This is a genomic window from Sporomusa aerivorans (assembly GCF_041428895.1).
GTDB lineage: Bacteria > Bacillota > Negativicutes > Sporomusales > Sporomusaceae > Sporomusa > Sporomusa aerivorans.
In genome coordinates this window covers 6,261,894-6,319,564 of the sequence record NZ_CP156926.1, presented here as the reverse complement: position 1 = coordinate 6,319,564, position 57,671 = coordinate 6,261,894, and the positions used below count along the sequence as shown (strand labels likewise).

55 protein-coding genes and 1 riboswitch (2 of these 56 cut by a window edge) are annotated in these 57,671 nt (G+C 45.2%); of the genes, 44 read left to right on the top strand and 11 right to left on the bottom strand.

What is annotated here, in order from left to right; translation table 11 throughout:
- The 5 genes from SATMO3_RS30185 to SATMO3_RS30165 all read left to right on the top strand — a co-directional run.
- On the top strand, positions 1-1,246 hold the final stretch of the coding sequence (locus tag SATMO3_RS30185; RefSeq protein WP_371375258.1) for a VWA domain-containing protein. It extends 1,307 nt beyond the left edge of the window; the window shows 1,246 of its 2,553 coding nt (coding positions 1,308-2,553); its start codon lies beyond the left edge, outside the window; it ends in the stop codon at positions 1,244-1,246.
- A gap of 11 nt (positions 1,247-1,257) precedes the next feature.
- On the top strand, positions 1,258-1,788 hold the full coding sequence (locus SATMO3_RS30180) for a hypothetical protein (RefSeq protein ID WP_371375255.1): 531 nt from the start codon (positions 1,258-1,260) through the stop codon (positions 1,786-1,788).
- An 806-nt stretch (positions 1,789-2,594) separates the two neighbouring features.
- Entirely contained in the window at positions 2,595-3,767 is a 1,173-nt protein-coding gene (locus SATMO3_RS30175) for a zinc-ribbon domain-containing protein (protein WP_371375252.1), read from the top strand.
- Between the two features lie 62 nt (positions 3,768-3,829).
- Positions 3,830-4,288: a hypothetical protein gene (locus tag SATMO3_RS30170; protein WP_371375249.1), complete on the top strand. Its 459-nt coding sequence runs from the start codon at positions 3,830-3,832 to the stop codon at positions 4,286-4,288.
- Positions 4,285-5,103, top strand: coding sequence for a hypothetical protein (locus tag SATMO3_RS30165; protein WP_371375246.1), 819 nt, complete (start codon positions 4,285-4,287; stop codon positions 5,101-5,103). Before SATMO3_RS30170 ends, SATMO3_RS30165 begins: the two co-directional genes overlap by 4 nt.
- Positions 5,104-5,110: 7 nt before the next feature.
- Here the strand turns inward: SATMO3_RS30165 and SATMO3_RS30160 are convergent, their stop codons facing one another.
- The 3 genes from SATMO3_RS30160 to SATMO3_RS30150 all read right to left on the bottom strand — a co-directional run bounded on the left by SATMO3_RS30160 (position 5,111) and on the right by SATMO3_RS30150 (position 8,033).
- Positions 5,111-5,977: a M48 family metalloprotease gene (locus SATMO3_RS30160; RefSeq protein ID WP_371375243.1), complete on the bottom strand. Its 867-nt coding sequence runs from the start codon at positions 5,975-5,977 to the stop codon at positions 5,111-5,113.
- A gap of 18 nt (positions 5,978-5,995) precedes the next feature.
- Positions 5,996-7,261: a type IV secretory system conjugative DNA transfer family protein gene (locus SATMO3_RS30155; protein WP_371375240.1), complete on the bottom strand. Its 1,266-nt coding sequence runs from the start codon at positions 7,259-7,261 to the stop codon at positions 5,996-5,998.
- Positions 7,262-7,325: 64 nt separating this feature from the next.
- Complete coding sequence (locus SATMO3_RS30150) at positions 7,326-8,033, bottom strand: replication-relaxation family protein (RefSeq protein ID WP_371375237.1); 708 nt, start codon at positions 8,031-8,033, stop codon at positions 7,326-7,328.
- A 371-nt stretch (positions 8,034-8,404) separates the two neighbouring features.
- Between SATMO3_RS30150 and SATMO3_RS30145 the strand changes: the two genes are divergently transcribed.
- The 26 genes from SATMO3_RS30145 to larE all read left to right on the top strand — a co-directional run bounded on the left by SATMO3_RS30145 (position 8,405) and on the right by larE (position 37,220).
- Positions 8,405-8,542, top strand: a complete 138-nt coding sequence (locus tag SATMO3_RS30145) for a hypothetical protein (RefSeq protein WP_371375234.1) — start codon at positions 8,405-8,407, stop codon at positions 8,540-8,542.
- A gap of 89 nt (positions 8,543-8,631) precedes the next feature.
- A complete protein-coding gene (locus SATMO3_RS30140) occupies positions 8,632-10,185 on the top strand; it encodes a recombinase family protein (protein WP_371375231.1) in 1,554 nt (517 codons plus the stop codon).
- Between the two features lie 24 nt (positions 10,186-10,209).
- Positions 10,210-10,413, top strand: a complete 204-nt coding sequence (locus SATMO3_RS30135; protein ID WP_371381821.1) for a manganese catalase family protein — start codon at positions 10,210-10,212, stop codon at positions 10,411-10,413.
- Between the two features lie 226 nt (positions 10,414-10,639).
- A riboswitch (cyclic di-GMP riboswitch) is annotated at positions 10,640-10,725 on the top strand.
- Positions 10,726-10,959: 234 nt separating this feature from the next.
- Positions 10,960-12,909: a methyl-accepting chemotaxis protein gene (locus SATMO3_RS30130; protein WP_371375229.1), complete on the top strand. Its 1,950-nt coding sequence runs from the start codon at positions 10,960-10,962 to the stop codon at positions 12,907-12,909.
- A gap of 118 nt (positions 12,910-13,027) precedes the next feature.
- A complete protein-coding gene (locus tag SATMO3_RS30125; RefSeq protein ID WP_371375226.1) occupies positions 13,028-14,005 on the top strand; it encodes a PilZ domain-containing protein in 978 nt (325 codons plus the stop codon).
- Positions 14,006-14,031: 26 nt separating this feature from the next.
- Positions 14,032-15,090 (top strand): Ldh family oxidoreductase, encoded by a 1,059-nt coding sequence (locus SATMO3_RS30120; RefSeq protein ID WP_371375223.1) that lies wholly within the window; start codon positions 14,032-14,034, stop codon positions 15,088-15,090.
- Positions 15,065-16,024, top strand: a complete 960-nt coding sequence (locus SATMO3_RS30115) for a bile acid:sodium symporter family protein (RefSeq protein ID WP_371375221.1) — start codon at positions 15,065-15,067, stop codon at positions 16,022-16,024. Before SATMO3_RS30120 ends, SATMO3_RS30115 begins: the two co-directional genes overlap by 26 nt.
- 101 nt (positions 16,025-16,125) lie before the next feature.
- Positions 16,126-17,415 carry a flagellar filament capping protein FliD gene (gene fliD / locus SATMO3_RS30110; protein WP_371375218.1) on the top strand — a complete coding sequence of 430 codons (1,290 nt, stop codon included), beginning with the start codon at positions 16,126-16,128 and terminating at the stop codon, positions 17,413-17,415.
- Between the two features lie 961 nt (positions 17,416-18,376).
- Positions 18,377-18,580: an aspartyl-phosphate phosphatase Spo0E family protein gene (locus tag SATMO3_RS30105; RefSeq protein ID WP_371375215.1), complete on the top strand. Its 204-nt coding sequence runs from the start codon at positions 18,377-18,379 to the stop codon at positions 18,578-18,580.
- A gap of 20 nt (positions 18,581-18,600) precedes the next feature.
- Positions 18,601-20,316 (top strand): methyl-accepting chemotaxis protein, encoded by a 1,716-nt coding sequence (locus SATMO3_RS30100; protein ID WP_371375212.1) that lies wholly within the window; start codon positions 18,601-18,603, stop codon positions 20,314-20,316.
- 141 nt (positions 20,317-20,457) lie between these two features.
- Entirely contained in the window at positions 20,458-22,191 is a 1,734-nt protein-coding gene (locus SATMO3_RS30095; protein ID WP_371375208.1) for an EAL domain-containing protein, read from the top strand.
- A gap of 102 nt (positions 22,192-22,293) precedes the next feature.
- A complete protein-coding gene (locus SATMO3_RS30090) occupies positions 22,294-23,082 on the top strand; it encodes an IclR family transcriptional regulator (protein ID WP_371375206.1) in 789 nt (262 codons plus the stop codon).
- A gap of 263 nt (positions 23,083-23,345) precedes the next feature.
- Positions 23,346-24,176, top strand: a complete 831-nt coding sequence (locus tag SATMO3_RS30085; RefSeq protein ID WP_371375203.1) for a methyl-accepting chemotaxis protein — start codon at positions 23,346-23,348, stop codon at positions 24,174-24,176.
- A 216-nt stretch (positions 24,177-24,392) separates the two neighbouring features.
- Complete coding sequence (larC, locus tag SATMO3_RS30080; protein ID WP_371375200.1) at positions 24,393-25,592, top strand: nickel pincer cofactor biosynthesis protein LarC; 1,200 nt, start codon at positions 24,393-24,395, stop codon at positions 25,590-25,592.
- Between the two features lie 58 nt (positions 25,593-25,650).
- The gene (locus SATMO3_RS30075; protein ID WP_371375197.1) at positions 25,651-26,217 is read left to right on the top strand and encodes a beta-class carbonic anhydrase; all 567 of its coding nucleotides are present in this window, start codon (positions 25,651-25,653) and stop codon (positions 26,215-26,217) included.
- 116 nt (positions 26,218-26,333) lie between these two features.
- Entirely contained in the window at positions 26,334-26,948 is a 615-nt protein-coding gene (locus SATMO3_RS30070) for a 4Fe-4S binding protein (RefSeq protein WP_371375194.1), read from the top strand.
- Positions 26,948-28,372, top strand: coding sequence for a hypothetical protein (locus SATMO3_RS30065; protein ID WP_371375192.1), 1,425 nt, complete (start codon positions 26,948-26,950; stop codon positions 28,370-28,372). The genes SATMO3_RS30070 and SATMO3_RS30065 overlap by 1 nt, the downstream gene beginning before the upstream one ends.
- A gap of 15 nt (positions 28,373-28,387) precedes the next feature.
- Positions 28,388-29,206, top strand: a complete 819-nt coding sequence (locus SATMO3_RS30060; RefSeq protein WP_371375189.1) for a hypothetical protein — start codon at positions 28,388-28,390, stop codon at positions 29,204-29,206.
- A 6-nt stretch (positions 29,207-29,212) separates the two neighbouring features.
- A complete protein-coding gene (locus tag SATMO3_RS30055) occupies positions 29,213-30,118 on the top strand; it encodes a molybdopterin-binding protein (RefSeq protein WP_371375187.1) in 906 nt (301 codons plus the stop codon).
- 15 nt (positions 30,119-30,133) lie between these two features.
- Positions 30,134-30,919 carry a 2-keto-4-pentenoate hydratase gene (locus SATMO3_RS30050; protein WP_371375184.1) on the top strand — a complete coding sequence of 262 codons (786 nt, stop codon included), beginning with the start codon at positions 30,134-30,136 and terminating at the stop codon, positions 30,917-30,919.
- Positions 30,920-30,936: 17 nt separating this feature from the next.
- Complete coding sequence (locus tag SATMO3_RS30045; protein ID WP_371375181.1) at positions 30,937-31,815, top strand: acetaldehyde dehydrogenase (acetylating); 879 nt, start codon at positions 30,937-30,939, stop codon at positions 31,813-31,815.
- Positions 31,815-32,822, top strand: coding sequence for a 4-hydroxy-2-oxovalerate aldolase (gene dmpG, locus SATMO3_RS30040; protein WP_371375178.1), 1,008 nt, complete (start codon positions 31,815-31,817; stop codon positions 32,820-32,822). The genes SATMO3_RS30045 and dmpG overlap by 1 nt, the downstream gene beginning before the upstream one ends.
- 16 nt (positions 32,823-32,838) lie before the next feature.
- Positions 32,839-33,942 carry a M24 family metallopeptidase gene (locus SATMO3_RS30035; protein WP_371375175.1) on the top strand — a complete coding sequence of 368 codons (1,104 nt, stop codon included), beginning with the start codon at positions 32,839-32,841 and terminating at the stop codon, positions 33,940-33,942.
- Positions 33,943-34,003: 61 nt separating this feature from the next.
- Positions 34,004-35,260: a benzoate/H(+) symporter BenE family transporter gene (locus SATMO3_RS30030; protein ID WP_371375172.1), complete on the top strand. Its 1,257-nt coding sequence runs from the start codon at positions 34,004-34,006 to the stop codon at positions 35,258-35,260.
- Positions 35,261-35,571: 311 nt separating this feature from the next.
- Complete coding sequence (larB, locus tag SATMO3_RS30025) at positions 35,572-36,324, top strand: nickel pincer cofactor biosynthesis protein LarB (RefSeq protein ID WP_371375169.1); 753 nt, start codon at positions 35,572-35,574, stop codon at positions 36,322-36,324.
- 50 nt (positions 36,325-36,374) lie between these two features.
- The gene (larE, locus tag SATMO3_RS30020) at positions 36,375-37,220 is read left to right on the top strand and encodes an ATP-dependent sacrificial sulfur transferase LarE (RefSeq protein WP_371375166.1); all 846 of its coding nucleotides are present in this window, start codon (positions 36,375-36,377) and stop codon (positions 37,218-37,220) included.
- A gap of 53 nt (positions 37,221-37,273) precedes the next feature.
- Here the strand turns inward: larE and SATMO3_RS30015 are convergent, their stop codons facing one another.
- On the bottom strand, positions 37,274-37,516 hold the full coding sequence (locus SATMO3_RS30015) for a DUF2164 domain-containing protein (RefSeq protein WP_371375163.1): 243 nt from the start codon (positions 37,514-37,516) through the stop codon (positions 37,274-37,276).
- A 152-nt stretch (positions 37,517-37,668) separates the two neighbouring features.
- A complete protein-coding gene (locus tag SATMO3_RS30010; protein WP_371375160.1) occupies positions 37,669-38,835 on the bottom strand; it encodes a twin-arginine translocation signal domain-containing protein in 1,167 nt (388 codons plus the stop codon).
- Positions 38,836-39,340: 505 nt separating this feature from the next.
- Here SATMO3_RS30010 and SATMO3_RS30005 point away from each other — a divergent pair.
- On the top strand, positions 39,341-39,712 hold the full coding sequence (locus SATMO3_RS30005) for a hypothetical protein (protein ID WP_371375158.1): 372 nt from the start codon (positions 39,341-39,343) through the stop codon (positions 39,710-39,712).
- A gap of 118 nt (positions 39,713-39,830) precedes the next feature.
- On the opposite strand, the gene SATMO3_RS30000 is transcribed toward SATMO3_RS30005, so the two are convergent.
- Positions 39,831-39,998, bottom strand: coding sequence for a hypothetical protein (locus SATMO3_RS30000; RefSeq protein ID WP_371375156.1), 168 nt, complete (start codon positions 39,996-39,998; stop codon positions 39,831-39,833).
- 167 nt (positions 39,999-40,165) lie between these two features.
- Positions 40,166-40,426, bottom strand: a complete 261-nt coding sequence (locus SATMO3_RS29995) for a hypothetical protein (protein WP_371375153.1) — start codon at positions 40,424-40,426, stop codon at positions 40,166-40,168.
- A 201-nt stretch (positions 40,427-40,627) separates the two neighbouring features.
- On the opposite strand from SATMO3_RS29995, the gene SATMO3_RS29990 reads away from it, so the two are divergent.
- Both SATMO3_RS29990 and SATMO3_RS29985 read left to right on the top strand, forming a co-directional pair.
- Positions 40,628-41,584 carry a 3'-5' exoribonuclease YhaM family protein gene (locus SATMO3_RS29990; protein WP_371375150.1) on the top strand — a complete coding sequence of 319 codons (957 nt, stop codon included), beginning with the start codon at positions 40,628-40,630 and terminating at the stop codon, positions 41,582-41,584.
- Positions 41,585-41,699: 115 nt separating this feature from the next.
- Positions 41,700-42,461, top strand: coding sequence for a hypothetical protein (locus tag SATMO3_RS29985; RefSeq protein ID WP_371375148.1), 762 nt, complete (start codon positions 41,700-41,702; stop codon positions 42,459-42,461).
- A gap of 64 nt (positions 42,462-42,525) precedes the next feature.
- Here the strand turns inward: SATMO3_RS29985 and SATMO3_RS29980 are convergent, their stop codons facing one another.
- Positions 42,526-42,867: a hypothetical protein gene (locus tag SATMO3_RS29980; protein WP_371375146.1), complete on the bottom strand. Its 342-nt coding sequence runs from the start codon at positions 42,865-42,867 to the stop codon at positions 42,526-42,528.
- A gap of 162 nt (positions 42,868-43,029) precedes the next feature.
- On the opposite strand from SATMO3_RS29980, the gene SATMO3_RS29975 reads away from it, so the two are divergent.
- Positions 43,030-44,190, top strand: coding sequence for a DNA polymerase IV (locus SATMO3_RS29975; RefSeq protein WP_371375143.1), 1,161 nt, complete (start codon positions 43,030-43,032; stop codon positions 44,188-44,190).
- A gap of 4 nt (positions 44,191-44,194) precedes the next feature.
- On the opposite strand, the gene SATMO3_RS29970 is transcribed toward SATMO3_RS29975, so the two are convergent.
- Positions 44,195-44,512: a hypothetical protein gene (locus tag SATMO3_RS29970; protein ID WP_371375140.1), complete on the bottom strand. Its 318-nt coding sequence runs from the start codon at positions 44,510-44,512 to the stop codon at positions 44,195-44,197.
- Positions 44,513-44,586: 74 nt separating this feature from the next.
- Between SATMO3_RS29970 and SATMO3_RS29965 the strand changes: the two genes are divergently transcribed.
- Positions 44,587-45,714 carry a M20/M25/M40 family metallo-hydrolase gene (locus SATMO3_RS29965; RefSeq protein ID WP_371375138.1) on the top strand — a complete coding sequence of 376 codons (1,128 nt, stop codon included), beginning with the start codon at positions 44,587-44,589 and terminating at the stop codon, positions 45,712-45,714.
- A gap of 163 nt (positions 45,715-45,877) precedes the next feature.
- Here the strand turns inward: SATMO3_RS29965 and SATMO3_RS29960 are convergent, their stop codons facing one another.
- Together SATMO3_RS29960 and SATMO3_RS29955 are read right to left on the bottom strand one after the other, a co-directional pair.
- Positions 45,878-46,948 carry a tetraprenyl-beta-curcumene synthase family protein gene (locus SATMO3_RS29960; RefSeq protein WP_371375135.1) on the bottom strand — a complete coding sequence of 357 codons (1,071 nt, stop codon included), beginning with the start codon at positions 46,946-46,948 and terminating at the stop codon, positions 45,878-45,880.
- A 10-nt stretch (positions 46,949-46,958) separates the two neighbouring features.
- The gene (locus SATMO3_RS29955; protein WP_371375133.1) at positions 46,959-48,473 is read right to left on the bottom strand and encodes an HD domain-containing protein; all 1,515 of its coding nucleotides are present in this window, start codon (positions 48,471-48,473) and stop codon (positions 46,959-46,961) included.
- Between the two features lie 260 nt (positions 48,474-48,733).
- On the opposite strand from SATMO3_RS29955, the gene SATMO3_RS29950 reads away from it, so the two are divergent.
- The 8 genes from SATMO3_RS29950 to SATMO3_RS29915 form a co-directional block, all read left to right on the top strand.
- Positions 48,734-50,281: an HD domain-containing protein gene (locus tag SATMO3_RS29950; protein ID WP_371375131.1), complete on the top strand. Its 1,548-nt coding sequence runs from the start codon at positions 48,734-48,736 to the stop codon at positions 50,279-50,281.
- Positions 50,282-50,286: 5 nt separating this feature from the next.
- Positions 50,287-52,410: an RNA degradosome polyphosphate kinase gene (locus tag SATMO3_RS29945; RefSeq protein WP_371375128.1), complete on the top strand. Its 2,124-nt coding sequence runs from the start codon at positions 50,287-50,289 to the stop codon at positions 52,408-52,410.
- Between the two features lie 86 nt (positions 52,411-52,496).
- Positions 52,497-52,787, top strand: a complete 291-nt coding sequence (locus SATMO3_RS29940; RefSeq protein WP_371375125.1) for a hypothetical protein — start codon at positions 52,497-52,499, stop codon at positions 52,785-52,787.
- A 449-nt stretch (positions 52,788-53,236) separates the two neighbouring features.
- Positions 53,237-53,848: a dienelactone hydrolase family protein gene (locus tag SATMO3_RS29935; RefSeq protein WP_371375123.1), complete on the top strand. Its 612-nt coding sequence runs from the start codon at positions 53,237-53,239 to the stop codon at positions 53,846-53,848.
- Positions 53,849-54,008: 160 nt separating this feature from the next.
- On the top strand, positions 54,009-54,377 hold the full coding sequence (locus SATMO3_RS29930; protein ID WP_371375121.1) for an HsmA family protein: 369 nt from the start codon (positions 54,009-54,011) through the stop codon (positions 54,375-54,377).
- A gap of 137 nt (positions 54,378-54,514) precedes the next feature.
- Positions 54,515-55,048: a CBO0543 family protein gene (locus SATMO3_RS29925; RefSeq protein WP_371375119.1), complete on the top strand. Its 534-nt coding sequence runs from the start codon at positions 54,515-54,517 to the stop codon at positions 55,046-55,048.
- Between the two features lie 257 nt (positions 55,049-55,305).
- Positions 55,306-57,000: a methyl-accepting chemotaxis protein gene (locus SATMO3_RS29920; RefSeq protein WP_371375117.1), complete on the top strand. Its 1,695-nt coding sequence runs from the start codon at positions 55,306-55,308 to the stop codon at positions 56,998-57,000.
- 201 nt (positions 57,001-57,201) lie between these two features.
- Positions 57,202-57,671: the 5' portion of a GyrI-like domain-containing protein gene (locus tag SATMO3_RS29915; RefSeq protein WP_371375114.1), read on the top strand. It continues 142 nt past the right edge of the window; 470 of the gene's 612 nt are visible here — the first part of the coding sequence; its start codon is at positions 57,202-57,204; the stop codon falls past the right edge of the window.

Sequence of the window (57,671 nt, the reverse complement as noted above, 5' to 3'; positions counted from 1 at the left end):
CAATGCTGGAAAAACTACTCTAGAACAGGTAAAAAAGACTGCTGACGAAAAAGGTATTTCAATTTTTGCAATTGCATTAGGAGATAAAACAGAACATAAAAATCTTGCTAGTCTCGCCGACGGTACCGGCGGCAGATGCTACTATACTATGGATGCCGCCGCATTATCAGGAATTTATGGTGATGTTAATGCATTATTAAGAAATTCTTATAAAATTGACTATTTATCAGCAGACCAATCCGACACTTACAGAAATTTAAGAATTCAGGCTTTAATTGATGGCATCAACATTGAAAATACAGTAGGTCATTATCCGCAATCGACACATAGGCAATACATCCCAGATACTCGCGTTGGCTGGAGTCAAAATGACAAGTCTAAAGCATTATTTATTGATGTTGCTAAAGCCACTGGAAAATCAGGTTATTACCTTTTTAGATTTTTTGCAAATACATATTATATTTCAGATGATGAATTTCTCAAATTAAATACAGAACAAATTGTAAACCTGAATAAACAAAGAGAAGCTTATTCAAAGTATTTAAGTTTTGCATATGGAGTAGATTCACAGGCTTTACTTGATGCAGTTCATACCGGACTAGATATATTAGGCATGGTTCCTGTACTTGGATTTGTCGGGGATTCGAGCAATGCAGTTTTATATCTTATAGAAGGTAAAGTATTTGATGCCTCCATCTCAGGAGCGTCTTTGCTGCCTTTTGGAGATATAGTAAAAGGTGCAAAATATTTATGGAATCCAGCAACTAAGCACTTGGTCAAAGTCACAGAAGATATAAAGATTGCTCATGTCTATGAAGAAGCTAGAGTAGTAGCTAAAGGGAAAAAGTCGGCGGAAGAGGCTATGGAAGTAAGTGTTCTAGATAATACTGAAAAGATAGCAGGGTCGGACATCAGACATTTAAATGGAGCTTTGGCTGAGACTCACGGATATAACAAAGCACTTGCTGAAGGGGAAATTGGAATTCAATCACCGGAAAAAATTACTGCTACAGGGCCAGACTACATAACTTATAATCCTAAAACTCAAACAATTACAGTTTGGGATTCAAAATATTCATTAAATCAGAACTGGCCTAATTCTGCAAAAGGATTTGAAAGTGAAAAATGGATTAATGAAACTAAAAATGCAATAGATAATATTCAAGATTCAGATTTAAGAGAGCAGGTAAAGGATGCATTTAAAAATGGTAAAATTAAATGGCAGTTATTCAAATGGCCAAAATAAGGAGGAAATTAATGAAATGGAAAGATTTAAAAAATATTAATAAATTTACACCGATTAAAGATGTCTTTGAAAAAATCGGATTGCCTAAATTTAAACTTGGTAGTAGGCCTATTTATTATATGGGAAACGGCTTTCTAATATCTTATTCAAATAAAATGTTTAAAGTTGAAAATAGCAATCGAGTTGAATATGGAGTAGAAGGCGAATATGTTCTAAGTATATACTATTTTAGTAATAAACATGAATTAGAAACTTTTTATATAATGAAAGATGAGTACTATTCTTTTGAAGGCGACGTTTTAAGTTCTGATAATTTTGAAATATTTGACGAAATTAAATTAGGCATTACTTACGAGCAACTCAATAATTACTTGAGAAATAAGCAGCCAAGGATGTTTTATCAAAATGGAGAAACAAGAACTCTTAGTAACGGGAAATTCTGTTTTCAAAATAATTATGTTCATTGGGGAAATCACATATTCTTCTTCTTTGGTAAAAGTAAAAATACAAAATTAAGCGGATTTGAATATATATTTAGTTAAGCTGAGGGTGAAATAATTGGGAGTAATTCTAAAAAAAGATTATTTAGTAGTGCTTAGTGAAGGAACAATTTCTGGAATAATAATTATATTTTTGTATAGTTACATTTCATCAACAGTAGCTTTGCTTGCATATATATCATATTCAATTCTGCGCATGGGATGGAGTAATATTCTATTACAACCAGTATTTTGGGTAACTACACTGGTTGTAAGTACTTTGCACCTGTTTTTTCTAAACAAATTTAACATAGAGTCAATACAAATTGATGCAATTTTACTAGCTGTAGTTTCGCTAATATTACACTATATTATGCCAATTATAAAAAATCGCTTTATTTTTTTGAATAGCTTTATAAAGATAATAATTGTATTATCATGTGGAATCTTAGTAGGATTTTGTTCTATAAAACTTTCTGACACAGGTACAAAATTTTTTCTTTTAGCATTAATCGGCAGCTGGTCTTTAATCAGTTTGGGCAGTACTTGGCTTCTTATAATAAGAACGCTATTATTCTCTATATCTTATCTATTGACACTTTTCGTGCTCTGGAACGGCGTTAACTTTTTAAATTATAATTTTTATGAAGCTGTAAATATGTACACTCCGTTTTTTATACCCCTCTTCATAACTTGTTTCCTACCCTTGCTATCATATTATGCTAATAAAGACATGGTATATAATCTTCCCGATATAAAATCATTTTTCAATAATTCTTGTTCTCATTGCGGAACTAGGCTTAAAAGAAGTAACAATTTCTGTACTTCTTGCGGTAATTCAGTAAAAACTGAAAAGGGATGATGAATGAATGAGCTTTTGTAATCATTGCGGAAAGCCAGCGAAAGACAATAAAAAATTTTGTGTTTACTGCGGAAAAGAGATTGAAAAAAAAGAAGACGCGAGTTCGGAAATAGCCGCAACGGCTGATTTTGCAATTGAACAGCCTGTAGTAAAAAGTACAATCACTATTCCAAAGAAAAAAGTAAAAATCAAAACTGTTTTTATCAGTATAATTACACTCGCTATTTTATCAGTTTCTGGCTATTATGGATTTGGATACTATAAGGAACATTTATATCAGAAAGCTATCATAGATTCTATTTCTGTTGTAGCTTTAGCCGATAGCACTTTAAATGACAATATCAGTGATAGTATAGCAAAAAAGTCAATAATATCTGTTAAAGAAATTATTAGACAGAAAAAAGATGAAGTAGGTCGAACTGAGCAAAAGCTCAAAGACACTACTCCTCCAGATAAGTTTAAAGATTATCATCCAAAATTATTGGCCATTTTTCAGCAAGAGAACAAATGTCTAGATTTTATGCAATCTATAATAAATGAGCCATTTGGCACTGATTATGATGCTAATATCAGGAGTCTTATGGCTGCACAAACAGAAAAGCATCAGTTTATTATTTCTACTTCTCAAAATGACCATGTATTGCAGCAATCATCAAATTTTACAAATACCATTGATTCTTTAAAAAGTTATTTGGATGAACAGCGAAAGACTCAAAAAGATAAAATGGAAAAGCTATCATTGAATAATGTTTATTTTAATAAGATGGACAGTATTATTGATAAATATAATTTAGCTAAGATTGACCTTGGCGGAATGGCTGATAAAGCATTTTCAAGTACCGGGGGCTATAACTGGGGGGACTATTATCGAACAATTGATGAAGCTCGTGCGTCCAGAAATACACTGAGGTCAGAACTAATCTCCCTGCCTAGAATCAGTTATGCCGAAGGAGATATATTAAAATATCAGCTTATGGAAATTTTGACATTGGCTATTAATTATTGTGATACTATGCGAATGGCCGGAAATCTGGCTCAGAACATTACTACAAAAGCGGCAGCGAATGACAAAAGAAATGAGGCTTCGCGTATTAATAAGACAGTTCAAGACAGATATCAAGAATTTTATAAACAATATGAGCAAGCTAGAAATCGTCTAACAAAGTTTGAAACATTATAATTTATAATACTTCTTTCAATGTGAAACATTTAGTACAATATTTTTTTACTGGAGATGATTAAATGAGTGAGGTCACTTTAAGCTTAAAGTTTGAAGGTGACAGTGATGGCTATGTAACATTTGAATGTCCTTTTTGTGAATCGGAATTTAAACTGCAAGCAGCAGAATTTCAGGATGAAGATAATTCATTCCCCGAGCTATTCTGCCCATATTGTGGTTTACCTAGTGAAGTAAATACATTCTACTCGTCAGAAGTTGTGGAACAAGCTAAAATTTTAGCAACCAATTATATGTACGAACAATTAAATCAAGCTTTTGGAAAAATGTCACGGAAACTAAATCGAAGCAATATTATTAAAATGAAATTTAAGCCACTAAAAAAAATAAATGTTAAGGAGCTTAAGGACAAAGATACTGCTGAAGAGATATTTGAGTGTTCTGCATGTAATAATCATCTTAAAGTATTATATTGTGCAGGCGTTTCAAAAGTATTCTGTCCGTATTGTGGGGTGGATCAATGAGTGATATAAAACAGTATAAAATTACAAGCATGGATTTTCGTAGATTATCAGGCAATTTGCTGAGAATGGATTATACTGACGAGAATCTGCATTTAATTCGGTTTAAAAATTATATTGATAGTAATGAAATTATAAACAGTATCATTCAGATTAAAATAGCTGGCATACAATATGATCATAAAACGAATTTTATTATTAAAGATGGTGGCTGGAGTCAAATCAATCCCCCAACCGATGAAGCTACTCATATAAAAGCAATGTATGATTATTTAGAAGAATTGTGTACCGATGGCATAAGTATTCAAGGCATTGCTTCTAACTTTTACCATGGAAGCACTAAATGGAATGACATTATACAGAGCTTTATTAGTAAAGCTTTTAAGCCGCTAATAGATTTTATCATTGATTCTCTGTCTAAGGAAATAATGCTATTAGAGTCAGAAGCAAAGGGCGGCAGCTTCATTCAAAATATTGAAAAGAATTATGGTACTGCTAATATGGCAAACGGATATATACAATCGCAAAATACTATTAATCTAAATGCTGTATCTGAAATCTGTGAATTGATAAAAACCATAAAACCGATGATTGAAACCGCTGATATTTCTCAGACGGAAAAAGAAAATATTACTGATGATTTGGAGGTAATTGAGGAACAGGTCACTTCTCCCCAGCCAAAGGTTTCGAGAGTAAAAAAAGCATATGAGAATATTAAAGCTTTTCTTGCTAAAATTCCAGCGGGAGTGACTACCATGGTAAATCTTGCGACTAATATTCAGCAATTAATTGAAAAAGTCGGTTTAATTATTATTTGATTTTTGGTCACTTCTCCAACCTATCAATCCTCTCAGCCGTTGGCGGGTGCGTACTATACAGCACCTGCCATATATTTTTTGGCGCACCTTCTAAGGCCTCTATACCCCTCAAAAACTTAGCCAACGGCTGACCAAACCCTATATTCTTTGCAAACAAATCCGCTCGGAATTCTTCGCCCCTACCAACAGCACAAATACTTAATTTCAGTGAAAACTGCGACACAAAGCACAACACCCTCAGTGAAACATTAACAACTATTGCAAATAACGAATAAGCTACACCCATTAATGAAACAACAGGATTCCGTGACTGTGTAAGCCCTGATATAACCTTTCCCGCCGCATCAACTAATACGGTAATTATACCAAGCAAATTATAAGATAAAATACCCAATTGATTAGCCGTTACAGCTATAGCTAGCCTCTGAGAATCCCCAAAATGCAAATGCCCGGCTTCATGCGCCAATACGCCCGCCATATTTGCACTTGATGAAAAATTTAGCAGTCCTTTGGTTACACAGATTGTATTATTCCCTAGTGCAAAAGCATTAGGGAGTTTTTCATCACTGACAAAAAGCTCAACCTTTTCAAATCTTGCTCCAGTCTTACCGTCCAAAGACTTATCTACAGCACCCAATACCTGATTCCAGCTTCCTAGAATCTTTCTGCTTTCTTCTGTTGTTGGCGGCCGACAGCCAAGACTAAAACGCCCAATGCTTTCATTTATTGGCGATATTGCGAATATACCAATACCTAAAATCAATAATGATGAATAGATTAGTCCTGTTGGATAATGAAAAAATATAAGAAGAAGCAAACTGATAGGAATTAAATTGAGAATAAGGCTAACAGCCAACACCGTAACCCCAGCCATTAAAATCACATCCTAATCTTACTTAATTCTTTTAATAGTGGTTTCATGAGTCTCAAACTTTGGTATCTTCCTCACTATAACTGCCTGCCCCACCTCCAACCTTTTAATCTTGTCAGGATGTATGATGAATTCCTTAACAAACCGCACAGAACCAAGCCCAGTACTGTTATTACTGCCAATCTGCTGTGTCAAACTAAAGCTGTCCTCAGTACCAATTATCTTTGAAAGTTCTTCCGCATCCTTAGCATCATTCTGCCTTTGTACAATCAATGTATTGCAGTTTTGTATAATCTGGCTCTTAAGTGCATTATCTACAACATCCAAATCAGCAAGACTTTGTGTAGAAATCAAAGCGGCAAAACCCTTAGACCGCGACTTGTTAATCAAATCCACCACATTCCTACTGGCAAAGACATTGAATTCATCATATATGGTCATTATCAACGTATCTTTCTTAGTCCTTTTAGAGGCTACCGCTTTTAAATCATTTATGACTAATCGCCCTACAAGCTTTGCATAAAGTGGGTAAGCCAATGAATCAAGAGAAAACAATACTACATTTCCAACTTCAACTGCCTTATTAAGCTCTATTGTCTTTTCAGACTCATCAAAGAACAAATACCCTATCTGACTTTCAATAATAAGGTTAAGCCGGTCAATCAGCCCCGAAATACCTTTTTTATCAACATTCTCTAAGTAATCCATAACGCTGTCTGGTGCATCCAACTGGCGAGCCAGCATTTGAAGCTTTCCGGGAGTCATACCCATTACAAAGGAATACAAATCAAAACTCTCATGCGCCTTTTCAAACAAAGTAAGTGCTAATTGCAAATATCTTTCAGCCATATACTGATAATACGGCTCTTTCCATTCGCTAAGCTCTATTAATCGGTCTTTTAACTCTGTCGGGCCTCCACTAGCTAATGGGTTATAGTGATATGATTTATCTGGCTCAGAAATAGAGAAAAGTTGAAATGAACGGTTATATTTATCTGCCATGTCTTTTATAGATTGAACAAAATCCCAATCACCCTTACCATCAACGATTACTAAAGGTAGATTAGTTCTCATAGCAAAATCAGCAAAGCAGAATATAGTTGTGGTTTTGCCGCTGCCAGTAGTTCCGCACAAAAATACATGTTGGTTTATCTCCTGAGTACTTAAAATGATAGGCTTTTGAGACAGATTATCTATTCCTAGAAAAACACCATCATTAGATGAATTATCTGTATCAACTTTCTTTGGCTCAGGCATTTTAGATAATCCGAATATAGACCTAAGCAAACTATCACCGCCTAGCTATATATATTTATATTTTCTTCTCGCCCTTCACTGGGAGAGGAGAGGGCTATTTCCTTCTAAAGAAATCTTTTGCCTTTTGTTCTTCAACTTTATTGATTTGTGACACTGTAGAAGCATTAGCCTTAAATTCCCGCATATCAGGCAATAAGAATACTCTAATTAAAGAACCAACACCAGACAGAATTTTTGTAGCAATTGCCTCAGATTTTACAAAATACCAAACTTCTTTATATTGACCGCTATTGTATTCTTTCAATATCTTCTCTAATCGGTTTGTTCCCTTCATGGATAATTCAAGCTCAACTGCAATCTTTTCACCTGTTTTAAGCTTTAAAATTCCATCAGGCGAATGTCCCTTCACTCCGACACCCTTTAAGCCGTTTTCATGCCTTATCTGCCTATCAGTAATCCAAATTGCATTTTCTCGCTGTTCCAACGCTATTGCTAAATCTACTAAGGCCAAATCATGGTCATATGAACCAAGCCGAATTTTACAAGTAGAAAACTCATCATTGGTCACTGCTATTCCTTTCGGAGCCACCCGATAAACGCCAAGCTTGTTTTGAAACACCTTTTCATATACTAGGTATTCTGCTGTTCTTAGCTCATACAGTCGCTTTTTAGCCGCTAATAAGCTCATCCCAAACCTTCTTCGAAGCTGCTCCACCGTCACCACCCGGTGACTATTAATCCAAATCATTATACTTAAATCTCTCTCCGTAAGTCTTACGCTCTTCTTCTTCTCTTCTGTCATTTCGTCACCTTAAATCTTAATACTCGCTACCAAGCCAAGCGAATCTGGACGGCAGCTGACCTCACCATCGAAACTAGACGTTGAGAGGGTGAGGTCAGCCGCAAAATTCTGTAGCATAGCGAAAGAGTTTTAGTCCAGAATTCGCGCGGCTTGAGCTTTTCTATAGGGTAATAAATGGGGATAAAAGTCGTAACACCTCTTATCCCCACTTTTAACCTATCAAAATACTCTATACTAATAGCGCCGCTAAAAATATATGACATGCAGAACCAGGTAATTACTCTTAACAAATAATTTAATATTATATCCCCGAATATTGTACAGCCATCCCCTCATAAGTTTTTCATAAGAACCATAAATGAGGTGATGAGATGGCTAAAACTGATACTCAAGTCATCTGCAAAAATATTTTTAAAAGCGGCAAAAATATTAAGGCTACCTTTACACGGTTATGGATTGAGCTAATCAATCAGTTCGAGAAAAACAAAAGCACCGGAAGCAAAACATAAAATCTTTACAAGCCTGCCCCTTCTGATATAAGATATCATCAAGTAGGGAGGCTTGTTTTTATCGAATCTGAATAAGAGGAGATAAAACTATGAAAGTAGCTATATATTGCCGCTTATCTGAAGAGGATAAAAACAAGCAATCAGAAACAGATGACAGCGAAAGCATACAAAACCAGAAATCAATGCTCATCCAGTACGCAATTGAAAGGCAATGGAGCATCTATAACATATACAGCGACGATGATTATACCGGCGCTGACCGCAGCCGCCCCGCCTTCAATCAGCTTCTGGCAGATGCCGAGAAACGCAAATTTGATATTGTCCTTTGCAAAACACAATCAAGGTTTACAAGAGAGCTAGAACTGGTCGAAAAATATATTCACCATTTCTTTCCCTTGTGGCATATCCGTTTTATCAGTATTGTTGACAATGCGGATACTGAAATAAAAGGCAACAAAAAAGCCCGCCAGATTAACGGACTTATCAATGAGTGGTATCTTGAGGATATGTCAGAAAACATTAAGAGTGTACTGACCAACAAAAGAAAAAATGGTGTTCATATTGGTGCGTTCGCACTGTATGGATATCAAAAAGACCCCAACCAAAAAGGGCACTTGATTATCGACGAAGAAGCTGCCCAAATAGTCCGAGAGGTCTTCACGTTATTTTCACAAGGTTACGGCAAAACTGCTATCGCCCGAATACTTAACGACAGAGGTATGCCTAATCCGACAGAATACAAACGGCTCAAGAATCTACGATACCAACAGCCAAAAACTAAAAATAGCACATTGTGGAAATACTTTGCCATATCCAATATGCTAACCAATGAAATCTATATTGGAAACATGGTTCAAGGCAAATACGGCAGTATTTCCTATAAAACCAAAGAGAATAAACCCATTCCTAAAGAGCAATGGATTAAAGTAAGTTGCACTCATGAGCCTATTATTGACCGCGAACTTTGGGATAATGTGCAAGAGCTAATAAAGGAAAAGGCTAAACCGTTTTCTGTCGGTACGATTGGGATATTTGCCAAAAAAGCAAAATGCATGTATTGCGATTATGTAATGCGTTCTACCAAAAGTCATGACCGCTATTATTTAAAATGCGAAACAAAACATGTTGCCAATGAAGCATGCATAGGTTCGTTTATATCGGTAGCAGAGCTTGAGAGAGCTGTGATAGCTGAACTTAAGTCTATGATAACTGAATACCTTGACAAGGATGAACTAGAGCAGCAGGTCAGCATTACCAACAACTTGAATGAAAAAAGAGAAAAGCTTAAAGCCGAAGTTACCACATTTCAAAGAAAGGCTTCGGAATATGCCAAAGGCATTCAGGATGTTTATTTAGACAAATCCAAAGGCATCATTACCGAAAGTGAATTCCTGCAATTCTATCAAAATTTTTGCAAGGAAAAAGAACGTCTTGAAATGCAGGCAAGTAAGACAAGAGATAAATTAGAAATCATAGAAAGAAAAATGCAGTCAGCTGACAGCCGCCGCCAGATTATCGAAGAATATCTAGATATTACAAAGCTTAATCGGGAAATGACCGTAAAGCTAATTGACTTCATTCGCGTTGGCAAGCGAAGCCCTGAAACCAAGCAGATTCCCATTGAAATTCATTGGAATTTTTAGTCCCCAAAATGTTGCCGATACACAATCGCCCCAGAACAAAAAGCCCGGTCGACATATGAGCATCTGATTGCTTGTACCGATGACCCCTGCGTAAAAGATACTCTTCGTTTTCTGTGGCAGCGGGAAGTAGTACATTTCCAACGGTTTGGCGAGGCCTTAAACGAGGTTCAGGAATGGATGTGCAAGAGCAAACATATGTGGAGCGGTCATAAGGGCGGGTGTGAATAAAGGATTTCCCGAATAGCTGCAAGATACTCTCTGTCTATAGGCAGAGGGTATTTTATTAATATGGACTAGGATGGTTAAGGATATCTTGAAAAGACGAAAGACGGGGTTCTCCAAGCAGGATTTTAACTTTGGGTTAAAGTCTTGTTAAGGTGTTTGAATTGTAGAGAAAAAAATGCTACAGTGAATTTGCGGATTAAAGAAATTGATTGCGGGATTAAGTAAGACAAATTATAAAGGGCAAACTTATCGAAAGATAAGGACGCAAAGCTATGGGTCTAAAGGCGGAAAGCCTATGACTGCCAGGCTGCCGTTTGGTTCTAATGGCCAAGCGCCTCATAAACCAGCTATGGGGCTGGTTTATTTTTTATAAATAATATTATAAAGCCAATGTTGTGTTGGTATATACAAGGAGGATGGCTGAAAATTGTGCCAGGCTAAAGAGTAATGTTTTTTGCAATTAATTAGCGGACTACTAACTCCAAGATTGTTGAATTTTTAACGCCCTATTGATTGGCTATTTTTCTGTTTCGAGGAGGTTAAATAATAATGAAAAAAATTATTATTGTCTTACTAATGCTCGTTAGCGGCATTCCCTTGCTTGTGTCGACTCTAATTTCCCACTCTCTGTTTACTAAACCACTGGAAAGTGATTACTATGCGATTAATGCCAGCAAGGCTGAAGTTTTTAAGACCGAGACCCAGGCTTACCTCAATAAGCACATGGAGGTAATTAAGGCGGTTTCCCGTACCACTGCCGTAAAAAATCTTGACTTGCCGGCAACCAAACAATTACTCGCCGACTTAAAAAAAACCTACTCCAATATTGATATGGTTATTTCTGATCTAACAGGTAAACAGGTTGTCAGAGGCGATGATGCCAAGTTGGTCAATGTGTCCAGCCGGTCTTTCTATCAGGAAGCGCTCAAGGGTACTGAAGAAGTTATTTCCGAAGTACTAATCAGCTCCAGAGACGGACAGCCGGTAGTAGTACTGGCTACACCCATCCGGGCAGATAACGGAGCTGTTGTCGGCGTATTGCAGGCCAATCTTTATCTAAATATTTTTAAGGACTTTGTAGTTAACCGCTCAGTTAACGGAGTTACTGCTTACATACTGGATCAAGATGGAAAAGTAATCGTTCATCCTACAGCCCAGGTGTCGGGAGAACGTACTGATATGAGTAACCAGCCTTTTGTTCAAACCGCATTAAAGGGTCAAAGCGGTTCTGAAGAAATTGCGGGGGAAAACGGTGTTCGCAAATTAGCAAGCTATGTGTATGACCCCAAGACACGCTGGGTTATTTGTATGGAGAAGAACTATGAAGAGTATGATGCGGTTAGTAAAGGAATGCTCCTTACCAATTTAATGGTTTGGGTTATCACGATGATTGTGGTGATCTTCATTAGTATTGTTGTTTCCAACCGGCTCACTAAGCCCATCACGCAATTGGTAAGTGCGACAGAAGCGCTGAAAAACGGTAACTTAAATGTAAGCATAACGAATCATAGCAAGGATGAAATTGGTAGGTTGGCGCAAAATTTTGACGCAATGGTTAAGGGACTGAAAGACCTGCTTAAGGATGTTTCCGTTTCCGCTGGCGTGGTTTCGGCAGCCGCTCAGCAGCTAACTGCGAGTGCGGAACAATCGGCGGCTACCGCTGAGCAAGTGACAATAGCAATAACCGACATCGCGGAAAGCGCTGAAAAACAAGTGACTACTGCCAATGATACCGCAGTGATTGTGACCCGGATTGTTTCCGATATTCAGCAAATTGTTGCCGATTCCAGTACAGTCGCCAACGTATCGGCCGGGACCGCTCAGTTGGCTGCAAATGGCGGCAAATCAATAGAAGATGCCGTCGGGCAGATGCAGAACATTGAAGCCAGCGTTGCCAATTCGGCGGCAGTGGTGACAAAACTGGGGGAACGTTCTACAGAAATCGGCCAAATTATCGATACTATCTCCGGTATTGCCAGTCAAACCAATCTGCTGGCCTTAAATGCGGCAATAGAAGCAGCCCGCGCTGGCGAGCAGGGGCGGGGATTTGCCGTAGTGGCCGATGAAGTGCGCAAGCTGGCTGAGCAGTCAGGCAATGCCACTAAACAAATTGCATTTCTCATTGGCGAGATACAGGCCGATACAGATAAAGCAGTTGTGGCTATGAACCAGGGAAATATCGAGGTCAAACGGGGAGCCAATATAGTTACTGAGGCCGGAAAGACGTTTAATGAAATTATTGCCATGACCAATCAGGTCTCAGAGCAAATCGGCGTTATTTCAAATTCTATAGAGCACATGGCTCAAAATAGTCAAAGAATTGTGCATGGCATTCAAGAGATTGACAGTATGAGTAAAAACAACGCCAGTCAGACAATGCAGATCTCAGCAGCTACCCAAGAACAGGTTGCCTCTGTGGATGAGATCAGAAAGGCCAGTCAATCATTGGTGAAAACGGCTGATGAACTACAAAACGCGGTCAGCAAATTTTCTCTATGACAACTTTACGGTGAACAAACCTATTCCCAACAACTCATAGGCCGGTTATGAGACAGGCTTTATTCTCTAAAAACCGGTCGTGAGCGAAACCAATTTAATAAGAATGGAGCGATGAATTATGTCAAATGTAGGAATGCGTATTTTCCCTCATATCAATCGGCCGCCCAAAGCTTTAATCGATGGCTTTGCCGGTATACCTGTAGCTAATATAGCCGACAACATGAATCGCATGTCATGCATGGCTGCCAAACTTCGCCCCGTTAATGAGGTGCCCTTGCTGGGACCGGCTTTTACCGTTAAATCACGCCCGGGTGATAACCTTCTGCTTCACAAAGCGCTGGATCTTGCACAACCTGGCGATATTGTGGTAGTAGATGCCCAAGGGGACTTGACTAACTCCATTATGGGCGAATTAATGGCTCTATGGGCTGAGAAAAGAGGAATCGGCGGGTTTGTTATCGATGGCGCCATTCGCGACAGAGGGGCTTTGAAAAAAATGAGAATGCCTGTCTATGCGGCTGGAGTTACCCCGGCCGGGCCTTATAAAGATGGGCCGGGAGAAATTAATGTTCCCGTGTCTTGTGGCGGAGTTGTCGTTCACCCGGGAGATATTTTAGTTGGCGACGAGGATGGTATTGTCGTTATAAATCCGCGTGATGCCGAGATTTTACTGGAAAAGTCCAAGGCCAAACTGGCTGCCGAAACCAAAATAATGGAGGATATTGCCAATATGGCCTGGGATCGGACGTGGGTGGATCCGGCTCTTGCTGAAAGAAAAGTTGAAGTGATAGAAGAAAGAAGACTTTTTTCCCGGGCGGATATTAGCGTGCCTGTGACCATTATACCTAATGATTTGGCGCAACCGATTGATGCCATCGCGGTTAATATCAGTGTGGACGGAATATTGCTGCAAACTGAACAGTACCTGGCGATCGACTCGCTCCTCCGGTTATACCTGCCTAAAGAGTTAGGAAATATGGATGTTGTGGCCAAAGTCGTCTGGCAGCAGGACAACAGTTTTGGCTGCAATTTCATGGATATGCCCAAGCATGAACGGGCGATCTTGGATTACGTGACCTATTTCCACATGCGGTAATACACGAATCTGGGGAGGGGTGTAATTTGCATACTGATACAATGTTGATAAAGGCCAATTGTTTACGAGACTATTGTCAGCAGCTATTTACCAAAGTCGGTGTGCCGGCTGACGAAGCTTATATCAATGCCGATAATTTGGTGGACGCAGATCTGAAGGGCATCGATTCACATGGGGTAAGCCGTATGGCTATTTATCTCAAAAGATTGCGGTTGGGAATTGTTAACCCAGCCCTTCAACTGAAAATTGTGACGGAAAGCCCTGGTACCGCTGTTTACGATGCTTGTAACAGCCTGGGCGCTGTCGCCGCCGGCAAGGTAATGGCAACGACGATAGACAAAGCGCGTAGTACGGGAATTTCCTTTATCACGGTTTGCAATTCCAATCACTATTCGGCTGCCGCTTATTTTGCCCAAATGGCTTTAGAGCATGACATGATTGGATTTGCCGCCAGTAATGGACCGGCGCGTATAGCTCCCTGGGGCGGCACTGAACCGATGTTTGGCACCAGTCCCTTTGCTTATGCAATTCCGGCAGGTCAAGAGCTCCCGATTATTGCCGATATGGCAAGCAGTGTAGTCGCCAGAGGCAAAATTATTATGGCTGCCAAAAAGGGGGAGCCGATACCTTCAGGCTGGGCGCGCAATAAGTTTGGTGAAGATACCACCAATGCCCAGGAGGCCTTGGAAGGAACCGTATTGCCTTTTGGCGGCCCCAAAGGATATGCGATTGCTACAATGATTGAAGTGTTAAGCGGTATATTAGCCGGTTCTTGCTTTACCACGACAATAAAAGATTTATATACAGATTTTGAAAATCCAACTTGTACGAGTCACTATTTTGGCGCCATCAATCTTGCAGCTTTCGGGCCAGTGCAGGAGTTCAAAGCAACGATGGATCAATTCATAGTAAGTGTAAAAAGTAATCCCAAGGCTAAAGGCGTAGAGGAAATTTTTCTTCCCGGTGAAAGGGGTCTAAAGTTAAAGCAGAAAAGGCTTCAGGAGGGAATTCCCCTGCCACGAATTACCTTAGACAGTTTACGGCAGGAAGGAGAAGCATGTGGTATTCGTTACGACCTTGAATGAATGGCTAAGTAGAAGAATGTTTGTATTGGTATTGGCGGCGCTCATGATGGGCTATTTACTGCGAGTACCCGACAGTCAGCTTGTCCGCGTGCTCCTGGTGGCTTTATTTGCGTACATGACATTTGTTACCTCACTGAGTACGGGGATGAAGAGCTTCATTCAGGTGCTGGGACGGCCATGGGCTGCATTATGGGCTTTGCTGCTTATCCATCTGGCGACTCCGCTAACTGCCTACTTGCTGGGAACACTGTTTTTAGCAGATTCACCCCACGCAAAACTTGGATTGCTGGTAGGAGCTGCTATTCCGGTCGGAGTCACATCGGTAATTTGGACTGCGCTTGCTCAGGGCAATGTACCCATATGTCTCGCGGCTGTTACAATTGATACACTGATCGTCCCGGCGTTGCTGCCGCTTTACTACAAACTGATCATGGAGCAGTCGGTCATTATTAATTATACGTCCCTTGTTACCCAGCTTGTTTTAATGGTGACACTGCCAAGCATAATGGGCATGTTGCTTTTTGATTGGTCGGGTGGTAAAACAGCTGACTTTTCCAAAGGCATAGGAGGAGTAACAGCTAAGCTAGCCTTGTTTATTGTAATTCTCTTAAATGCATCGCTCGTAACACCGGATTTTAACTGGTCTGCAGATATTGTACAACTGACGTTCGTTGTGCTGCTGCTGGTAGCATCCGGCTACATGCTTGGATATGTTGGTTCATTGTGCATACCCAATAACTCCCGAGATACTATGGTGGCAATGATCTATAGTGTCGGCATGCGTAATATTAGCTGCGGGCTTGTCATAGCCATTACTTACTTTCCGCCAGCAGTGGCCGTGCCTATCACCTTGTGTATGTTGTTTCAACAGCCGATTGCGGCGGCGGTTCCTAATATTTTAAAATACTTCGACGAAAAGCGATTGTCGTGTTAGCCATATCCTGCGGGATTGGCTTTATTTTTTCTCGACATAAAAATACTAAGAGAATATAATAGTGGTATAAAATGTTAACCGTAAGTGAAGGGGATGAGCAGATGAGATGGATTTCAGCCGTTTCGTATAACAAGTATTTTAAGGTCTATCAGCCGGTTTCGGCTGCGTCGGTAAATAAGAATACGAAACCTGACATCTACCGGGCGGAGGACACCCGGGGTTCTCTTCAGGTTTTATCCAATTTATCAATTAATAATATAAAATATAAGCAGGATGTGTACCGCAGGCAGGTTGTGGATTTTAACACTCAGGCCAAAGATATGAATTTAGCGGCTAAGAGTGTGGCTGCCGGTGACTTCTTTGACAAAAAGTATGTTGACGCCAATAACAGGTCTATTACAGGCTTAGCCCAAAATGCCGCCAATGCTGCTGAATATGATGTGACGGTAAGTCAGCTGGCCATAGCTCAAAAAAATACCGGCACAAGAATAGCCCGTGCGGGTGCCGGCATACTGTCAGCAGGTACATATGCCTTTGGTATTACTGTTGGCGCTGGTGCGGAAAAAACAGTAGTTGTCCAATTGGATACAGCGGAAAGTAATTTTCAGATTCTGGGAAAAACCGCTGCGGCAATTAATGAAGCGCAACCCGGTGTAAAAGCAGATGTCAGAACGGCCGGAACCCAAGCCTATCTTAGCCTGGAGTCGGAAAAAACCGGACAGGCCAATGCCTTCTCTATACGCGATATAACCGGTTCGGTTGTGCAGGTTTTAAATCTTGGTAACCGGGTTACCGTTGCAGGCGACGCGCTCTATTCCGTAAACGGTCAAAAAAAAGCCGCTGATAAAAATATATTCTCCCTGGATAACGGGAATTTGCTGCTGAATAGCAATGACATTACCGCCGGCGCTGTCAGGGTGTGTGTGGCGGCAGATACCGAAACAATGGCTGAGGGCATTAAAGATCTGGTCACAAAATACAATGCTTTCAGCACTATGTTACGTGGGACGAATAATATAACTCAGCGTGGGGAAAAGACTTTGGCAGGTATAAAAGCTATGCTTACAGGTGTCCGGGAAGATGACTTTCAGGAATTTGGCATAGGCTGGGATGCTGCTAATGATCAAGTGAAGCTTGATGAAGGGCAGCTAGCCAGGGCGCTTAAGCATAATCTGGCTAAAGCGGAATCTCTGCTGAGTGGCAGCACTGGTTTGGCAACCTGGCTGCAGAATATTGCACAAACTGCATTAGCCGCTCCGGTTAGCTCATACTTGAAGGCGCCTAATGTAATGGACTCCATTGATTATGGCTGGCGGCGCAGCAGTAATCGCTTTCTCTTCAATGGATTTAATGCAGTAAATCAAGGACTGTTTTTGGATATGGTTGTTTGACATAAACATTGTGTACTCATTCTGAGCCGTGTAATCCGCATAATAGGCCAGGCTGAAAGAAAAAACAGACGTGTATAGCACTTTGATATATATAAAAACACTGAGCGGCCTTCAGTGTTTTTTTCGTTTAAAGACATCTTCCTGAGTTTACGTCCTCCCCTCACAAAGAGCGCTTGCCAGTAACCGGTAAGCGCTCTTTTTTCATGCTTAGCCCTTATTAACAGCATATTTGTAAGATTATTACATATAATATGCTAAAGCACTGAAAGGAGAGGGCTAGGAGTGTGGTTTGACGGACCGGATGGTCTTCGATTAGGTGTTATTTTATCTGCCTATGTGATTTATAGTATCTATTGTATATTCAATGCACATAATTTTTAGGTCACCTACCTCATGGCGCGGCTTCTTATCTCACAATCAGCGGAGAAATAACGTTTACAGCCTGCTTGGGTATTTTAGCGGGATGGCTTTATGCCGGTTGGTGATTAAAAACTTCATTGGCAAGAAAACAGGCTTTCCAAAGTAGAGGAAGCCTGTTTTTAATATGCCGCTCCTGCATTACTATGCAGAACAGTCTTTGTCGGTCAGGAGCGTGAGTTGAAAAAATATACTTTCACCACAGACAAGCTATTCTTTTTGCTTTATTTGTAGTATAATAACAATTGTCGCAACGGAGTTTAGGGGGGTCTGTCAGGTAAGGGGAAAGCCAGGCAGATTGGGAGGAACTCCGTTGCTCGGAAACGATATTATGCAAGCCTTCGGGAAACCGAAGGCTTTTTTATTGTGGGTCTATATAGGAGAGCGAGCCTTTTTCTGACAAAATGTAAGACTTATGTCAGCATTTTGTCAGGCTGCTGACATATTCTTTGTTTAAAATAAAAAAAAATGTAGGTTTACATCGTTTAAATGACTTGTGTGAAAGTTTAAGTAAGTACGACAAGAAAAAATGGAGGGGTAGGGCATGAAAACGAACAGTCTGTGGGAAGATCAAAATAAGATTGAGACTATCCGTGCCCGTCTGCATGCACTCGTTGCGGCAAAGTCATTTAATATGCAGGATACCGAAGTTCTCTCCCTGAGTGATGAAATGGACCGGCTGATTGTCGCGTTTGAAAAAGCAAGACAGACAGATGCTGGGAAGGCTGCTTTTAAGCAAGCTATGTAAAAAGCATAAAGGAGACTAAAATGAGTTTTTTCAATAACCTCAAGGTTAGCCTGAAACTAAGTGCTTTACTGCTAATTGCGCTTTTATCTATAGGTGTGATCAGCTATACTGGCTACTTTTATCTCCAGCGGGCGAATTCACAGTTTCAAATAATGTATGACGAGCGGTTAGTGCCTGTAAAATTTCTTTCTGAGGCCCGTACTTATGCAAGAACTATGAACGGGGCCATACTGGAATTGATGCTCACAAAGGATGAAAAGAGAAACCAGGAACTGAAAACCGTTATTGAGGACAGTACTGTCAAAGTCAATAACATTCTGGCCGTTATTGAAAAGCAGCCGCTTGATCAAAAGTCGAAAGAATTGCTGGCAACAGTAAAGGAATCACAACAAAAGTATTATGTTGCCAGAAGCGCGGTTGTTGAGCTGGCAATACAAAACAAAAATGCGGAAGCCTATAGTCTCTATGTTGGAAATGTAGATCCGTTGACAACTAAGTATATTGATGGATTGGTTAATTTTGGCGAGTATTACATTAAGCTTTCGGAGCAAATGAATAGTGACAACAAGGCGGCTGAGGCCGATACTGTCCAAATTATGCTGGGACTCTCGCTGCTAACAGGCATCATTCTCGGACTGAGCGGCCTATATATTACCAAAACCATAACAACTCCGCTAGGGATCATGGTGTCGGCATGCCAGGAACTTGCCGCAGGCGATTTTCGGGATAAACCCCGGCAGGTGCTTAGAAAAGATGAAGTTGGCGAGCTTGCCGATAACTTGGTGACGATGCGGACAAGTTTGCGCAATGTACTGAAAAAGGTCAATGAATCTTCCGAGCAGGTAGCGGCCTCTTCGGAAGAATTGACGGCCAGTGCAGAACAATCCGCTCAGGCTGCTACAATGGTCGCCGAATCTATCAGTGCTGTGGCCTATGGTGCAGAGCGGCAATTAAAAGCGGTAGCTGAAGCCTCTCTGGTCGTTGAACAGATGTCAGCCGGTATTCAGCAGGTGGCTGCCAGTGCCGCTCAAGTAGCCGGAAATTCGTCTCAGGCCGCCGATAAAGCCAGGCTTGGTGATCAGTCGGTAGAAAAGGCTGTCAGTCAGATGGCTTCCATCGAGCAAACTGTTAATAATTCCGCGCAAGTTATTGCCAAGTTAGGCGCAAGGTCTAAGGAAATCGGGCAAATTGTCGAAGCCATATCCGGGATCGCCGGACAGACCAATTTATTGGCTCTTAACGCCGCGATTGAGGCTGCAAGAGCAGGCGAGCAAGGCAAGGGGTTTGCTGTTGTGGCGGAGGAAGTGCGCAAGCTGGCAGAACAGTCCCAGGATGCGGCCAAACAAATTACAGCTCTGATAAGTGAAATTCAGACAGACACAGATAAAGCCGTAGAGTCTATGAGTGAGGGTACCAGAGAAGTTAAGGTCGGCTCAGAGGTTGTTGCTCTTGCCGGTCATTCTTTTAAAGAAATCAGGACTTTAGTAACCCAGGTATCCGAACAAGTCAGGGATATTTCCGCTGCCTTTCAGCAGATGGCTGTTGGTAGTCAGCAGATTGTGTCTTCAGTAAAGGAAATTGATAGACATAGTACGCAGGCTGCCGACCAATCACAGACGGTATCGGCGGCTACCGAAGAACAGTCGGCCTCCATGGAGGAAATTGCATCTGCAAGTCACAGTCTGGCTCAATTGGCCCAAAGTCTTCAGACGGCTGTAAATCATTTCCGGCTTTAGCAATATTATTAACCCTCTGCTGCAGCAGAGGGTTAATGTTTAAGGGGCGGTCGTACGGTAAGCGTTTAACTATAGGAGAAAGCAGGAGTTGTCCGGTTCCTTACCGAAGGGAGAAGTATAACAATCTAGGAGGATTTCGGAATGCGATTTCACACGGCTGAACGATCCGGGCTGGTATATGCGCTGCGCCAGAGTGCGGCTTCCGTCCAATGGAAGAAGCTTTTTAAACAAGCTACAGGTTTGGCTGGCGCATTAATCGATAATGTTTCCGACGGCATTCTTATTACCGATGAAGGCTTTCACATAGTTGCCGTCAATCCGTCCGTAACCAGGATTACCGGCTACACTCCGGAAGAACTTTTAGGAAAAACCCCAAGAATTCTTAAGTCAGGCTGGCATCCTTCATCCTTTTACAATACCTTCCGGAATGATATAAAAAGTAATAAGATGTGGTCTGGCGTATTGTGGGACCGGCGTAAGGACGGTAAGCTGATTGCTGTCAGACAGAAGATTTTTGCGTTACAGGGAGAGCAGGAGCAGCCTACCCATTATATTAGTATTTTTAGCATGAATAACACCGCCGGTGCGGAGGCCGATTTTCATGACCCACTGACTAATCTGCTAAACCGGGATTATTTTATGGAGTCCTTGCGGCACACCATCGGGTCTGTAAAAAAGGACCGGCAGAAAATTGCTCTTATCTATTGTGACCTTGATGGTTTTAAAGTAGTAAATGATACTTTGGGGCATTTTGTCGGTGATCAGCTATTAACCCTTGTCGGTCAGCGGCTGCAGTCACTCATTGGTTCGTCCGATATTATATCGCGGCTGGGCGGCGACGAATTTGCGATTATTATCGAGAATGTAGCCAATTCCGCCGAGGTGGTCGGCAAAGTTCTTGCGATTAAGAATGGTCTTGACGAGCACTTCATTATTGGTAAGGACGAGATATTCATTTCGTCCAGTATTGGTGTGGCGATTTTTCCTGAGAATGGTGAGGATGCGGATACCCTGCTGCGAAGTGCCGAGGCTGCCATGTATCAGGCTAAAGATCAGGGTAAAAATAACTTTCAGTTTTATATCCCTAAGTCGGATTCGCAAGCTGAGTCGCGGCTTGCATTGGCCACCCGTTTACATCATGCTATCCATCAGAATGAACTTTGTTTGCAATATCAGCCGCAAGTATGTTTACAAACCGGCAGGATAGTTGGCATCGAAGCTCTGCTTAGGTGGATCAGTCCTGATTTTGGGACAGTGCCGCCGGGCCAGTTTATTTCTATTGCTGAAGATACCGGTCTGATAGGCCCAATTGGTGAATGGGTACTCCGGGAGGCTTGTCAGGAATACATGCGCCTGAAGCTAGCCCCTTTGCAACTGGCTGTTAATTTATCAGCCCGGCAATTCCGCCAGCCGGATTTGGTGGCTAAGATACGGCAGATACTTGAGGAAACAGCTATGCCGGCGTCCTTGCTGGAATTAGAGCTTACGGAAACTGCATTCCTGGACAATGTAAATGAGGCCATTTCTACGCTAAACCAGCTTAAAAGCATGGGTGTCATGCTGGCGATTGATGATTTTGGCACAGGTTATTCGTCATTAAATTACCTCAAAAAGTTCCCGGTGGATAAACTTAAGATTGACAGGTCATTTATTCAACATGTTACCGAATCGCCGGACGATCAGGCGATAACCCGCGCAGTTATAGCCATTGCCCGCAGTATGGGGCTTAGAACACTGGCGGAAGGTGTTGAAACCAGTCAGCAAACGGAGTTCCTCCGGCAAGAGGGCTGCGAGGAGGCTCAGGGCTATTTCTTTTTTAAACCGCTCTGGCCTAAAGATGTGGCGAGCCTTATTCAAAACGTTTGCAAAGGTTAATGGTTAAGTTGTTTTTGCAAAATTGAAATAAATAAAGGAATTTAGCAGACTATGACGAAATGGTAATACTAAATACTACAATGCCGAACAGGGGTGCAATAAATGGATGCAAACAAGCATTCCAGCAGAAAACAGATTCAGTCATTGGCGCGGGCCATTCAGATCATGGAGTTTATTGCTAAAAACCATAATTCCGCCAGCCTGACTCAAATAAGCCAAAATCTTGGTTTAAGTAAGAGTACCGTTCATGGTCTCATTACCACCCTGGAAGACTTCAACTACGTCTATCAGGATCAGGTGACCGGCCTTTACCAATTAGGACTGAAATTGTTTGAAATGGGGCAGGTGGTCTATTCCAGTATGGATTTAAGATCAGTTGCCTATCCGATTTTAGTGGAATTAAGTGAAAAATATCAGGAGACAGTACATCTGGCGCTATTAAGCGGGCCTGAAGTTGTCTATGTGGAAAAGGTAGACAGCTCCAGGTCGGTTCGCATTATTTCGCAAATAGGAGGCCGCAATCCAACCTATTGTACTGGTGTGGGAAAGGTGCTGTTAGCAGGCCTGACGGAAAGCGAAGTAGAGAAAATAGTAAAATCTACGGGAATGAAAAAGTTTACGCCCAATACCATCGACAACATGACTAGACTTAAAAAATGCCTGGCGGAAATTGCCCAAAAGGGATATGCGTATGATTTGGAAGAAATTGAAATAGGGTTACGGTGTGTGGCTGCCCCGATAAAAAATCATCTGGGCAAAACGATTGCCGGGATCAGCTTATCAGGTCCAACAAACCGTATTACCGATGAGTTACTGACCACGCTCAGCACGGATGTGGTTGCGGCTGCCCACCGGATTTCAATCAAATTAGGCTATAAAGATATTTCTTAAAAATTTTTATAAATAATTTATAGACTTTTTTAAAAAAAAGCAGGATTTTTTTGTTTGGATGCGAATATTCAGGAAAGAAGGAAAAGTCGAACAATGTTCGATATTGTAGAACTGAGGCTGTCTGTAGTTAATCTTGAGGAAATAGGTTGTTTTTTTTGCAAAAGATATAGAACTATATTCGATAATGTAGAACAAAAGCGTGGTTACAATAACAATAAGCAGTAAGACCTGTGTTCATGCCATTTACAGGGGAGTTGTATGCAATGCAAAACCTAACAATTGAACAAAAACGGGCTTTTGAGCTGTTGCTGGATGTGTTGCCTGTACTCATGGGCGAAGAGGCCGTGCTCTTTACAACGGATACCGAACGATTTGTCACTATGCATACACCTGAAGAATTTACTTTCTATAAGGCCAAAGTAGGGGATGCGCTGGCTCCGGGCAGCGGCGGCAGAGTTTGTGTAGATACCGGGAGCCTTGTTGACAGGCTTGTTCCCAAGGAAGTCTACGGTATGCCTTTTCGTACGATTGCCCTCCCTGTGGTTGAGGAGGGGAAACCGGCAGGCTGTATTGCCATTGCCAGGAGTCGCGGGAAACAGGCTCAGGTAGCCGACAGTGCCGAAGTTTTATCAGCGACCTCGCAAGAAGTTGCGGCAGCCATTCAGGAAATTGTAAATTATGCCGCCAATACCGAACAGGCAATGCAGTCTTTGGCGGAATCTACTCAGATGTTAATTCAGGGAATCAAAATGGTTAATGAGATGAATCAGATGATCAAAAATATAGCTTCCCAGACAAATTTGCTTGCGCTTAACGCCGCTATTGAGGCTGCCCGGGCCGGCGAAGCCGGTCGTGGATTTTCAGTGGTGGCCGAAGAAGTGAAAAAGCTGGCTACCGGCAGCACCGAAGCGGTTACCAAAGTAAATCAGATCCTTAAGGATATCGACAGCCGGGTAAAAAATGTCGACGATAAGATTCAGCATACCAGCTCCATGGCTGCGGAACAGGCGCGGGCCGTTACCGAGATCAATCAAGCGAGTACGGCTGTTGCTGAGACGGCCACCCGTTTACAGGAAATTAGCAAATTGTTGTAAAAGGTAAACTTGCGCCGTTATTTAATGAAAACGGTGCAAGGCCCCTCTTCTCCGGGAGAGGGAATGCCTTGGCCTGAATTAAAGTTTCAGAGCATTTAATTAAAGCACACTTATCGTACTAGCAGGAATCTTGCGAAAAATGTCGTATTTAATCAGTACAGTAATATTATCGAACGATGTTCGACAATATAGAACAAAAGAACGTAAGAGGTGTGTATGAAGGCGATATATCTAGACTGTTTTTCGGGTATTAGCGGCAACATGATGATCGGGGCGCTATTAGATGCCGGGCTTTCTATCGAATATTTGCGGGCGGAGCTTGCTAAATTGCCGGTTACGTCTTATAAGCTTATTGATAAAGAAGTCATCAAACGCGGGATTAAAGCCAGATATTTTAATGTGGAAGCAAAACAATGGTTTCAGCCCTCCCGTAATTTGCATGATATTCACAAGATTATTAGTGAGAGCAGTTTTACAGATACTGTTAAACAGAAAGCTATAAAAATATTTAACCGTTTGGGTGCAGCTGAGGCAAAAGTACACGGTGTTCCGGAGAGCAAAATTCACTTTCATGAAGTGGGAGCCATTGATTCGATTGTTGACATTGTTGGCATTGCAATTGGCCTGGAGTACTTAGGTATAGAACATATTTTCACCTCAGAACTGCATGTCGGCTCAGGCTATGTAAAATGCAGCCACGGGCGGATGCCCATACCCGCGCCGGCTACAGCCGAGCTATTAAAAGGAATTCCGTTTTACAGCGAGGGAATAAAGGGGGAGCTTGTTACACCGACAGGCGCGGCTGTGGTGGCTTGTCTGGCTGAAGTCTCCGGACCTTTGCCCAAAGGGTTTTCCATAGAGCAAGTGGCCTACGGCGCCGGCAGCATGGACCTGGAGATACCTAACGTTGTGCGCCTGTATATGGGGACAATGAGCGCCGGGCTGGAAGCAGCCAGCCATGAGGCAAAAATCATCGAGACCAATATTGATGATATGAATCCGGAAATTTACGGCTATGTTATTGAGCGGCTTCTTAATCATCCGGGCGTTCATGACGCCTACTTAACATCGATTATGATGAAGAAAGGGAGGCCGGGAACCAAACTATCCGTGCTGGCGGCAGCAAATAAAATAGCGGATATTGCCAGGGTAATCCTGCGGGAAACAAGTACGCTTGGGGTACGGATCATTGATTGTGATACGGTTCATCTGGAAAAAGAAATCATCTCCCTCGAAACGCCTTGGGGTCAAGCTCGGGTAAAAGTTGGCAGACTGGCTGGCCAGGTGCTCAATGTATCCCCGGAATATGAGGATTGTAAAACGATTGCCCTGAAACATAATATTCCTCTTAAAGAAGTCTATCAGCATATGATAGCGGCCTCTAAGAAGCTGATGATTGAGGCGGTTCCGGAATAAGTGTCCTTCTATTGACGGCGATGTATACAAGAAGTTGATTTGAGGAGGTATCGGGAAAATGACCGCGTTGGAGCAAATGCAGATAGTTAATCAGGCTTTTGTACAGAATCTTTCTGAGAACTTTAAACTGGCTGCCGAGAACGTCAGTAAGGTTCCGCGCAAGAAACTGGCAATTTTAACCTGTATGGATACCCGGTTGGTAGAGTTTTTGGAACCGGCTCTGGGGATTAAGCGAGAAGACGCTGTGGTAATAAAGAATGCGGGTAATTCGGTAACCGGCAGTTTTGAGGCCACCATCCGCAGTCTGGTTATCGCCATATTCGAACTCGGTATTCAGGAGATTATGGTGATAGGGCACGAGGATTGCGGTGTAGCACATTCGACAGCCCAGGCTATTATCGAAAAAATGCGCCGGCGCGGCATTTCCTATGATGCCATTAAAATGATAAAGGATAATTTGGAAACCTGGCTTGATAATTTCCATCACCCACATGATAATGTACTTCAGGTTGTGGAAAAAATAAAGAATAATCCCTTAATACCGGTGGATGTGCCTGTGCATGGCTTGATTTTTGAGCCGCATACGGGAGAGATTTCGATTTTGAAAAATGGTTATCAGGAGTAACTGTCATTGTTATCAGACTCCGCTTTTTTACTGGCTTCTAAGCGTTAATGTCAAAGAACTGCAGGGGACTTTAGAAAATGCGGAGTTTAGGCTTATAAAAACAAGGAGGTAGAAGAATGAAAGTAATTTCGCTGAAATCTGTCGTGGATATGGACAAATGTATTGGCTGCGGTATTTGTTCCAAAGTATGCCCCTCGCTGGCCATTAGCATTGAGAACAAGAAAGCCATTGTGAAAGAAAGTGACTGCCGGGGGTGCGGCGGCTGTGAACAACGCTGTCCGGTGTATGCCGTAAAAATGGTAAAACTGGCCGAGCCTTATTCGGTATCTGTCGATATCACAGATGTGCCTTATGAACAAATTAGCAGCCTCTGTCTAAAAGCCAAGCTTAATCCTGAGCAGATTATTTGCTACTGCACTACTACCCGGGCCGAAGAAGTTGCCGGTGCTATCCTTAAGGGAGCTAAAACGCCGGAGGAGCTTTCCCGTGATACCGGTATCCGCATGGGCTGTAAGGTGGAATGCATCCAGCCGGTGCTGCGCTTGCTGAAAGCAGCCGGTATTGACCCGGAACGCCCGAACGGCTATCAATGGTATGGTTTGACGCCCACTATCTGGGATATTCCCGAAGATGTAAAAGCAAAGTACAATTCACGCGGCTTCTATTTTGAGGAGGATATTAAGCTCTTAAACAAGGTTGTCGAAGCCAAGCCTGAAGGGAGGAAAGCATAATGAAAAGACCAGCTATTACACCGTTAGCTCCCCGCGCATCCCAGTATGGCATCGCCCCTGAACTGGTAAAAAAACGTTTAGCCGAGTATCCGGAAATGACATCCTTGATGATCAGCGATTTGTTTGCCGATACACCTGCTGTTATTTATCCGGGTGAGGGCGGTATCGCCAATGTCCGTAAGGCGGCTGAAGCCGCTCTCAGCAACGTTGACTTATCGATGATTAAACCCGGGCAATCGGTTAATGTTCTGGCTTCTCATCACGGATTTACGCTGCTGGGCGGTGAGCCCTACGCCGAACTTTTGCGGGTTGTGCGGGATGTGATTGCTGAGCGGACCGGAACCCAGGATATTCGCCTGCGCGCCGGCGTCGGTCTCCGCTTTAGAGAGACTGAGGAATATATTAAGCGTTACAAGCTGGATGAACATTATAAGGGAAAGGCGCGCGGCATGGCGCCTATTGATGAAGGAATTGCCATTGAAACCGAGATCGGTACCCTGTATGGCATCAAGGCTGTGTATGATGCCGACTGGATTGTCCATGTGCATAACAGCGATGTCCGGGAGGTTCACTTCCACCGGCAGGTAGACAGGGCCGTTAAACCGTTTGGCATGTCCTATGCCCGCATAGAGACCCGCTCGACGTATCACTGGAATATGGGGCCGCGCGGTGCTAACTTTACTGCCAGGGCTATTTTTGAATCCAAGTTTGTAAAAAGCAAGTTTGCCTTTGCCGCCTTTTTGAATATGTCTCCCAGCGGTGTAGTGGGTGTAGTGGCCGAAAACGATCTTTATGTCCTCAATGATCAATTGACTGTCGAAGGCCTCAAATATTACGGCAAAATTATGACTTTGCTGGGTGAAGTGGATGAATGCATCGTCGGACTGGACTTCCCCTGCCCGGTACCGTATGTATTTGCCGCCGGTGTTATTTATGCCAACTTTGTAGGCGCCAATACCGATTTATTTGATTTGGACCATGACCTGCCTTCGTATACCTGGTATACCGAAGCCTTCTATAATAAGGCCGGTAAGCCGCTGATCGACGATATTGTACCTGTCAACCCCGCCATTAAAATGGTGGTGCATAACTACGCCTGGGGCGGTTATCCCAGCGCCTTTTTCACCGAGCACATCCCGACGGTGGTAGTGGGACAGGAACAGGCTGAACTCCTCAATTCCGATCCCCAGAACCTGCAGTATATGGATTATGCCACCGTGACTGACAATTTGGACAGTGCCATGCATTTTGCCTATAAGGCCGCTAAAACCGATAAAGTCATTATCTTTGACGGCGCCATGGGCGGACTCAATGTCAGCCAAAGCCTGGCCGACCTTTTAATTGCCAAAGCTCCGGCTGTTTCTGAACGGGTAGACAAAGACCTTATGCCGAAATGGCTTAAACAACGTGGCGTAAAAATTTAGGCAGGAGTGGTTAACATGCGGGCGGATGCTATTATTCAGCAGGATATCAGGGATACCATTTTTTCCACCATCAGCAGCAGGCAATACACCGCGCACCTTCTGACTGAGCGTCAGGGGGTGATTGCAGGCGTAAAACGCCTGCAGGCCTTTCTGGCTGAAAATACGATTGCGGCAGATATCCGGGTTGCTGATGGGGAGCAGGTTGAAGCCGGCCAGGTGCTTGTCGTAATTACTGGCACACCTAAGCAAATAGCCGTTGCCGAAGAGTTTGTTGTCGGTTTCCTGGCCAAGCCGTCCGGTCTGGCCACCGCTGCCAGGCGGGCTGTTGAGGCTGCCGGCCCGGGTATCAACATCGTTTGTGGCGCCTGGAAAAAGATGCCGCATGAGATCAAGCATATTGTCAGGGAAGCTGTAGCCGCCGGCGGGGCAATGTTCAGGATTACCAATGAACCCTTTCTTTATCTTGATAAAAACTTTGTCCGCATGCTTGGCGGTGTGGAAGCTACTTTAAAGTCGGTAAGTCATATTACCGACAAAGTAAAAGCCATCCAGATCAAGGGAGAAACAGGCGATATCGGGGCCGAGGCTCTGGCTGCCTATCATTGGGGTGCAGGCATTCTGATGGTAGACACCGGCCGGCAGGAGGATGTCGCCATTGTCAATAAAGTGCTGATCGAGGCCGGTTGTCGTGATAAAGTAAAGCTGGCGTTCGCCAAAGGGGTCAAAATTGAGGACATTGCCAGCTTACAGGGGCACGGCATTGATATGCTGGATATAGGCGCAGCCATCCTGGATGCGCCGTTATTGGATATGAAGCTGGAAGTACAGGGGTGATGAGCCATGGATCTTAATCTGCTGGAAAAAACAGAACTAAAAATATATGGTCTCAACCTGCAAAGTGTCAATCTTACCCGCGTTGCCGAAGTTGTGGCCAAGGTTCTCGGCTTGCCTGTCAGGGAGGTACTGGTTGTTGATGTCCGGTATGACCATATTTGTCTGGATATTCTGGCGAAAAGTATTGACATGCGCCAGATAATCGGCAAAGAGCAGGCGCTCTTGTATGAACTGGCCGCTATTGACGGACTGGAATTAACATCGGATGCTTATGTCGATTCGGCTGGTATTATGGGGCTTATCGGTTGTGAAGAAGCTGATGCCGGAATAATCGCCCAACGGACGGAAGCGGTCGCCGATGAGATTACCCGCGCCGTTTTGGGGAGGGCCCTGGTTTACGCCACCGGCTTTGAAGTCAAAAACGGCATGATTGAAGACACCAATTCACCCTATTTAATAGAACTCTTGCAATCTAAGGGCTATAAAGCCGAGTTTGGCGGTATTCTGGAAGACGATGTGAGTGTAATCGCCCACAAACTGCGGGATGCAGCCGAAAGGGGCTTTGGACTTGTGATTACCACTGGCGGAGTAGGCGCCGAAGACAAAGACTTCAGTGTCGAAGCTCTGGCCAGAATGGATTCTGAGGCAGCTACTCCCTGGATTGTGAAGTTTCAGGTTGGTACAGGGCGTCATGTCAAAGAAGGGGTACGTATCGCTGTAGGTCAGAGCGGCCTGACGACCTTTGTCAGTCTGCCCGGTCCCCACGACGAGGTGGTCGCTGCCGGCGCCGCGTTACAAAACCACTGCTATGCCCACCAGCCTATTGAGAAAAACAATCTGGCCAACGACATTGCCCATATCCTGAGGGATAAGCTGCGCCACAAGCACTGGCACGGCCAACATCATCATTAGAATGGAGTTGATAGTATGGATAAAGCACTACTTGCTAAGCTGGCCCAGGAATTATATACTGCCGAAACCAGCCGTACACCGATTGAGGCTTTGACCGCCCGCTATCCGGAAATAACAAACGAAGACGCTTATCAGGTTCAACTGGCAGGCATGAATCTCAGAATAGCCGACGGCCATGCCATTGTCGGCAAGAAAATCGGTCTTACCAGCAAGGCCATGCAAGCGGCTCTGGGAGTATTTGAACCTGACTATGGCTATATAACAGACCGTATGATGATCTTAGAAGGTGAAGATATCTCGCTGGCGAGTGTCATTGCCCCCAAGGTGGAGGCGGAAATCGCCTTTGTGCTGAAAGAAGACCTTGTTGGGCCGGGAATCACTCTGGCCCAGGTTCTCAAAGCCACAGCCGGAGTTATGCCGGCGTTCGAGATTATCGACACCCGGATCAAAGACTGGAAAATTAAAATTCAGGACACCATCGCCGACGGCGCGTCTATTGGCCGGATTGTAGTCAGCGGTGCGCTTGTACCGGTGGAGAGTCTGGACATGCGCTATATGGGGCTGGTATTGGAGAAAAACGGTGAAGTGGTAACAACCGCCGCCGGGGCCGCAGTACTGGGACATCCCGCCAACGCGGTTGTCTGGCTGGCTAATAAACTGGCGCAATATGGTATTCCTCTGAAGGCCGGCGAAATCATCATGTCCGGTTCGTTTACCGCAGCTTGTCCGGTTGCGGCGGGAGATAATCTGCGCGCCACCTTTGACGGTCTGGGAACAGTAGGCGTGCGATTCATAAAATAAAATCAGGAAGTGACAACATGGGAAAAAAATTAAGAAGTGCCATTATCGGACCAGGAAACATCGGTATTGATTTAATGATCAAATTATTGCGAAGTCCGTACCATGAGGTCGTCCTCGTTTCCGGGATAGATCCACAGTCCGAAGGACTTAAAATTGCCAGCTCAAAAGGAATTGATACTTCCCTCGAAGGTATCAACGGAGTTCTGGCTGTAAAAGATCTGGATATCTGCTTTGATGCCACCGGGGCCAAACCGCATTTATATCATGCCCCGTTGCTCAAGGATGCCGGGGTGTTTGCTGTTGACCTTACCCCGGCTGCTGTAGGACCTTATGTAGTGCCGTCTGTTAACCTGGAGCAAAATTTAGGGACGGTTATGAATGTAAATCTGATTACCTGCGGCGGACAGGCCACAATTCCTATCGTTCATGCCATCAGCCGGGTGACGCCTGTGTCCTATGCCGAAATCGTGGCAACCATCAGCAGCCGCAGCGCCGGTCCCGGGACCAGAGCCAATATTGACGAGTTTACTGAAACCACCCGCAATGCCCTGGTGGCTGTTGGCGGCGCTCAACAGGCGAAAGCCATTATTATTCTCAATCCGGCTGATCCGCCTGTGCTTATGCGCAATACCATTTATGCCAAGTGCGATACCGGCAAAATTGACGAGATTGTTGCATCGGTAGAAAAAATTGTTGCCGATGTACAAAAATATGTACCGGGTTACCGGTTGAAAGTAGTTCCTTACGCTGACGGTGAGAGGGTCGTGGCTATGGTGGAAGTTATCGGCGCCGGCGACTATCTGCCGACTTATTCCGGCAATCTGGATATTATCACTTCAGCGGCCGTAGCGGTAGGCGAACGCTACGCACAGTACAAGGAAGGAGCGGTGTCATAATGAAAACAATTCGTGTTATAGATGCAACTTTACGGGACGGCATGCATGCCGTCAGCCACCAGCTCACTCCTGAACAGATGGCCCAAATTGCCGCCGGAATGGATGCGGCAGGTGTTGATACTATTGAGGTGGGACATGGCGACGGCCTTGGCGGCTCCTCGCTTCAGTATGGTTTTTCCCGCGCCAGCGACAAAGAATACCTGGCCGCCATCGCCAAGGCGGTGAAAAAGGCTAAAATCGACGTCCTCCTGATACCCGGCATCGGCACGATCGAGGACCTGGAAGCGGCTATGACTTACGGTGTTAAGACTGTGCGGGTGGCAACCCATGTTACTGAAGCCGATGTGGGCGCCCAGCATATCGAGTTTGCCAAGAAGCACGGCTTGGAAGCCATCGGCTTCTTGATGATGTCCCATATGGCGCCGCCGGAAAAAGTGGCCGAGCAGGCCAAGTTATTTGAAAGCTATGGCGCAGATGCCGTCTATGTTACCGATTCGGCCGGAGCCATGGTGCCGGGTGAGGTGAAAGCACGCATCACGGCAGTACGGGAAGCCATAAAATTACCGATCGGTTTTCATGCGCATAATAACCTGGGCCTGGCTGTAGGTAATACGCTGGCGGCTATCGAAGCCGGCGCCAGTATTGTCGATGGTACTGTACGGGGCTTGGGAGCCGGCGCCGGCAACACCCAGCTGGAGGTTTTAGTGGCTGTGCTTAAACGGCTTGGCTACGAAAGCGGCATCGATCTGTATTCTATTATGGATGTGGGCGAGCAACTGGTCGAGCCCATCATGCAGCGGCCGCAGGTTATCAGTAATGCCGCGCTGGCTATCGGCTATGCCGGGGCCTATGGCAGCTTTTTGCTGCACGCGCAGCGCGCGGCTGAGAAATTCGGGGTAGATGCCCGGGATATCCTGATTGAGATGGGGCGCCGTAAGACAGTTGGCGGTCAGGAAGATTTAATTATTGATGTGGCTATTGATTTAGCCAAGACCAAACAGTCGTAAAAATAGGGGGCAGGTCATGATGCCGGTGTTTAAGCAGCGTATCGAAAAAGCGCAGCAAATGATGAATGAGCATGATATTGATGTTTTGTTTATTAATAACCGGGAGAACCTTATCTATTTTACCGGTCTTACTCAGATTGAGTGCCTGGCTGTATTGATACCCCGTCAGGGAGAGGCCTGCGCAGTCACCTTATGGCTGGATGCCGCTTATGTCCGGCAGGAATCGGGACTTACCACATACGGTTACCAGTTCCCGGGAGGAAGTCTGGCCGACAAGTGTATCGAACAGATAAAAGCGTTTGGCTACTTACAGCCGCGAATCGGCTTTGAGCGATATTTTGTAGCCTTTGGCGTCTATGACAGTTTGCGTAAAGTATTTCCGGAAGAGCGGTTTGTAAATGCCAGTGATTTGCTGTATCGTTTGCGCGCGGTCAAGGATGCCGGGGAAGTAGCCTTTATGCGCCAGGCCGGGCAGATGGTGGCAACAGGCATGGCGGCGGCTATTCGTTCGCTGCGAGCCGGGGTCAGGGAAATTGAGGTGCTGGCCGAAGCTGAGTATGCTATGCTGAAAGCCGGTTCCGGCGGCTCTCCTTTCCGGCCGCAGGTAGTGTCGGGTGAGCGTACTATGCTCACTCACCCCTGCGCCAGTGAAAAAATCATCGGTAACGGTGAAGTTGTGGTGGTTCATCTTGGCGCTACCTGCCAGGGCTATTGCGCCAAAATGTGCCGCACCATAGCGGTCGGCGAGGTAGCGGCCGCTTATTACGAAACGCATGAGATACTGCTAAGAGCGCAGTCGGCCGCCGAGGCGGCTTTAAGACCCGGTGCGACAGCCCATGAAGTGGATGGCGCTGCCAGAAGCATTATTGCCGACGCCGGTCTGGAGAAGCAGTATCTGGATGTTGCCGGCTACGGGGTAGGTATCAGGCAATCAGAGTTTTACCCTATTATTGGCAAAGGACGCACAGATGTCATTGAGGCAGGGATGGTAGTGGATTTGCTGCTGCCGACTATTTACCGTAAAGAAGGCGGCGGGCCCCGCATTACCGATTGTATTTACGTTGAGGATAATCATAATGAAGTGATTACCTGTTTCCCACGGCAATTGTTTCAGGTCTGACAGGTGACGTAACAGTATCTTCTTATACGCTATAGAATTAAATTTAGGAGGAGATCTAGGAATGATCTTGGAAAAGGGTTATGACCTCAGGGAAAGCCTGAAACTTCTCTGGTCCAATATCACTGCGGCTGCAGTGGGGACAGGTTTGGTAGCCACGCTTTTTAGTACCCTTGGCCCCGGTGTAATTGTCATGAATGCCGCCAAGCAAGGCGGGCTGACCGAGGCACAGGCAGTTTCCTGGTTATTTGGTATCTATGCCCTGGGTGGCTTGTCTACCATGTTTATGTCTCTAAGGTATCGTATTCCTGTTGTTATTGCCTACACCATCCCGGGGGCTGTTATGCTGGGCAAGCTGTTAGGTCAGTTTCCCCTGAGTGAAGCCATCGGCGCTTATATGGTCGTTGCTTTTGTCACTCTGCTGCTTACGGTTACCGGGGCCATCAAAAAGGTAGTAGATCATATACCTGTTCCCATTATGCTGGCTATGGTCGGCGGGGTACTGATGAGTTTTGGCGTTGGCTTATTTAATGCCGCGATTAAAACGCCCGGCATCTATGGCGTCATGGTCCTCTTGTTTTTTATTGCCATGTCCATGCGCAAATTCAGCCAGAAAGTGCCGCCGATTATTGTTGCCATCATTGCCGGCGCGGGTCTCTTATATTCTGCCGGCATGATTAAACCGGTAAGTATTAGTCTGGAGTTTGCCCAACCGCAGTTTGCCTTTCCCAGTTTCAGTCTTCCGGCCATCTTAAATATCAGTGTGCCCTTATTTTTCCTGGTTATCGGTGTGCAGAACATCCAGGCCGTTGGCGTATTATTAGCGGAAAAGTATAAGCCGCCCATCAATGCCATGTATCTTGTACCCAGTGTGGCTACCATGATTAACGGTTTTCTGGGCGCACATCCGGCAGTAACGGCCGGCCCAAGTACGGCGATTTGCTCCAGCTCGGCGGCAGGTCCGCACCGGGAATTCCGCTTTGTTGCGGCGTTTTTTGAAGGTGTTTTCTGGTTCTGCTTTGCTTTGTCGGCTAAGATTGCTGTAGAGGCTGTTAAGTTTGTGCCGGCTGAATTTAGTGCTGTTCTTGCCGGTCTGGCCATGTTTGATGTGTTTGGCAGCGCCTTTAAAGGCGCTTTTAACGGGCAGTTTAAATCAGGCGCTGTTGTGGCCTTCTTTGTTGCTGTTACCAATATATCCATCCTGAATATTGGCGCTCCGTTCTGGGCTATTATTCTGGGAGTGCTGACTTCTCTGGTTGTCGAACGTACCGATTTCAAATTCTTTAATAAAGAAGCTGATGTCGCGGCGGCAAAAGCATAAGGTATAATAAAAAAGAAAGGAACTGCCGCCGGGCAGTTCCTTTTGCGTATTATTAGAAAGTATACGCTTTTTGAGGCGGTAACTCCTTACACAACATTGGGGTAAATAGGTTCAATGCCCGGAGGAGAGACCGTTCTGCACCGCTTGGTCGCTGGCGCTTAACCTCCGCTTGTGTATAACGGTTTTTCCGCCTCAACGCCGTTATGTAAGGGCCGCCCCGTTTTGTTTGGGGCAGCTTGGAAATCGCAAGGCCTGACGCGCAGGCAATATCAAGTATCAGCCGCGTAAATCTAGCCGCAAGAGGTGCAACGGTGAATACAGACAATATAAGAGGGATGCTGGAATCTTTCCGGGAAGGCGCAATTTCCCTGGAGCAGGTGCTGGGGTTCCTGAAATCCTTCGCTTATGAAGATATTGAATTTGCCAAAATTGATCACCACCGGGCCGTTCGGCAAGGTTTTCCCGAGGTGGTTTTCTGTCAGGGAAAAACCATACCACAGGTGGCAACGATTATGAAAAAACTGGCCGAACGCTCCCCGAATGTATTGGGGACCAGGGCCAGTAAAGAAATGTTTGCCGCCGTTAAAGAAGCAGTGCCCGAGGCCTGGTATCATGAACTGGCCAGGCTGATTGTGGTTGAACGCAGTAAAAAAGAGCCGGACGCTGACCGGTACATCCTGGTACTGTCGGCAGGCACCAGTGATATGCCTGTTGCCGAGGAGGCCGCAGTAACAGCGGAGATCATGGGCCATCAGGTACAGCGGGTATATGATGTTGGCGTGGCTGGTATTCACCGCCTGCTTGCACAGCGTGAGACAATATGTAAGGCTAACGTCTCTATTGTTGTTGCCGGTATGGAAGGGGCTCTAGCCAGTGTGGTGGGCGGACTTGTGGATAAGCCCATCATTGCCGTACCTACCAGTATTGGTTATGGCGCTAATTTCCAGGGATTGGCGGCTTTGTTATCAATGCTTAACAGTTGCGCAGCCGGGGTGGCTGTCGTGAACATCGACAATGGTTTTGGCGCAGGACGGCTGGCCAGTATTATTAATACAATGCGATAATTTGTGAACGATATGGTAAAGAAATTTGTATTGAAGAATGGAGTATATAGATGATCCAACTGGAAACAAAACTGGATAAACTAGTAACTGTGTTGCAGCAAATGGAAAGTGTCGCCGTGGGCTTTTCGGGCGGGGTGGACAGCAGCTTTCTGGCCGCCGCTGCCCAGAAAACTCTTGGTGATAAGGCTGTAGCCATAACAGCCTGCTCGGAAACCCTGCCAAAGAGCGAGGCCGAACAAGCCGCCGCCTTTGCCAGGCAAAGCGGTATTCAGCATAAATTTGTCACAATCAGCGAGCTCAAAAGCCCTGAGTTTGTCGCCAACGATGCCGCCCGGTGCTACTACTGTAAGAAGCTGCGGTTTTCTGCATTGGCCAACTGGGCGAAGCAGGCCGGATACAAATGGGTCCTGGAAGGTTCTAACGCCGACGACGTTGCCGATTTTCGTCCCGGTATGAAAGCAGTTACGGAGATAGCTGGCGTAAGAAGCCCGCTGCTAGAGGCCGGCTTGACGAAGCAGGAGATTCGCTACCTGTCCAAGGAATGGGGCCTGCCTACATATAATAAGCCGAGCGCGGCCTGTCTGTCTTCGCGCATCGCCTATGGATTGCCGGTGACAGCCGAACGCCTGGGGCAGGTGGAAGCGGCCGAAGAATTGCTAAAAAGATTCTTTTCCGGCCAGGTCCGGGTTAGGCATCATGGGACGTTAGCCCGGATTGAAGTGCAGCCGGAACAGTTTGGGGTGCTTACAGATCCGGCTGCCGTGAAAGAGATTACCGGTGAGTTAAAACGGCTGGGATTTACCTATGTCACGCTGGACCTTGCCGGCTATCAAATGGGCAGTATGAATCAGGCGCTGAAAAACCAGCACCATGACAGCCTTAAAACGCAAGGATAGCGGCGAGGCGATTTTTCGTAGGACGTATACCGAATGACGACGACACGCTGGCTTCACCGTTTTCCGGATAACGGTTTTTCAAGACTATACAGATCGTCGAGCTTTTCGGTCAGGAAATAATGCGCGTCCTTTAAGGCCTGATTGTAGATCAGCGGTCCGATGTCCTTTATTATGAAATCCAGCAATAAGGTTGCAGCCAAATCTGTGATTTCTTCGTCCTTCTCGGTTAAAAAGTAGCTTTTTATAGCCGCCACTGCCGTTTGCTGCTGTTCTTTGGTAAGTACAATCCCTTTCACAGCTTGCCCTCCCTTACAGTTACTTCACTTTATCTTAGTATAGGCAATTCCGTGGCCTGATACAAGCGTAACCAGGGAGTCAGATACTAAGCAGCCGATATACAGAGAGCAAAAAAAGACCCCTGGCTAATCGCCGGGGGTTTTTTGCTCTATTACAGAACTACTATGGATTTTACTGTATCGGTTAATGCCGCTTCTCCATTAATGGTCCAGATTAAATAGAGCTGTTCCAGTGTGGCCTGAGAGAAAACGTAATTCCTGAAAGCGTAGAATTTTGGACTTTGCAGGTCGCTGTCAGTCATGTTGTATTCTTTTTGGGCAATATCGCGCAGCTTGGCAATCATCCATTTGGCCTCAGGCACAGATAATACCCAGTCGTGATCGCCCAGATGAGTAATAAAGCCTTCGGCCCGGCGGGGGATAGGCAACGTCTTGCCGTCCTCGGCCAGTAAGCCGATTGAGACTGCATTTTTATTGGCTAAAATTGCGGCGGCGTTCAGCCAGTTGACAACTTCGCGCTCGTCATCCGCTGTGCCGGGGTGATTATGGGCGCAGGCCTGGGCCACAATTACCTGGGCCGGAAACTGGCGGTGGATGAGCTCAGCCAGACTAAGTACGTGGTGCGAGCCGGTGCCGGCAATCGGGTACTCCGTACGGGCAGAGCCGTCTTTTTGCCACTGGAAAACCCATGGCTTATGAAGATCATGCAGGCATTGCGCGGCAATCACAATATCCCGGCTTACCGGAAAGCTATAGATATCTTTATAGGCGTCAAAGAACCCCAGGGCCGCTTTGACATTTACCGCCACATGGGTGGCAAGTCCGCCGGGATAGGAATGGTGACTGGCATACCCGCTGCCTGGTGCGGCATAGAATGGCAGTACCGAGCTGCCGGGGTTTTTACACGGCGGCAGAAATTCGTCATAGGCAGCTGTTGACTTTAACAGACCTGCGGCCACCAGGCGTCCTTTTACCTGTTCTTTGGCATTGTCATTCGGATATAATTCCATTAGCCACGGGGCAGGGTTGTGGAGAATTTCCAAAGTTGAGCGGCGCAGCTGACTATCCTGAATTTCTGAGGCTGTCTGCAGCAGATAGCTGTAAGCCGATTTTACATAGGACGATTTTTCAGCCATGCTTGCCGGGTCCATTTTCAGACAATCCTGCAGTGAGGCTTTGGCCGCTTTAATGGCCGGCGCTTTAGCGGACACCGAAAACGGCAGTGATGTGGCGGCCATTACGGCCATTGCTCCTGCCGACATCTTGAGAAAATCACGCCGGTTACAGCCAGCGTTCATGTTATCCATAAGATTACTCAAATCGATCCCTCCCATTTTCTCACTGTTGTCATAGTAGCCGATTATTCAAACTTTGTTGTTAACAGCAAGTAAAATTTATGTAAAATGTGAAAAAGATTCCTTGCTGCTGGGGCAAAAGCTGCATGCAAGGATTGTTTCAGCATTTTGAGGGCCAAATAGCTGCTATAACGTATTAACCGCGACAGTCTGTGATTAACATAGGGATGTTTTGGGAATAGTATATCATAGGTTGACTACAAGGAGGTGATCCATAGCTTTGCTTCGATTTCGCAATCATCCGCTCGTCATTTTCACAGCGATCTTAATGATGTATACACTTTTTAATTCGCTTTCCGCAATTTTTAAATAGTTATGGCTTATGGCCGGCAAAGCCGCTCCAACGGGGGAGCGGCTTTGCTATAGAGCATAGGAACGAAGTTGTGGAGACGATGCTGAAAGGAATCCAGTGTCTGGGAGCGAATTACTATATATTAGAAATGTATTATGTAATGAAAGGAGTTTGTACATGTTTCGGACGATTGCTATTGTGATATGCTTGTTGTGTATGACGTTTACAGCGTTCGCGCAAGCCGACGATATTTCTCAGGATACACAACGGCTGGCTGGTCAAGGTACGGAAAGCTATGACCCTGTGGCCGGGCAACGCTGGTATTCGTTAGAGGTCAGTTCGAGTTATGGCGGTTCGGTTACACCGTCAGGTCTTATACGGGTCCGGGAAGGGGAGACGGCTACCCTGTCTATTCGGCCAGACCGGGGCTTTCATATCCAAAAGGTTATTATTGACGGCAGAAGGGTGAGCCCGGAATCTATTTACAGGTTTACCGACATTCAGCGTGACCATACGGCTTACATTGAGTTTGCCCCTAAGCAGCGTTAGTAAAATGCAGTATATTGGGTATAAGACTCAATAAGAAAACACGGCTGAACATAGCCGTGTTTTCTTATTGGGCGTGGCAGTGCGGCATTAAATATTTAGCTGCTGCGGCAGCGGTGTTTTAGTGCTCAGAAAGTGTTATGCTGCTTCGTAAAAAATTCAGAACTTTTTTGCCTTCCTCGGTGAGAATAGTCCCTTTTCCCTGGCAGTCCGGGCAAGGCATATTGTTTACAGTACCTGTTCCCAGGCACTTTGAACAGGGTTCTTCTAATTTTAACCGGTTTTTCATAGTACCCGCTCCTATCTTTGGTGATTTTATTACAAATTTCGCATACTTATTTAATCATGTCAAGACATATTTACAAGTGCGGAGCAAGGTAATAAACAAACACGGTAGAAATCTATACCGTGTTTTTGTGCAGCCACAGGTCAGTTATGGTACTCTGTGCCATTATTCTAGTTGTCGGACACTGCCGGAGAATTTTGTTCCGGGGAAGGATCTGACTCGCTGACGGTGTCGGCAGAGGATTGACTGTCGGTCTGCTCCCCGGTGGCTTTGGACTGGCGGTCGTCGTTCAGCTGGGCAAGCAGATCAATAATCTGTTTGTTTTGCGCAATAATAATTTCCTGATTCTTGGTGATACGTTCCAGTGGCAACAGCCCGGATTGAATTTTTTCGGCCAGATTTTTAAGAAGTTTGTCGAAAGAAGCCAACATAATACCCCCCTTTTTATTCTTGCTATAGTATATTAGCGACAGGGTGAAAAGGTGAAGGCTTATTGGTGATAAAAGATACCGGCAGGTTCATTGCTGCAATTCGACAGGGCAAGGCTGGGAGGAAAAGGATTTTCTACAGGATTGCGAGAATCTTAGATACTTAATCATAATAAAATTAAGTGCAGGATTAAGGAGAATAAAATGAAGCTCGGCGAATTAACGAAAAATCCCAGGGGATTTAGGGTTGCCGGTATATACCGTATCTCAAAATTTGAAGTTAAAACAGCCAAGAATGGCAAAGCGTACGGAGATTTTCTAATTAGCGATCTGAGTTATGATGTACCAGCCAAGTATTGGGATATTCCGGCTGATTTAGTTACTGTTTTACAAGAAAACAGCGTTTTGCGCATTGAGGCGGCTCTTGACTATTTTAAAGAGAGTCCGCAGCTCACTGTCGATGCGGTGCGGATCCCCGCACAACAGGAAATTGACGAATCCTTAAAGAGCTTGGGACTGATGGCGCCGCGTGCTATTGCCGATATGGTGAATCAGCTTCAGGGCTACATAGCCGGCGTCAGGCATGGTGGCTTGCGGCAAATGCTGTTAGCGGTTTTTAGCGCCAATACGGAGCTTGCGGAACAGTTTAAGCGCCATCCTGGCGCTGTAAGAAACCATCATGCCTATATTGGCGGCTTGCTGCAGCATACTCTGGAAGTCGCCGAGAATGCGGCTGATTGTTGCGCCCGTAATGACAAAATCAATAAAGATCTGTTGATCACGGCGGCGCTAATTCATGATATTGGCAAGGTCCGGGAGATCGAGGTGGATGCACTGGGACTGCCGGTTGGATTTACCAAAGCCGGCAAACTATTGCGTCATATCAGTCTGGGCATAGAGATGATAGAAGAAGCCTGTGAGGAAGCCAGGCTCGAGGAAGAGCTCCGGTTAATCTTAAAACATTGTATTTTGTCACATCATGGCTTGCCGGAATGGGGCAGTCCTGTCGAGCCTATGATTTTGGAAGCGGAGTTGTTGCACTATCTCGACAACTTAAGCGCCAAGTCTGAACAATTTACCCGGGAGCAGGAGCGGACTGAACCCGGCAGTTTCAATAAGAGTTTTGTTTTACGACGGGATATTTACCACGCCAATTTTTAGGCGTGATTAATGCTGGCTGCGGGCATAGTAATAGTACTGAATCTTTGCCGGCCGGCAGGAAAAAACGGGCGAACGTCATATACTTGCATAATATGTATATTATGGTGGTGTTATATTGAATAACGAGAACTTTTATGAAAAAGCGGTTCGCGACATATATGAGGCTATCGCACGCGAGAAAACGGTGAAAACCCTTACTGCTCGGCATAAGGAGAGCATTGAGGGCCGGACATCGACTCACGAGATTGATATCTTTTGGGAGTTTGCCGACGAAGACATTACCTATAAGACTGTGATTCAGGCCAGAGAGACGACAACGCTGGCCGCGTTGTTTGCCATGGTGAGAATAATCCGGGATATCCCCGGCCAAACAGTCGGGGTTATCATCACCCAGCCGGTGTACCAAAAAGATGTTAAAGATATGGCGGCCTCGGCCGGGATTATTCTTTATGAATTAATTCCGCCTGTAACCCAGGATGTGGTGGAACAGGTTGTGGACAATGTACGGATTAATGTTGACAAAGACTGGGTAAAGGCGGAGAAACAGCGGGTCGGGCTGGGTGATGAACCGGTGCAGGTCACCAATCAGCCCAAGTACGCCTTCCTCTATGATGAGCAAGGACGTTTACTTGATTCGGTGCAGGGTATCTTCGACAGCTATGGCAAGCAACGGGAGCTGGCTTTAGTCGGCCGGAAGCAATCCATCGTACATACCTTTGGCGCTCCGGTTTTTCTGCAGACAAATCACGAGTTGGTGCCTTTTGTAAAACTGACCAGTATCGATTTCGATCTGGAGCTTGTGAACGCCAATGAGCTGCCGGGGGAAGAAATGGTTGAGTATATCCTGGATAAGGTATTTCGTTTTTTTGGCGGCTAACAATTTGTTTGCCTTTTGCAAAGAAGAAAGTCCCTGCGCGTTGCCGGCAGGGACTTTCTCTATTTTAGTCAAACTTGGTTTCACCAAGCGGGAGATCAATAATTTTAGCCAAAGGATCGGACAATTGAATACTGAATAAAAACTGCTTTTTAGGCACATTGGGGCTGTCATTTCGATCCTGCCGTATATCAATAGAAGTTATGGGAAATTTGTCGCTGAGGTTAATCGACAGACTGCGGTCGGAATTTACAATCAGATGGTCAGAAATACTAAAAAGCTCAGTGACAGGTTTTTCGGTCTTATGAATGGATTCCGACCAAATAATAGGCTTGATCTGGGCTGATGCGGCCGGCGTAAGTGTGACCAGCAAGACCGTCATTAGGATGCTTATTTTTTGTTTCAGCACACAATACCTCCTCTTATCAACGATTACAGTGTAGCATATTACTGATAAAAGTTAAAGAGACTTTAGTCCTGATGCAGGACTTCCAACTTGCTTCGTTATTAAAGCGGGTGTATAATTAAGTGGGAACATATGTTCCGAATTTTGCTGCCGGAGGTAATAAACATGCAGCGCTGGATTATTCATGTGGATATGGATGCATTTTTTGCTGCTGTTGAGCAGCGAGATAATCCTGAGCTTCGTGGCCGGCCGGTAATCATCGGCGGCACCGGGGCCCGCGGAGTTGTTGCTACGGCCTCTTATGAAGCCCGTCAATTTGGCGTACATTCTGCCATGTCCTCGATAGAGGCCAGACGGCGTTGCCCCCAGGCCGTTTTTTTGCCGGCCAACCATGAAAAGTACAGCGGAGTTTCGCATAAAATAGTACAGATATTTTCCGAGTTTTCACCATTGGTTGAAACGTTATCCTTGGACGAGGCCTTTCTTGATGTTACCGGCATGGAAGGGTTATTCGCCGACCCGGTGGATATCGCCGTCAAAATTAAGGAACGTATCAAAGCTGAACTAAATCTCACGGCCTCTGCAGGGGTAGCGCCGAATAAGTTTTTGGCCAAATTAGCATCCGACATGAAAAAACCGGATGGCTTGGTGGTTATCCGTCCTGAAGAAGTAGGCGCTATCCTTAAAAATATACCGGTCACCCGACTCTGGGGAGTGGGGCAGGTTACAGCGAAAACACTCGGGCAATTGGGACTAAAAACAATTGGGGAAGTGGCTCAGTCTGAACCGGAACTGCTAGCAAAGCATTGCGGCCAACTGGGCTATGTAATTCACCAGTTGGCCAACGGTCAGGATGACCGCCCGGTAATGAATGAATGCCAGCCCAAATCCATTGGTAAAGAAATTACGTTTGCCAGTGATTTGTTCGGTCTGGAAGCACTGCAAACCGAATTATGGGCGTTGGTGGAAAAAGTCGGCTGGCGGCTAAGACGCCAGGGGTTAAGCGGCAAAACAATAACGGTAAAGATCCGTTTCGGTTCTTTCCGAACCATCACCCGCAGCCGGACGCTGCCTGTTGCCGCCAATCTGGACGAGACGATATACCGCACCGCAGCCGGCGCCCTGGCTGGCGTAACCCTGAATGAAGGTGTAAGACTATTGGGTGTAACTGTCAGCGGTCTGGAAACAGGTGAGGGGCAAATTTCGTTATTTGCCCAGAATGATGAGAAGATTTCAGCGGTAGCCGAGGCTATTGACAAGGTCAAAGAAAAATATGGCGAAGGTGCAGTTACCAGAGGCCGGTCGCTTTTGTCGCATTACCGCTGAACGTTTACAGGCGGGGGCGTCTTGCCAGCTCATGTTGAACCCGGTCAATGATTTGGCTTGGGTTGAGTCCCGTAATATTGAGCATAATAGTGGCAGGATGATCGGTTGTGGTATAATGATAATGGCCGATACTGATATCCGCATACTCGGTGTGAGCCGTAAGGCAGGCCTCGGTGGTCGGACGGTAACTGGTGTATAAGTAAATATCAGCTGCCTGGCCGGTGCTGGACTGGTATACGCCGTCCAGCACCCGAAAGCCGTGGGCGGCAAGTTCGCTCGCCAGTTTGGAATTTGGTTTGGCTAACGCAATGGTTTTAGGCATGTGAGCACCCCTCTTAGAAACAGTCTACTGTTAATATGACTGGGTGCATCAGTAAATATGTAGGGGGAATCGAAATGATTGACCGTAAACGGATGCTTGACGAATTTTATGAGCTTGTGCAGATCACCTGCTCAACCCGGGCTGAACGCCAGGCGGGAGATATCGTTAAGAAGAAACTGACCGACTTACATATGGAAGTGTCCGAAGACGATACCGGCAGCAAAATTGGCGGCAACTGTGGCAATATACTGGCCTTTATGCCTGGTAATACGGCGGGCGCGCCCCGGCTGCTCTTTACTGCTCATCTGGACTGTGTGGAACCCTGCAGTGGTATTCAGCCGGTGCTGAAAGACGGTGTTATTACTTCGGCCGGTGATACTATTCTCGGCGCCGATGACAAGTCGGGAGTTGTTGCTATTTTGGAGGCGCTGAGAACAGTTCAGGCGCAAAACCTGCCGCATGGTGATATACAAGCGGTCTTTACTGTAGCGGAAGAAGGCGGTCTTAACGGATCAAAAAACATCAATCCCGCACTGCTCAGGGCTGATTTTGGCTATGCACTGGATTCCAGCGGCTCTCCGGGGGAGATTATCAATATGGCGCCAGGCCAAAACAAGCTGGAAATTACTGTTAACGGGAAAAAGGCTCATGCCGGTGTTGCCCCGGAAGAAGGTATCAATGCTATAGTACTGGCCGGCAAGGCCTTGGCGGCGGTAAAAGACGGCCGTATTGATCCGGAAACAACGGCCAATATAGGTGTCATCCGCGGCGGTTCGGCTACCAATATTGTTCCTGACAAAGTTGAGATTCAAGCTGAGGCCCGCAGCCGTAACCCGGAAAAACTGGCTGCTCAGACTGAACATATGCGTACAGTCTTTGAAGAGACGGTCAAAGCCGCCGGCGGCAGCGCCGAGGTTAAAGTCTCCAAAGAGTATGATGCCTATGTTTTGCCGGAGACCGCACCGGTTGTGACACTGGCCAGTCAGGCAGCCGCGAGTATTGGCTTAAAGCCGGTTATTAAAGCTACCGGCGGCGGCAGCGACGCCAATTACTTTAACAGCTACGGCATACCAACGGTTGTACTCGGTACAGGCATGTCAAAAGTTCACACAACCGATGAGTTTATTAAGGAAGAGGATTTATATAACAGTGGTGAATTTACCCTGGCGATCATTAAGACTGCCGGACAGATAAAAAAATAATAGCAAAAAAATGAGATTGCTTCCTGTTGCCCAATGACGCTAGAGTGATTCTACTCAAAATCATTGCACGCAACGCTGGCAATCTTTTTTTATCCTTATAAAGGGTAAAATTGAAATCATTTGTTGATGGTGCCACCAATGCAAGGCGCCGGCCAGATATTATTTACAGTTTTCCTTTTTTGCGGAGTAACCGGCAGAGTCGGTACATCAGGCGGGGATATGGTCCGGATGCCTGCAGGAGGCTGTCCCGGACGGTGCGGGGAGCCGGCGGATCTGTTTTCGGGTCTGACAGGTACATTGCCAGCAGGCCGTCTATGACCGTCCGGGCGAAGGCGGCTTCCGGCAAGGCCACGGTTTGCTTGTGCGCCTGCTCATAAAAGTATAAGAGGCGCGAAAGCGTCTGCTCAGGATTGGCGTAATACGCTACAAAGTTTAAATCTCCGCCCAAAAGATCTTCGTTCTCATCGATGAAATAATCCAGCAGAATATGAAGACCATTAATCCAGGGGAAGTAAGCAGCGGCAATTTGGCTGACCATATGAGGGGTCAGCCCGGGATTATGCGCAGCGGCGCAGAGCATAAACATTCCTAATGTGGAACCGGTCGCAGCCGCAAATTCCCAGGGAGTAATGTCCGGATAGTCAGGTAAATGCTTGCTGATCCAGGTAAGCATTTTTTCCTCGCGTACCTTGGGGTCGAGATGCTTATAGGTCTGAAGTTCGCTATACAGACTTGCCTGCCGTATCAGTTCGGTCCTGACAAGGGGGTAGGCGGGCAGTTTACTCACTTCCTGGCGGCAGACAGAGACGAGAGAACTGAGATAGCCGCCATCATCCCGGAAAGGATAGGCTGCGTAATAATCGTCTTGCGGCCGGCCTGGGTCCAAGGCGTCGGTCATAGCCAGGTGTAGCTGGCGAAAGGCGGCTTCATCCGCGATGCCGGCCCGGTCACAGAGGTTATCAAGATAGTCGCTGATGGTTTGCAGTGCTACTACCAGCCGGACAAAATCAGACGTTGGCACACCTTTATACAGACTATAAATACTTCCGCCCTGACAATGAAATTTTTTAGAGCGGATGCTGGCCAGCGCCTGTTCAGTCAGCTCATTTGGCTCAAGGCCGGCGGCATAACGTTGCCAGCCGCCCAGTTCGGAGTCGACAAGCGGAAAAACCTGGCTTACGAAGCGGGTGAGCAGTGTGAGGCCTGAAGTAATAGTAACCAGAGACGAAACCATGAAAACCTCCTTAGTCAATAATCAGATCAAATCCCAGCTCTTTCTTAAACCATTTGCGGTGCTGAGCGGCAGCCTGGCGCTCGATACTTACCGGGTCATTGGTAATCAATTTCAGAGAGGCGTGACTGCCGGTAATGGTTGGTTCGACATCACGCACTAAGCCCAGCTGCGTTGTCTCCAGGCTTTCCGCCAATGCCAGCAGGAGTGCAAGTTTGCGGGCTGTTTGCCAGTTGTGCTGGTCAAGAAATTCACTATATATCTTGTTGCGTACGTATTTGGCCGACGGTCCGTTATGCCAGCCGGCAATTACGGCGACCAGCATCTGCTCCCGGTGAGTAAGACCAAACAGCCGGGCATTTTCCACAAGGTAGGCACTGTGCCGGGCATGATCGTAGTAGTTGATGGTAATGCCGATATCATGCAGCAAGGCGGCCACCCGGAGCAGCTTCCTGTCCCGGCTGGACAGCCGCAATATGGGCTGCCACTTGTCAAACATGGTCTCGGCCAGCTTGGCCACATGTTCGGCGTGCGCTTCATTGCCTTTGTAAAATAGCAGCATATTACGGGTGGAGTGTAATAAAATGTCAGGGATAATTTCCGACTGGATTTGCTTAGTCAGATAATACTCCATAAACATGCCTTCGCGGACGCCACAGCCGCTGATGATGATATTGGTTGCCTGTGATATTTCCAGCAGCGACTTGACAATAGTGGTTCCGGCGATAATAATATCGGCGCGCTCGCTGCTTAGGCCGGGATATTTACGTCTCTGGGCCAAACTTGTTTTGGTCAGCTCCCGCCATAATTCCTCGAATGCCATCGGACCACAGCGATAATTATGGACTTTGGGGAAGGGGTAGTTTTTAAACTTCTGATCCATTTTGGCAATATTGCGGGCGGTACCGCCCACGCCGACAATAGGCAGTCCCAACCGCTTCAGCCATGGCAGACGTTCCAGGCGGCTCATTATGTATTCGCGCATGCTAAATAACTGCGATTCACTGATTTTATCCTGAGAAGCAAACTTTTCCGTTAAGTTGACGGCGCCAAAAGGTATGCTAAATACTTCAGCCGGCTGGCGGTCTTTGATCAGGGTAACTTCGGTACTGCCGCCTCCCAAATCAAAAAGCAGCGCGTTTTCCACATCAATGGTATTGAGGATACCGATATAGCCAAAGCGGGCCTCGGCCTCACCGCTAATTATCTGGAGAGGAATACCGGTATGCTGATGTACCAGATCAATAAACTCCCGGCCATTTCTGGCATTACGTACGGCGGCGGTGGCTACTGCCAGTATCTTGTCCACTTTTACGATTTCACACATATGGGCAAATACTTTTAGTGTTCCGATCGCCCGCCACATGGAGTCACGCGTCAGTATACCCGTTTCCGACATGCCTTCACTCAGCCGTACTGATTCTTTTTGATTATAAACCAGATTATAAGCGCCATTATGGTAAATGTTCATCACGATTAGGCGGGCTGAGTTTGAACCCAGGTCAATGATTGCTACCCGTTCGGTCAAAGTAGTTTCAACTCCTAACTGCATCTACATAAAAGATATTATAACTTATTCGCCCTTAATAATGAAATTCATGCACATGTTCATGCCGATATAATTTTTTTATTTTATCTGGCAGGTGCGGGGTGAACGTTATAATTGTGTTAATTTACAGTTAATTTAGTATTAAGTAATAAAATTTTTACAGGATTTTTGGTTTCTAATGTCGAATTTATTTAATATATATTATATTGCATTACAATGCTCAGAGTAGGGGGTTCAGCATGGCCAGACATGCACCTGACAGGTTTGCCGCCATTCATGTCGGCTCAGAACAGATCGGTGTTCAGATTGTGGAATATACGAGTTTGGAAGATGTAAAGATTGTTGAACAGAGCTATCGTCAGGTAATGCTGGGCGAGGAGACGTTTAAAACTGGCCGGGTTAGTTTTGCCGCTGTCAGTGAGATTTGTGAACTGTTAAAAGGATACCGCCGTTTACTTTCTGAATACGGTGTGCGGGATTACCGCCTGGTAGCAACCACTGCCATCAGGGAAGCCCAGAATCAGCCGTATATTATTGATCAGATCAAGGTAAAGACAGGTTTTAGCGTGGAAGTTGTGGAAATGCCGCAGGAAATTTTCTATAAATATGTGTCGCTTGTTAAGACCGTTAATGATCGGGGCCTCTTAGACTCCTGTGACGGAATGCTGTTTGTCGATATCTCTTCCGGCGGACTCGGATTTACCCTTTATGAAAATGGCAATCTCAGATACCAGCAAAACATGCATATCGGAGCGCTGCGGATCAAAGAAAGCTTTGACAAGAACCAGCGGGATTCAGCTTACTTTCACCAGGCTTTATCCGAGTATATCAGCAGTACGATTGAACCGGTGGAGAAAGAAATGAGCCGGCATGACGTCGAGCGCCTGGTATTATCCGGGCCTGAGACCAAATTGCTGTTAAAAATGCTTGGCAAAGAACAAGCTAAGACTACATATGTCAGTTTGTCCGAGTTTAGCAGCCTCTATAAACAGGTTCGCTCTCTAAATCTGCCGCAAATTATAAAAACTTTTAATTTGAGTGAGCACAAGGCCGAGATTGTATTGCCGACCATCGTGCTGTATAGTCAGATACTTTCCCTGACAAATCCCAAGGAGATTCTTATTTTAAGCGATCAGTTCATCGACGGTGTGGTTATTAAACACATTGCCGAAAAAACAGGCCATCCCCATAATGAGCTGATTGAAAGTCAACTTGTCAGTCTATGCTGGGAACTTGGCAAGAAATATTACTATGATCCTACCCATGCGGCCGCTGTGGAAAAGTGGTCGTTATTACTATTTGATAAGATGGCCCGTATCCATGGGCTGGGTATCCGTCAGCGGCTGTTATTGAAACTGGCAGCTATTCTTCATGATATTGGTAAACATGTGAACCTGAGACGGCATTACTTTTATTCTTACCGGCTGATTATATCATCCGATTTCATGGGATTTTCCGAGGCGGAAAAACATATAATGGCCAATATCGCTTATTATCATTCCAAAGGGTCACCCTCTGACAACGATGCGAACTTTGCCTCTTTGACACCTGCGCAGAAAGTGACGGTATCTAAGTTGTCGGCCATCATCCGGCTGGCTGATGCGATGGACCGCAGCCACCGGCAAAAGGTAAAGCAGGCCGAGATTGCTTTACGGGGGGAAGAACTCGTTATCACGGTAACCAGTGATGAAGACATATCACTCGAGGGATGGACATTTGCAGATAAAGCTGACTTTTTTGAAGATGTATTTGGCATAAAAGCAACATTAATCAGACGGGCGGGGTGATGAGCGTGACTGAAGCCAAAAACTGTGACATACATGATAATCCTGAATATTTCTTTAACCGGGAACTGAGCTGGCTAAAATTTAACCGGCGCGTCCTGGGAGAAGCTGATGTAAAATACAAGCCCTTGCTGGAGCGGCTTAAGTTTGTGGCAATAACCAGCTCTAATCTGGATGAGTTTTTTATGATTCGCGTGGCCGGTCTCAAGCACCAACTGGACAGCGGTGTAAACAAGGTGGATGCCGCCGGGCTGTCGGTTCGGCAGCAATTGGTGTGTATTACAGAAGATGCTCATGAACTGGTCAAATTGGCCTACCGGTATTTAAAGAATATCTTGTCCGAACTGGACGCGGCCGGGGTGTGTTTTTGCGATATGACCAAGCTGAACGAGCGGGCGCAAGACTGGTTGGAAAACTTTTTTGACAATACTATATTTCCCGTTATAACGCCAATGGCGGTCGATGCCGGGCATCCATTTCCTTTTCTGGCCAACCGTACGCTGAACCTGGCTGTGCTGTTATGCCGGGAGCCGGGTGATGATCATGCCGCCGTTATTCAGGTTCCGGCCGTTTTACCGCGGATTGTGGAAGTTCCTGCCGACGGCGGTAAACGCCAGTTTGTCTTTCTGGAAGACATTATCAAGCATTACTGCGTTCATTTGTTTCACGGCTATACGATCAGAGATGTGGTTCCCTTTAGGATAACCAGGAACGCCGACCTGTCCATTGACGAAGAAGATGCCCAGGATTTGCTGGCCGAAGTGGAAAAATCACTTCGTCAGCGTAAACGCGGTCAGGCTGTACGGCTGGAGATTGGCAAGAACAGCAACCGATCACTGCGTCAACTGCTGGTGCATAATTTAAATATTGGTGAACAGGATGTTTATGAAATACCAGGACCGTTGGATGCAACCTGCTTTTTCCGGTTCAGCGACCTGCCTGGCCTGGACCATTTACGGTATACACCGATAAATTCCCAACCGCCGCGGGAACTTGCTGATACAAGCAACTTGTTTGATGCTATTCGCGAGCGGGATATTCTGCTGCATCACCCTTATGAATCGTTTCAGCCGGTTACCGAGTTTGTCCTTCAGGCGGCGATGGATCCCAAAGTACTGGCTATCAAGCAGACATTATACCGGGTCAGTGGCAATTCACCTATCGTAAGAGCGTTGGCCCAGGCTGCAGAGAATGGTAAGCAGGTTACGGTACTTGTCGAGTTAAAAGCCCGTTTTGACGAGGAGAACAATATTTTGTGGGCTAAACGGCTGGAGGAAGCCGGCTGCCACGTTATTTACGGTCTGGTTGGCCTTAAAACCCATGCTAAAATGATTTTGGTAGTCAGGCAGGAGCAGGATGGTATTAAACGCTATGTCCACATGGGCACAGGCAACTACAACGATGCGACCGCCAAAATGTATACGGATCTTGGCCTGTTTACCGCCAATGAGCAGTTTGGAGCCGATGCGTCAGCCTTTTTTAATGTGTTGTCAGGTTACTCTGACCCGCCTGTATGGAATAAAATTGTTGTTGCGCCGCTCGGCCTCCGGGAAAAAATCAAAGAGTTGATTGACAGGGAGATTGAATTTGCCAAGGCCGGCAGCGGCGGGCGGATTATCGCCAAGATGAATTCGCTTGTTGATAAGGATATTGTACTTAAATTATATGAAGCTTCCTGCCATGGCGTAAAAATTGATCTGATTATCAGGGGAATATGTGCCTTACGGCCAGGGGTGGCAGGTGTCAGCCAGACAATTACAGTGCGTAGTATTGTGGGCCGGTTTTTAGAACATCATCGCATCTTTTATTTTGGCAACGGCGGTGATGAGCGGATATTTTTATCCAGCGCCGACTGGATGCCGCGTAACCTTAATGAACGCGTGGAACTGTTTTTTCCTATTGAAGACGTAAGTCATATTGAACGGATTAAGGATATACTGGAAACTACCCTGGCGGATAACCAGAAAGCCTATGTCATGAAGAAAGACGGTACCTACCGCCGGGTGGATAAGCGGGGGAAAGCCGTCAATTCCCAAATGGCATTCTTTGTGGAGGCCCAGGCGGCCAATCCGGAGCCTGACAGTCCACTGGAACAACGTTTTAAGCCGATGTACCGGCGGGTTGCGGAATAACAAACAAGCCGGCAGGAATTCTTCGCCTGCCGGTATAATATTATAGGCAGTGGGTATAATTTGTTTCGAGAAAAGAGGCGAACATAATGGAAGAAAACTTTAAAGTAGCTGTTCAATATAAGGGACAGTGCGGTTATATCGAATATGACCAGGCAGATAAAGCTGTGAAAGTGATGTTTGACGATGCGGCAGCTCGCCAGATTATTGAAACCTATCTGGCATCTGAGCATGTAATCCGGGTAGCCGGAGAAGGGCTGCTGGATTTTAAGGATGTAACCGTCCGGCCTGCTGAGAGTGTTGAGAATCTAAAAATTGCACTTACCCGTATTTGGGGTAAAACAGGTGTCCATGTTGATTGGAGCCGTCCGGTAGCGTGACTTTATGTCACGCTTTACTTTTTGTCCTGTTAGAAAGTATAGCTTTACGGCTGAATAATAGGTCTGCGTCAGTTGCCGCTTTCGCCAAAGGCTCAACTCAAACCGTGTTTTCTTTAACCGGCAGGCAGCACTTTTCCACAGAATGATTTTTTATCCACAATTTTATCCACAAAACGCCTTAAAATGTGGATAACTCTGTGAACGGTGTGGGGAAAATGTGCCTGGGTGGGGATAAATAATGAAAAAACCAGTGTTTTGATGTGGATAACTTAAAAATCTGGTTTGTGGATAACGGTAATGGTTAGATATTACCCCAAGCTTGACAGTAGCCTGTGGATATGTTATATCAATTTACGATATTTTGCAAAGATTAAACACAGGCCAAACTATTGATTGAGATAAGTGCTAATGCTATAATTCGGTAACAAAATGACAATTGGGTGTTCGATATGATAAAGTATGGTAATAGCTCGGATACAGCCGTGATTATACTTCATGAGATATACGGGATTAACCGGCATATTGAGCAGGTGTGCAAATGGTTTGCAGACTATGGCTTTGACAGCGTAGCTCCTGACTTGTTAACAGGCCGGGAAGCTTTTGCCTATTCCCAGGAAAAACAGGCCTATGATTATTTTAAAGATTGCATAGGTTTTGACAATGCATTCAGCCAGGCTGAAGAATTTCTTGCCCAAGTCCGGCCCCAATACCGGCATGTTTTTGTTTTAGGGTACAGTATCGGTGCCACTGTGGCCTGGCGGTGCAGCGGAACCGGGTTATGTGATGCCATTATCGGTTTATACGGGTCAAGAATCCGGGATTATCTTTTTGTACAGCCAAAATGTCCGGTTCTCTTGTTATTTCCCGCCAGAGAGCCGTCTTTCTCTGTGGATAATCTGATTTTTCATGTAAGCAAGGTAGCGCAGGTCAGGGTGATCGCGCTGGAAGGCGAACATGGTTTTGCGGATCCATTCTCAGCGAAATATAACAAACTATCGACAGCGCAAGCCTGTTCAGAAATCGAACACTTTATTACAAAATGTAGACACAAAGATAGATGAGTCCGCCCAATATATGGCGGGCAGTTATTTCTTGAGCCCGTGCATGTTATATATTTCAAACGCTATTGGAGGAAATAAGAGCAAGCTCTTGGAATTAGAGTAGAAAGCGGTATTTGTACATGCTCATACTAAGCAACCTCGGGAATGGGAGGACAAAGTAGTGCTGATTATCGCCATTAGTTTTATTAGCACGGCAGGTTTATTTTATACGTTGGCTGTATTGGCAGAAAAAGCGCAAAATACGTTAAAACGCTGGCATGTTGCTGCTTTCTGGGCTGGTTTGGTATTTGACAGTATCGGTACTGCGGCAATGCGCGAAATTGCCGGGAGATTTCAGGCCGACTTTCATGGCTTAACCGGGCTATTGGCAATATTGCTTATGTTTACGCACACTATTTGGGCAACTTGGGTATTGCAGTCAGATAATAACTATCTAAAAGCTAATTTCCACAAGTTTAGTATTTTCGTCTGGTTGATTTGGTTGATACCAATGGTCTCAGGACTCCTATTTAGTACCGCCAAATTTTAAGCATATTTTCCGCCGGCAAGTCATATTATTAATAAAGCCATATTTTTCAGTCATAACCCCGCCAGTGCTACATGGCGGGGTTATTGAATTAGAAAGAGTGAGTAGGGGGAAAATACTAATAAAGAGAGGTATGCAATGTGGAAGTCTTGATTTTTCGGGTTTGCATGGTACTGTTTTTTTTACTTGCCATAGTAAAATGGGGTGATTGGAAAAATTGGCGTCTGTTTTATCCGACCGTCCTATTTGTCATGGTAGTAAATTTGGCGGCAAGTTTTTTGACCTATCATCATATCCTCTGGAATTATAACCCTGATTTTATAGTAAAAACCCAAACTGCCGTAGAGCTAGTCAATAGCTTTGTTATGCTGCCGGCTACTACTTTTGTCTATCTTTCGCAATTTCAAAGAATTGGTACTAGGCTTTACCAATATGGGTATATTGCTCTGTGGGTAGTATTTTATTCCTGCCTGGAGTTTATTGATCACTTCCTGGTAGGCGGAATCTCGTATAAGAACGGCTGGTCGTGGGCGACCTCTGCAATGTTTGATATTGCCATGTTTTCAATAATACGGATACACTATTTGAATCCGCTGGCGGCATGGGTTCTTAGCTTTATGCTGACAGCTGTCATTATTACCGTATTTAACTTTATGTCCGGTGAGTTTAAATAAACCTGAATAATAGCATTTTTACTCTTTTTTCCTATCTACAGCTGCTGTTGCGTAACAGGTTGCAGTCACGGAAAAGAGGATTCGGGATTGTACACTTTTATTGAGTAGATATATCGCGCCATCTTCTTTACTAGCGGCAGATTTAGAACACCTCCAGCCAAGGGTACACTTGGCAATGCAAATTTTATAAATGGTTTACTATTATGTATAAATATGGTAAACTAGACTTTATTTGCAGCAATCAAGGAGGTCTTTTCATGACAAGTAGACGTATTCCAATTCTAGCTCAAATTATTGCAGCATTAGGCATCCCCATTTTAGTTTTCTTTTCTTTACTGGGCTTTTTTGTATTTACGACAACAAGCCTGTCCGAAAGTTTTATTGGAGCATTTACACATACGACCACAAGAACAATAAATATGAAAACAGCTCAAGACGAGTTTCACAGAAGTATATCCGACTTAAGAGGCTTCGTAGCATATGGCAATCCCGAGTATGAAAAAAGTTCCAGAGAGCATCTGAGTAAAAGTATTGAAATTATAGACACCTGGGTATTAGCTACAAAGTCCGCAACAATTAAATCAGAAGCGCAGGGGTTGGCACAATTACTTAATGAATACACGCAGGCTTCTGACAAAATATTAAAGGCGAAAAGGGAAAATGACCCTAACTTCAGTGCTATAGTGTTAGAAGGGCGGACCTTGACAACCAAAATAGACGCTGATTTTGATAAGATATTTTCATTGCAGGATGAAAGCCTAAAGAATAACATTGGCTTGGTAGTAAAAAAAGCCGAGGATGCTAATACGCTAAGCCTTACGGTAGGAATATTGCTGGGGGCGGTGATAGCGGCTCTTGCTGTCTGGTATGGCCGGAATTTAGCAAATAGGTTACATGCTTTAAACAGCCTGCTGGCGGATGTCGGGAAACTGGATTTAACCAAAGAAGATGTTGTTGTTACGAGAAATGATGAACTTGCAGATATGGCTAACACAGTTTTTGGTCTCAAGAAAGAGCTTAGAAATGTTGTGGTACGCATAAAAGAAAACGCCAGTCAGGTTGCTGTGTCTTCTGAGCAATTAACTGCCGTGGCCGAACAGTCGGCCCAGGCTGCTAATCAGGTAGCAACTACAATTACAGAAGTAGCAGAAGGTGTAGAGCAGCAATCTAATTCTATAGACACAGCCGCCAAAGCAATAGAGCATGTCTCCGCCGGTATTCAACAGCTTGTCACAAATAACGCAGTAGTAACTAATTCCGCAATTAATGCCGCTCATACGACAAAGCAGGGGCTGGGGGCGGTCGATGTCGCTGTCAATCAAATGAGTAATATTGAGAGAACCGTGAATACTTCTGCCGAAGCTGTTATTAAACTGGGTGATCGTTCCAAAGAAATAGGCCAGATTGTGGATACAATATCCGGAATTGCAGGCCAAACCAACCTCCTTGCCTTAAATGCGGCAATAGAGGCTGCAAGAGCGGGGGAACAAGGCCGGGGCTTTGCGGTAGTGGCCGAAGAGGTAAGAAGACTGGCTGAACAGTCTCAGGATGCAGCGAAACAGATAGCTGATTTGATAAATGAAATTCAGTCCGACACTGATAAAGCGGTCGTTGGCATAAATGAAGGAACAAAAGAAGTCAAGGTAGGCACCGAGGTTGTTACTACCGCGGGACAAGCTTTCAGGCAAATTGCCTCACTTATTGAGGAATTGTCCGTTAAAGGTCAGGAGATTGACCTGGCAATCCAAAAAGTGCAGGATGACAGTCAAAAAATAGTTTTGGCAATAAATGAAATCGACAAAGTGAGTAAGAACAGCGCAGGACAAGCACAGACCGTATCTGCCGCTACAGAGGAACAATCTGCATCTATAGAAGAGATTGCAGCCAGTAGCCAAGGTTTGGCCAAGATGTCATCTGCGTTGCAGGTTGCCATCGAGAAGTTCAGGATTTAACCTGACAAATATATATGAAATAAATGGCTGGGTGTGCCCAGCCATTTATTATTCGAGAGCTATAAAAATCTACAGGAAAATAAAGGGAATATCGGCGGGGATATGGAATACAGCTTGGCAGTAGGATGAACTATAAGACATTGGTCAGCTTAACGCAAACAACACCTGAGAACTAATAGCATAATGAAAGGAGAAATGTTTATGGAAAAAATTGATTATAAGAAAGAGTTAAAAGCACTATATGCAGCGTCGGCCAGAAACCCTTCAATAGTAACAGTTGAACCTATGCAGTATCTAATGATTGACGGTAGCGGAAATCCCAACAATTCCATAGAATTTCAAAACGCAGTTGCAGCTTTGTTTAGCGTATCTTATACATTAAAGTTTATGATCAAGAACATATCAGGGGTTAATTTTGGGGTAATGCCGCTGGAAGGATTATGGTGGTGTGATGATATGAACCATTTTAACATTGATAATAAAGATAACTGGAAATGGACACTGCTGATAATGCAGCCAAAGTATGTTACTGCGGAATTATTAACTGATGCTACAGCAAAAGTTAATCAGGACAAAGCCTTACCAGCGCTGGACAGCATACGTTTTGGCATTTATCATGAAGGGCTGGCTGCACAGGTCTTACATGTCGGCCCATTTTCAGAAGAAGGGCC

Excerpts from the sequence above, each read along its gene's own strand:
- larE (WP_371375166.1), top strand. The coding sequence starts at position 36,375 with ATGATCCAACTGGAAACAAAACTGGATAAACTAGTAACTGTGTTGCAG.
- SATMO3_RS30140 (WP_371375231.1), top strand. The coding sequence starts at position 8,632 with ATGAAAGTAGCTATATATTGCCGCTTATCTGAAGAGGATAAAAACAAG.
- fliD (WP_371375218.1), top strand. The coding sequence starts at position 16,126 with ATGAGATGGATTTCAGCCGTTTCGTATAACAAGTATTTTAAGGTCTAT.
- SATMO3_RS30065 (WP_371375192.1), top strand. The coding sequence starts at position 26,948 with ATGAAAAGACCAGCTATTACACCGTTAGCTCCCCGCGCATCCCAGTAT.
- SATMO3_RS30035 (WP_371375175.1), top strand. The coding sequence starts at position 32,839 with ATGATGCCGGTGTTTAAGCAGCGTATCGAAAAAGCGCAGCAAATGATG.
- SATMO3_RS29995 (WP_371375153.1), bottom strand. The coding sequence starts at position 40,426 with ATGTTGGCTTCTTTCGACAAACTTCTTAAAAATCTGGCCGAAAAAATT.
- SATMO3_RS30075 (WP_371375197.1), top strand. The coding sequence starts at position 25,651 with ATGACCGCGTTGGAGCAAATGCAGATAGTTAATCAGGCTTTTGTACAG.
- SATMO3_RS30170 (WP_371375249.1), top strand. The coding sequence starts at position 3,830 with ATGAGTGAGGTCACTTTAAGCTTAAAGTTTGAAGGTGACAGTGATGGC.
- SATMO3_RS30160 (WP_371375243.1), bottom strand. The coding sequence starts at position 5,977 with ATGGCTGGGGTTACGGTGTTGGCTGTTAGCCTTATTCTCAATTTAATT.
- SATMO3_RS30175 (WP_371375252.1), top strand. The coding sequence starts at position 2,595 with ATGAGCTTTTGTAATCATTGCGGAAAGCCAGCGAAAGACAATAAAAAA.
- SATMO3_RS30150 (WP_371375237.1), bottom strand. The coding sequence starts at position 8,033 with ATGACAGAAGAGAAGAAGAAGAGCGTAAGACTTACGGAGAGAGATTTA.
- SATMO3_RS30105 (WP_371375215.1), top strand. The coding sequence starts at position 18,377 with ATGAAAACGAACAGTCTGTGGGAAGATCAAAATAAGATTGAGACTATC.
- SATMO3_RS30180 (WP_371375255.1), top strand. The coding sequence starts at position 1,258 with ATGAAATGGAAAGATTTAAAAAATATTAATAAATTTACACCGATTAAA.
- SATMO3_RS30030 (WP_371375172.1), top strand. The coding sequence starts at position 34,004 with ATGATCTTGGAAAAGGGTTATGACCTCAGGGAAAGCCTGAAACTTCTC.
- SATMO3_RS29975 (WP_371375143.1), top strand. The coding sequence starts at position 43,030 with ATGCAGCGCTGGATTATTCATGTGGATATGGATGCATTTTTTGCTGCT.
- SATMO3_RS30095 (WP_371375208.1), top strand. The coding sequence starts at position 20,458 with ATGCGATTTCACACGGCTGAACGATCCGGGCTGGTATATGCGCTGCGC.
- SATMO3_RS29970 (WP_371375140.1), bottom strand. The coding sequence starts at position 44,512 with ATGCCTAAAACCATTGCGTTAGCCAAACCAAATTCCAAACTGGCGAGC.
- SATMO3_RS30070 (WP_371375194.1), top strand. The coding sequence starts at position 26,334 with ATGAAAGTAATTTCGCTGAAATCTGTCGTGGATATGGACAAATGTATT.
- SATMO3_RS30060 (WP_371375189.1), top strand. The coding sequence starts at position 28,388 with ATGCGGGCGGATGCTATTATTCAGCAGGATATCAGGGATACCATTTTT.
- SATMO3_RS29935 (WP_371375123.1), top strand. The coding sequence starts at position 53,237 with ATGATAAAGTATGGTAATAGCTCGGATACAGCCGTGATTATACTTCAT.
- larC (WP_371375200.1), top strand. The coding sequence starts at position 24,393 with ATGAAGGCGATATATCTAGACTGTTTTTCGGGTATTAGCGGCAACATG.
- dmpG (WP_371375178.1), top strand. The coding sequence starts at position 31,815 with ATGAAAACAATTCGTGTTATAGATGCAACTTTACGGGACGGCATGCAT.
- SATMO3_RS29965 (WP_371375138.1), top strand. The coding sequence starts at position 44,587 with ATGATTGACCGTAAACGGATGCTTGACGAATTTTATGAGCTTGTGCAG.
- SATMO3_RS29940 (WP_371375125.1), top strand. The coding sequence starts at position 52,497 with ATGGAAGAAAACTTTAAAGTAGCTGTTCAATATAAGGGACAGTGCGGT.
- SATMO3_RS29960 (WP_371375135.1), bottom strand. The coding sequence starts at position 46,948 with ATGGTTTCGTCTCTGGTTACTATTACTTCAGGCCTCACACTGCTCACC.
- SATMO3_RS30005 (WP_371375158.1), top strand. The coding sequence starts at position 39,341 with ATGTTTCGGACGATTGCTATTGTGATATGCTTGTTGTGTATGACGTTT.
- SATMO3_RS30125 (WP_371375226.1), top strand. The coding sequence starts at position 13,028 with ATGTCAAATGTAGGAATGCGTATTTTCCCTCATATCAATCGGCCGCCC.
- SATMO3_RS29950 (WP_371375131.1), top strand. The coding sequence starts at position 48,734 with ATGGCCAGACATGCACCTGACAGGTTTGCCGCCATTCATGTCGGCTCA.
- SATMO3_RS30145 (WP_371375234.1), top strand. The coding sequence starts at position 8,405 with ATGGCTAAAACTGATACTCAAGTCATCTGCAAAAATATTTTTAAAAGC.
- SATMO3_RS29990 (WP_371375150.1), top strand. The coding sequence starts at position 40,628 with ATGAAGCTCGGCGAATTAACGAAAAATCCCAGGGGATTTAGGGTTGCC.
- SATMO3_RS30055 (WP_371375187.1), top strand. The coding sequence starts at position 29,213 with ATGGATCTTAATCTGCTGGAAAAAACAGAACTAAAAATATATGGTCTC.
- SATMO3_RS30165 (WP_371375246.1), top strand. The coding sequence starts at position 4,285 with ATGAGTGATATAAAACAGTATAAAATTACAAGCATGGATTTTCGTAGA.
- SATMO3_RS30100 (WP_371375212.1), top strand. The coding sequence starts at position 18,601 with ATGAGTTTTTTCAATAACCTCAAGGTTAGCCTGAAACTAAGTGCTTTA.
- SATMO3_RS30130 (WP_371375229.1), top strand. The coding sequence starts at position 10,960 with ATGAAAAAAATTATTATTGTCTTACTAATGCTCGTTAGCGGCATTCCC.
- SATMO3_RS30085 (WP_371375203.1), top strand. The coding sequence starts at position 23,346 with ATGCAAAACCTAACAATTGAACAAAAACGGGCTTTTGAGCTGTTGCTG.
- SATMO3_RS30000 (WP_371375156.1), bottom strand. The coding sequence starts at position 39,998 with ATGAAAAACCGGTTAAAATTAGAAGAACCCTGTTCAAAGTGCCTGGGA.
- SATMO3_RS29920 (WP_371375117.1), top strand. The coding sequence starts at position 55,306 with ATGACAAGTAGACGTATTCCAATTCTAGCTCAAATTATTGCAGCATTA.
- SATMO3_RS30045 (WP_371375181.1), top strand. The coding sequence starts at position 30,937 with ATGGGAAAAAAATTAAGAAGTGCCATTATCGGACCAGGAAACATCGGT.
- SATMO3_RS30090 (WP_371375206.1), top strand. The coding sequence starts at position 22,294 with ATGGATGCAAACAAGCATTCCAGCAGAAAACAGATTCAGTCATTGGCG.
- SATMO3_RS30050 (WP_371375184.1), top strand. The coding sequence starts at position 30,134 with ATGGATAAAGCACTACTTGCTAAGCTGGCCCAGGAATTATATACTGCC.